Consider the following 57,671-nt stretch of genomic DNA (forward strand, 5'->3'; position numbering starts at 1 on the left):
CTGCTATCTTTCTTCTGTTCTTCACGCTTTCCTTATCTTGAACTTGATTGAGCAGTTGCAGAGCTAACTTCCGAGCGGTTGTCATATTCTCAGCAGCATTGCCTGTTTTAGTTCTACTCATATCTTCTCGGAATACAACATCAAGTTTCCAATGCAGATGATTTTCAATGCTCCAATGATTTCTAATGAGTTTATTAAACTCTTTAGCAGTAACCTCTAAACTGCTTAAATAGAAGCGGTTTTCATAGGTAATTTTTCCACCCTTTTCCCGGTTTGCTTCCACCATTATGATTGACTTTAAATGTTTCCATTCTGATAAATCATCTAGTAATGCAAGCTGGGTTTCCACATAACAGACTCTCTTCTCAATGCGGCCACTACCAAAATCTATCCACTCATCAAAGCACATATGCTTTTTTCTTTTACTCATCCAGTCTGTAATCTGCTCATACATATGCTTATGATCTTTCTTGATAGCTATCAAATAGTCTCCTCCTTTCTCTATAATTAAATCGCACGGCGAACCGTCTGCATTCTTGAGCTGGCAACCGGCTGCATCACTGCTCACTAAGGAGCCTTCCAAATCCAAAGACTTCAACAATTCAGGAATAGCGGTCTTTTCATTGCTTTTAGCATCTACTTTTTCCTGACCTAATATCAAGTGGTGTTCGGCTACCCAGGCACTTAATATACAAATGCCGCTCTTCTTAAAGCCTGACTTTGCTGTACCGCAAAGCACCTTACCATCCACGTTGATTTGGACAATACTACTTTTGATAAACCCTAATAACTCCTTAGACCAACGATACAGGCAACCTCCAAAAGCTGATTTGTCCATATATTTGAACACGCGATTAAAAGTGTCATGAGAGGGAATACCATTCGGTAGCTCTAAAAATCCTCTCAAGAATACCTCCTTTCGTTTACCATAGGCTTCTATCTCTTCAAAATCATCTGCTCCACTTACTATCGCACATAAGGCTATGACTAAAATATCTACCAGATTATGCTTCTTGCGCCGATTTATCCTAAAATCAGGAACGCTTCCAAAAACCTTTTGCCAATTCATCTGGCAAAGTTAGCTCTCTCCTCTTTTTTTACATACGTTTAAATGCGTTTAACCTGATAAAAAATAGGCGAAATAGTGCTGAAATAAAGCTTTTTGCTTACTATAAGTTTTATCAATTCCCAAAAGTTCAGTCCTTATTAGTCGCCTACTTTTCATATACCCAACCGTTTATTCGCAACACAAATAGCCTGATTACAGTATGAGATACCTAACCATCATTTTTTTATTCTGTTGTATTCAAAGTAATGCACAAATCACAGGAAATCCTTATGTAAAGGATAGCAGTGCTATCAAGCTAGATACTAAAGCGGTCAACACCATGATTGGGAAATGGAAGTTGGTCAGGACTGAAGATCACTTTCAAAATGAGGAGCGAGTCAGTGACCGTGGGATGATTGTTGATTTTGAAGAAGACGGTGCCATGATAAGTTCGTGGTGCGTTGATTGCCACCAGGAAATACTGGGTCAATGGCAGGTGCTTAACGAACAGACCATAAAATTTGACAACAATCGGGCAGAAGCCACTAAATTTTTAGCTGGAGAGTGGGCAGTCTATAAGCTCACTGAGCAGGAAATGATACTGGCCAAGGTGTTAACCAGCAGCGGGAACTGGAAGAAATTTCAATATTACAGCCGAGATATTGGAAATTTGCCTGTTACTGAAGTTGACCCTAATTGTATTAATTGTTTAGGCGACTCATGGTGTTTTGGTGACAGGCCAGAAGAGGCTAAGCGGCAGTATTTATTACTGAATGATTTGTTAAGGTCTGACGAAAATCAACATCAGCATTCAGCTGAAATTCAGGAGCGATATGACTGGCTCCTAAACCATGCGCCTTGTATCAATACTTCTTTGTATATCAATGCTGTGAAGTACTATGAAGGTCTTCTCCAACGTGAGAAGAATGAGCAAGTGGCAAAATCGTACAGGGAAAAGATAAAGCAGATAAAAGAGCAACAGCTGCTGTATTTTACAAATTAAAAGCTGCGAATAACAACAGAATGAAGCAAGTTCCCAGCTATCTTACAGCCATTGATAGTGCAGGCAGCAAATTTTGTGAACGTGTAGCTAAGGTTGGTGAAGGTCGCCTGCTTTATTTAACGGACGTTGGGCCCATACTTTGACATTATTCTTATGACGCCAGAAAAATCTTCTTAAATCAATGTAGTTAAATTTTACAAATCATTGAGAGAATTTATCAACGACAAGAGAACAAGCGGATTGGATACCATAAAAAGATCAATACGGTTTACCCATTTGCTTTTGGATTGCTCTTGATTGGGGCAAGTGTATATTTCTATCAGCTAGGAGATGGAACGAATTTGATTAAAAAATCTAAAGGAGTTGCTTGGAATGAATACCGATATTTGATTAGAATGGTAATTTTTGTAGCTACTGGAATTTCCCTGATCTTACACGGATGGATGGGATGGAAGAAATAAAAACAGATGCTCACAAAATTCACCCGCGATATCTTTTTAAAAAGTAGCCGTACTTCTGTTTCTCCAGGGGCCAAACTTGAAGCATAAAAAAAACGTAAATAAACTCGGCCGGGCTGCTGTATCGGTCGTTGAAAAATATACTATGCAAAATATAAAATACCCGAAATCCTTTTCACACATCGGAATTACCGTTCCTGATATCAATAAAGCAGTAAACTTTTACCAAGATGTAATGGGGTGGTACATTATTATGTCACCTTCTAAAGTAAAAAAAGAAAGGGAAACAGCCATCGGACAGATGTGCATTGATGTGTTTGGAGAAGATTGGGAAGAATTTGAAATTGCTCATATGTCAACTTCTGACGGAATTGGGATAGAATTATTTTCCTTTCCGCAAGGAGATAAGGAGGCGCCGGAGTTTAACCCCTTTAATACCGGACTCTTTCATTTCTGTGTCCAGGATCCTGATATAGAAAACCTGACCAAAAAAATTGTTGAATGTGGAGGAAAGCAAAGAATGCCAATACGAGAGTATTACCCGAATGACAAACCTTACAAAATGGTTTATGTAGAAGACCCATTTGGAATCGTATTTGAAATTTATACGCACAGTTATGAATTGACATACTCTTCGGGAGCTTATCAGGATTAAAAACTGTATAAAACAATGGTTGCAGTTATTCGCGTATTCTTGCCAGTTCTGAATATTTGGCAGGAGTTTCCAGCATTAATTGCTAACCCACAAAACTACTCATAGCTTTAGCGAAAATGCTCGTGCATGAAGTCAAACTTTTGCTCTTAGCGACTATTCACTTACCGGCCTCAGGTAGTTGGCAATAATATGTTGGGCGACTGCTTTTCCCTGCCGTTTACCTTCTTCGGTAGCAAAACGGAAATGATAGCCATTCATGATGCGGGAATCCGCACAGTCGTCGGCTGCCTGCCTGAGGTTGGTATAAGTACGGGTTTTTCCCTCTGGCAACGCTGAAACAGACTCCATCGTAAATGATACCTCCGGACTGCCCAGTACCTCGCTGACTATTTCCGCACCCCCCGCTGCCACCGAGGCGTGGGCTGAGGGATATTCCGGCCAGGGGGGCGTCAGCATTTCAGGCTCCCAGTCGGGATCAGCTTCTGTATTCGGATTACCGTCCGTTTCTGCCTCCTGTATGGCGGTGAGCGGTCGCCAGGTATCGTAATAATATTTGCTTTCCAGAGAAGCCAGGTAGATATCGTAAATGTCCATGTTGATAAGGGCAAACATGCGAGCGGTTTCGTGGATAGCAAGCCCCTCTGCTTTCGCCACTATTCTTCCGATGCGGTTCCAGCCATGCTCAGCGAATTCAGCCCACCAATGGGCATAGTGCGTCTGATCTTCTGACCGTAGGGTGCTATTTTTCATCCCGTAGGCCTTTACCTCATTGTACGATTGGGTATATGCTTCGCTTGTCAAAGCAGGAGGAGGAGGAGATCGGAACTGCGTCACCGTATCTAATGCAAAAGGGCGGGCATAATCAAAATCAGGCTTGAGTACCCATTCATTCCATCCGGGAGTGTATTGATAGTCGCCAGGCTTAGTCATTGGCGTATAGTCTCCCTGCTTCTCATGACCGTCTCCCTCACGAAGCCGGATGTAGGTGTCCGCGATTTTTTTACCCAGACTGATGCTTCGCGCTTTCTCTTCTGATGCCGCAACAGAACTAACCCACTCATCACAGACCAGCTTGATGGTATCTGAGCGTTGAGGATACAGTTCCAGCAGGATGTTCCGGACAGCTTCCGTAGCAGCAGTCAGTGGGTCAGCATCCGGGTGTTTTTCGTGAAAGGCGTAGGTCTCGTAGCGTGACTGTACCACATTGAGCGCATCATGAATAGCCAAATGTACCATCGTCAGGGCGCGTACTCCGATGAATGAGTAAAAGTTATCATGTTCATTAGCAATGGTATACGTAAGCGCATTGAGGTCAATGATAAAGCTATTGTTTTCCTCAACCTTTTTTTGGGAGGCAGATGGCTCTTCCGAGGGGTCGCATGCCAGGAAAAACACCAGTAGTATAGCAAAGTAATTAGCTTGCATTGAAGTATAAGGTTAGTTGATAAATAATTACGCCAAGATACTTTCAATCAAACAACTAGGGTTTGCTGACACAGTCAAAAAATGTACTGTCCGGCTCAGGCGACTTCAACCACGGATTTTCTGAATTGTAACGGAGGATAGTGGTACTTTTTCTTAAAATTCCTGATAAAATGAGAAGTGTTTTCAAAGCCGGCCTCCAGGGTAATCTCACTGACATTAAGCTCAGTGGTTTCCAGTAGAAACTTAGCATAGGCAAGGCGTTTTTTCTTCAGCCATTTGCCCGGACTGCTATGGTAAACCTTTTCAAAATCACGTTTGAAAGAAGCAAGGCTCCTACCGCATAGCCTGGCGTATTCTTCCAGGCTAAGGTTATAGACAAAATTTTCTTCCATAATATTTTGTAGTTGATGCTTCTTATCCATATTAATGCTTTGGAAGTAAGAGGATAAAGCCGGGTTGCTGCTACTGGTCAAAATGTTGATGATCAACTCTTTGAACTTTACCTTCAGCAGGCTCTTGGAGGGAGCTGTGGACTGCGCGAAGTAGTTGAGTACACCTGCAAAGTAGTCAGAAAGCGTGGGGTCAACTTTTAAACGGATCACCGTGTCTGTATCTTCCACAGGATGATTTTGGCAGCCGTTAAGGGCTTCTTCTCGTAAGGTAGTACAGATAAAATCGTCCGGAAGAAAAATCATGAGTGCGCAGAACTCTCCGCTAAGTATTTTGTAGACCCGGTGTGCCCCCTTTTTGATGAATACTGCATCTCCCTGGTGGACTACGTAATCCTGCCTGGGCGTCTTCCACCGTAGCCCTCCTTTGGTAATAAAGGCAAAGTAGTTTTTAGGCGTCCAGTAGTCAAAGGGAGACTCTTCAATCGGGCAGTCGTAAGTGACGAAAGTAAGTTTGTCAACGGTAAACTGCTTAAAGCCGGGGTGGTTGCGGATAAAGTCAAGCGCGTTGAGCATCGCAGTGGTATTTGGGTGGAACTCAATTTACAAAATTGGAGCAATCAAATCCAGCCCGGAGGAACACATATCTCTCCAGCCTGTTAGGGTTAGTTGACCCAAGCAGAGAATGGTAACCTCTTTTACCGGGTGCGGGAACCACGATTTTTATTGTTTTGGGTTTGTCCTCCCACAAATTCCTTTAGCTTTGAAAAGATATATTTAAAGTTGAAACAGATAAGCATATGCATAGTCCCTTTGCGCTGATAGAAGTTTTTGATGATCCTGCTCGTGGATTTAAAGGGAATACCTCCACTGTGGTATGGCTGGAAAAAGAAATAGATGAAGCCAGCATGCAGTCCATCGCGGCGGATTTCAACCAGCCTGCTACTACCTTTTTATGGAAGAGCGAGGAGGACGAGCCATCTGATTTTCGTGTCCGCTGGTTTGCCCCTGACGCTGAGATCGGTCTTTGCGGACATGGCTCACTGGCAGCTATCGTGTACCTGAGCACCCAGCGCTCAGTTGAAGGAACGACAGTGCTTCACTTTCCCGAAGGGCAGTTGGAAGGACAAATGCAGGAAGATGGCAGCGCCTCTATTACCCTGGATGGTATTCCGGTACTTTCGGAGGATGAGATTCCCGAAACCCTGGAGGCTGGATTGGGTATTGCCATCAATGCCTATTATTCTACCCCCAACAAAAACATCGTACTGGTAGAAAGCGAAGCAGCACTGCGAGATATGAAGCCTGATTTTGCCAGGCTGAGAGAACTGGCTGCTTTTGGTTATGCTGTAACCGCTCCGGGTGATGAGGTGGATTTTGTGAGCCGTACTTTGGTCCCTCATGTGCAACAGCTGGAAGATCCTGCTACCGGTTCCTCGCACGCGGTGCTGGCACCCTTCTGGGGTAAGAAGCTGGATAAAAAACGTATGAGAGCCCATCAATTGAGCAAACGGGGAGGTAAATTCACCTGTGAGCTGCTGGAAGATGATAATGTAAGGCTCAGTGGAAAATTTAGTATACTGGCAGAAGGGAAATTGAAGACTGAATGAGCCTTTTTATCTGACTGGTGTTTTGAGGGTAATTTGTCACTAATAAAAATTGTCGTAGAATTGCCATGCCCTCTTGTTTTAAGGGCAGTTCGTACTTTTTAACTTTAATACTATTTATCAAAAATGGAAAAATTATCAACGATGCAGCATCATGTTTTCTTCTGGCTGAAGAACCCTGATTCCAAAGAAGATCTGGACAGTCTGATTAGCGGGCTGAAGTCAATGCAACAGATTGACTCACACCAGATGCTTAAAGTCGGTGTACCGGCGGCCACTCCAAAAAGAGAGGTGGTAGATCATTCATACGCAGTATCTCTACTCGTGACATTCAGCAGTGTAGAAGATCACAATGCTTATCAGGAAGACCCCATCCATAAGAAATTTGTAGAAGATTGCGCGCATCTGTGGGATAAGGTGCAGATCTATGACTCACAGGATGTGTAATCGTAATTCTTAGGCTTCTGTTTTCCACCATTCAATGCGGAAGCCTGGAGAGGGCTGACCAAAGCATCAGGGTTTAATTACATACACTTGGCCAGTACATACTAAAGCATATGAAAAGACTTTTAAATCATGAGCTTACCCATATGTATCAGCAGAGAGAAGGAATACCTGCTGCTTTGGTAGACTCACTACAAAAAGATAGCTTCACATTCCGTCCTTCATTGGTGGTGATGACGGGCGGTTCAGTCTTCCAAAAGAAAGCCGCGGCAGGCATGCTTGCCAGGAGTCTGGGTAAACAGCTTTATAGTGTTGACTTATCTGCTGTTTCTTCAAAATACCTAGGAGAAACAGAGAAGAATCTTGATAAAATTTTTCACAGTACCTCCTCATCAGGCTGGCTTTTGTTTTTTGACGAAGCTGACGCCCTTTTTGGGAAAAGAACAGCGGTGAGAGATTCCCACGATCGCTTTGCCAATCAGGAGACCAGCTATTTGCTGAGTAGAATAGAGCGTCATACAGGAATTGTCATTCTGTCCACTAACGTACACTCTCTGCTCTTCGAGGGAGAGAGCAGGGTTAGGAAATTTATACTAAAGTTTCCTCCTTTTGCATAAGAGAAAAACTATACTGCGGTACATTTTCGGTTTGTGAAGACCCTCCAGGCCGGACACAAACCGAGACCCAGATGCCGTGGGCTTGTGTGGGGCACCCCGTGTCGCCGTGACCCGGTCCCACAGCCCACTTCAGAAATGTACCATAGTATGGAAAAAAAACATATTTACAGCATAAAAAAAGCCTGTCTTGTTGAGACAGGCTAAGCCAATGTTTTAAAAGATAATGGTTTATTCTTCAATTTCATTACCTTCAGCATCATACTTCAGGATAGAAGAGTTTGTGCCATCAGTAATGTTGAGTTCGTAATGAGTGCCGTCTTCGGTGGTAACCTCGTATACCATAGTGACATCCATATCTTTGTGATCAGACTCTTCAAAAGCAGTCTTTACCGCCTGAGGAAGATTATCGTACTCCATTTCGGTACGGGTATCCTGCATAAACGCGACAACAGCATCCTGTTGTACGGGAATAGCATTTGCACCGACTGTAGTGAAAGAAAAAATTGCCAATGCAGCTAAAGCGATGATTGAACGTCTCATAATTAAAAATGTTTGTGTAAAAAAATAGTTTAAGTTTGCGCGCGCACTATACTATAATAGAAGAATCATGCCAGAAGTAATAAACTGAGCTGCAGTGTATTGCGTAGGCATTCGGTAAAAAAAGAAGAGCAAACGCTGGCCGTTAAGGCACCTCAATACGGGGTGTTTTTCTACACAATGATGCGTAGGTATGAGCATAACTTAAGGCGCTTTTTGGGGTTCTTATATTTACCGAGACTGGCTGCTCATCAATTCCGGCCCTGAGCTCGGCAGGCAAGGAATTAAGAGGAGTAGAGGAGATAAAAAAATTGCTTCTAAGGACAAGGATTCATCATACTTATCGTTTTAGTCTCATAAATTGATCCTTAACTTAAACTGCCAGACATAATAATTTTTACAAGAGCCACTTAGAACGACTTTTCAGTCCACCTTTTAACAGGCTGGTCGTTCATAAAACTAAATTAAACTTGAGCCTATGTTTGGGAGCAATGGAACTATCGATCAGCACATCATTTATACCCGGGAGGAGATTTATGCCCGTCTGCACAAAGAAATTACCGCGGCCCAGTCATCCATACTAATTGCAGTAGATCGCTTTTCCCATGATGAACTATTTCGCCTGCTATTCAAAAAAATTGAGGAAGGGGTAAAGATTGAAATCATCATCGCCGATCGTATGCATGGGCAGGAGTATGAGTACGAAGAAATATTTGAATACGAAGACTCTTCTCTTCAGCAACTTGTGCTTAAAGGGGCTTCTGTGCTGACCGTAGATCCGGCTGCGCATGATATGACGCAACAAAAGTTCTGCATAGTAGACAAAAAGCTAGCTTTTTATGGTGCCTACGACTGGAGCCGCGCAGAGCAGAGCAGTCAGCAGGAAAGCATTGTGCTCACCTATCATCAAGCTACGGTAGAGCGTCTGATCGCCTATTTCAATGAAATTAAAAACAAAGCTTTTGAGCTTCAGCCAGCTCAGCCGGAGAAAAAATCTTTGCTCTCCCAGATAAAAGCTTTCTTTGGCATGAAGTCACAGGAAAGACCGCAGCTTAGTAGTCAGCCCAGAGTTGATCAACAGCCAACTTCTTCTACAGCAACAGATACGCGCAGCGAATATGAGCATGTGCTGGACTCAATGATTGCAGCAGAGGTGAGTAATTTTGATCGTGAGCTGCTGCGCAAGCAGGGCTATGAGCGAGCCAGGGCCAACAATGGAGATGCACATGTGCTTAGCAAAGGGCTGGACAGTGTGTATTCGGTCTTTATCAATGAGGTCAATGTGATAGAAGACAAGAAGACGCGCCTGATCAGTAAGATAGAGGAGCAGCGGGTAAAAAGTACTGATAAGCTAAAAGAGCAACTGGCCCTGCAACTCCATACTTTGGATACGCAGTTTGAGAGCCGGAGGGAAAGCCTGCAACACAAGATCAGCAGCCTGGAGTCGCATATCGCCATCAATATGAAAGAGATAGAAGGCATACGCACTTCTAAGATACCGGCGGTGCAGGAAAAGAACCAGCAGATAGTACAGCAGATCAAGGAACAGGAGCGCAATTACGCGAAGCCGGCTTTTAAGTGGTTTGAGTTTATCCCGGTCACTCTCATTAATCTGGGCCTGATACTTTACCTCTTCTTCTTCTATTCTTCCGCCGCCTACATATTACTCTTTAGTGAGTTGGATGCCAAAGAGGCCCGGCTGAGAGGCATTACGGTGAACCCTCCCGAAGTCTTTAATCCCGATGCCATCGGCATGGCGGCAGACAAGGGAGGTTCGGCACTCTTCTTCATTATGCTCTTTGTCTTTGTACCCGTTTCGCTGGCGCTGATCGGCAGGTTTGTGCAAAAGATGAACTGGTGGAAAAACACCCTTATGACCCTGGGCATACTGCTGGTAGATGCTTTTATCGCTTACAAAGTAGCCGAGGCTATCCATAATGTAGACTACCTGACCGGTGAAGTAGATGTACAGTGGAAGTTTATGATGGCCTTTGAAGACCTGAACTTCTACCTGGTGTTTATTCTGGGAGCCTTGGGCTTATTGCTGTTTAAAATTACTTTTGAGAAGCTGATGCAGTTCTTTGAAGAACGCAATCCTGATATGAACTACCGCAAGAATCAGCAGCATATCCGGCATATGCAGGAGGACATTGCCCATAACCAGAGCCTGAGGTTGTCGCATGAAGAGGAGATTGCAAGGCTTGAAAAAGAGATCATTCAGTACAATACCGATATTAATATTTGCCGGGAAGAGGTGGCAGCCATGCCTGCCAAGCAGACGCAGCAGACAGAGCAGAAAAAGAGTGAGATGCACAACAAGACTCAGAGCATTGAAAGGGTAACGGATATCTACAAAAATCATATTGAGAATGACATTCTGCCTATTTCCATAGACTCTGTCAAGGATCGTATCAATGTGTTTCTGGAAGGATGGAACGACTTCCTGCATGATGAGTACGCTGTAAACAAAGCCATGGAAAAGAGTAAGGCCGCTGCCGAGGTAGCGACTCAGTGGCAGGTAGATAAGCTGAGTGGTAACCGATTTGACCAAAGAATAAAAGCCTAGTGATGAATAAAACATTTGTATTAGATCTGGCATATCTGAAGGATACATGTTTACGCCTTGGTTTGTGTCTCCACAAACCAATTGGAATTTGCCTCATACTGGCCATTACCCTGGCCTCCTGCTCCAGCAACAGCAAGAGTTTTAAGGAAGCGGAAAGAGAAGAAGGCGAAAGTATCAATCTGACGCACTATAACATCATCTTTGCGCCGGACTTATCCAACCGGGTCAACACTAAATTGCATCCTCGTCCGCTCAACGATCAGCAGATTGTGCATAGCGTGCTGGAGAATATCTATCCTGCCATTCTCAATCACCAGCGCTCTGACAATCAACTGGACAGATTCACGGTTTCTCTGGTGAATAAAAAGCTGGTCAATGAGTATGACATCAATAAATCACTGTTAAACATAGATTTCAGCCAGTTCAAAAACCAGCGGGAGAGGATAGACTACATCAAGGGTAGGAGTGAAGCGACGCTGGAAGCGGACATACAAAACTTCGCACAGGAGTTTGCCCGCGTCAACGAAATCGCCACAAAAAATACTTTTGGTGCGGACGTATGGTCTTACCTCAATGCGGGAGTAGATAATCTGGTGGTGCAGGAAGAGAAAGACCCAATTATTTTTAATGGTACTACTTACCGCAACCAGTACCGCAATGTGCTTATCCTGCTCACCGATGGCTACATAGAAGCGGGTATTTACGACAATAAAGGCTGCCCTGAAAAGAATCAGTGTTATTATCTGAGCGGAGAGCGGGTAAAACAGTTTCGGCAGGCCTTCAAGCAGTCGGGAGCAAAGGATATGAAATCTTTCTTTGAGGAAAACAACTACGGCATAGTGCCGGTCAGCAACCCTTATCTGGAAGAAGTGGAAGTGCTGGTGCTGGAAATGTACGACCGTTCCCTTTCGCAGGGGGGCAATGCTACCGTACACCCTACCGACACCGAAATCCTCAAGCTCTTCTGGTCCGACTGGCTGGAGAAGTCCAATGTCAAACGTTACGAACTGCGCCCCCTCATGACCACCGAAGCTGAAGTAGAGCAGGTGGTGATGAACTTTATGGGGGTGCGGTAGGGCCGATGCGAGAGGGCATTGATGTTAGGGTTCTTTTGAAAGTCTAATGTTAGCTTATAGGTAAATTTTAAGGAGGTAAGCTTATAGTACTACATTTACCACGCCCAGGCCTTTTCAATCTCCCAGCCCATGGTGATCATCATCTCCCAGCGGTGGGTGGTCATGTCGGCATTGTCAAAGATGGTGATTTCGTTTAACGTTTCCAGATAGCGACCTTCCAGGCGTACATAGGCGTTTTCTAGAGGTCGGTATTCAGTGCTTAGGGTAAGGCCGTAGAGCTCCAGGCCTGCTATGCTATCATCAAAGGTGGTATAGATACCGGAGATAAAACCTTCCGGGTCCTGAAAAATCTCTCCCCGGGCGGTAATGGAATACAACGGACTAAATTGCCATCTTACGGTAGTGAGTGCATTATACATGAAGGCAGTCCCATTCGGGTTCTCCAGTTCGGAATTCGTTTGGGTCCCCAGGTCGCCGCCAATGATCACAAACCAGCTATCGGCGGGTTGCCAGTTGGCATAGAGGTTATGGTAAGTGCGGTATTGCTCAGGCTCTTGCCCGTCTAAAGACTCTCTGCCGAACAGATTGGTATAAGTTAGATTCAGATTGTCAGAAAGCGCATATGATGTAGCAATACCAACTGATTTGGCATCATTGGCATCCAGAAAATAATTATAGCCACTTACTACCCAGAAGGCAAAGTCCAGCCGCTCACTACCTTCATAAGACAGTCGGGCTCCGCTCTGAAAAAAAGGCTCGTTGTAGGTGGCTACCGCGGTAGCACTGGTATAGTTGTTTTTGGGCAGAAAGCTTTCCGTACCGATGTGAGTGGCGAAGAATCCGGCATCTACCCACCACTTGTCAAAAAGCCGTACGCCCATATTGGCTTCCTGCACCGCCCTGAACTCCTCCGACCAGGTGGCCTCGGCAATGTCGCCGTAATGAATGATGACATTACCCCTGACTCTGTCAGCATTGTAGTGTACACCTAGCTGGGCGATATTCAGGCCGAAGCGCTCATCACGGGGAGAAACGGTAGTGACCGGCTGTAAGGAATTAGCCTCACTTTCACCGCTGAAGTTGGCGAAGTAGACATCCGAATGTGCAGAAAGGGTAAGGCTTTGGGTACTGTCGGCGGCTTCCTGTGCGACAAGAAACTGGCTGTTTAGCAAGTATAAAAAAAAGAAAACCCCTACTTTTTTCATATAGGGTTTACTAATTATAAAAGCTAATTGTTCAACAATATTGTACAATAGTTCTGAGTGTTATGGTTCTTGGAGTCGTGGTACGCTGGGTTAAAGTTCGTAGGCTTATAGTGTGTACTTAGAATTAATACACTCTGACACCAAAAACTAAAACATCACTCCGTAGCGACCAAGAACCATAACACTATGTTAAAAATCCGAATATTCAGCCGCGCGGAGGAAGATGATGTCAGACTTGGAAACATTGTTCTGGTATTCGTCCTTCACCTTAAGCTCCAGCCAGTCAGGATCTGCTCTGAAGTCATCCCAGCGCTTATCTCTTTCTGCACGGTTATTATAAGCAGTCATGTACATTAGGTTGGGCATACGACCACCGAATAATGTTTCTGCGTAAAATACCGACTCAAAGCCCAGGTTGTTAAAGATTTCAATTTCATCACCCTCATTAAACATTTTCACTTTGCTGGCATACAGTTTTTCCGTAGCCCCCTCGTAGCTACGCAACTCATACACACGTTCGCTTTTGGGGCTATTTAAATCAGGTACGATAGGAGCGGGCATATCAGAAAAAGCGTGTAGCAAAATGGTTTCAATCCGCTCATAAGGCGCATCGTCGTGAGCGGCATCCAGATAATCACTACCTGCTCGCTGGTACTTTTTGTCCTTTTCCAATGCATCCTCAGTCTGCAGGATTTTCTCAAAAGAGGAGTAAGGCACCAGCACATAGGTCATGGGCGTTTCGCTTTCCGTAGCATGAAATACCCCTATATTTTCAATGCCGGCACGGTGTATGGCCGGAACATAGGCATCTTTCAGATATTCGTCTACCCTTTGCTGCTGGCTTTCATCCGCCAGGTGATAGACTTTAAGCTGGTAAAAATACTTGTTGTTTTGCTGTCCGTAAGTCAGGGAGGTGCTGAGCATCATGCCCAGTAGCAGGCAAATCAGGTGTAGGTTGTACTTTTTCACTGTTATCATTGGTTTTAGTTGATCAAGCAATGATAAGCAGCTTTCTGTAAAATAACATCTTTCACAGCATATTAATCACTCTCATGGTACCAATCTACTCAGCAGATAGCCCGGAAGTTTTACCTGGGCAGTTTGGTCAACGTTTATATTCAAAGAATCAATGGCAGCATACCCAGCAGTAAAAGTGCTGGAATCGCGTACTTCTATCTTTGCCAGCTCCACTTTATTGTTCTCATCCAAAAGGACTAATCCCCCTTGCCTGATGCTGGCCGAAAGCTGTGCGATGGTGTTTTCTTTCAGTAGTATTCCTCTCTGGTATCCTTTCATATGGATGCTCATCTGTGCTTCGTCCCATCCCGATAGCCGGCAGGTGATGCCCTCAGTGAATAAAGCAGATAGGTGAGGAGCGATAATGTTTACTCCTGCGTGATTGTCGTAGAAAGCATAGTTCTGATTGTAGCTTGAGTTTGATTCAGGATATTGTATACTGATGACTAAGGTGTCGTCTTTGACCTCCCACAAGAGATTGGGTCGGGCATCATGGGTAGTTAGAAGTTCGTACGTATCGCCTTGCTGCAATTGTACCAGGTGTGGATAGTTACCGCTCAGTTTCACAGCGGTAAAAGGCTCCAGATTTTCCTGAGCATAGCCATAGAAAGGATTGTCACGGTCTATTTTCTCAAACTCAGACTTGAGCACCATAGAGGAAGCTAATATGCCCATAAAGAGCACTGTGACCAGGATGAAAAGAAGTTTATTACTGGTTTTCATGCAGTAGTAGTTTAGGTAGCAGGATAAGTTTCTTTGACAAAAGCATCGTAGCGTTCCTGTATCTCCTCCATGCTGATGTCCAGAAGATAGAGCGTACGGAAAAACTCGGGTAATTCTGTTTCCAGAAAGCGTTCTTTACGATAAGCTTTGATTCTTTCCGGAGCATGTAGGCTGGCAAAGTACCCTATGCCCCGCTTGTTGTAGATAATTTCTTTCTGCTGTAAAAAATCATAAGAACGCATGGCTGTGTTAGGGTTGACTTCCATCAGCGCTGCCAGATCCCTTACCGAAGGGATACGTTTCTCCGTAGGCCACTTTTCCAGCAGTATCTGCTCGCAGATATAGTCAGCGATTTGCAGGTAAATGGCTTGTGTATCGTTAAATTCCATGGTTCAGTCTTTAAATCTCCTTCTCCTTCAGGCGAACGTAAGTAGTCCCCCAGATCGCTACTACCAAGAAACTCAGGAAAACATATATCTGCTTTTGAGTAGAAAGGGGGAAAGTAACCACATATCGACGATCCATTATGACTTCCCAGAAAATGAATGGAAAGGTAGTCACTCTGCTAGGGTTTCCGGTAAACTGATAGGCCAGGATTAAATTAAATACAAAGGCTATAATGACAGTTCCCGTTAGTATGCCCAGTGTCTTAAGAAGCGCCTGCTTACTAAAGTAGATGGAGCCCAAAAAGCAGCTACTCTGTAGAATGAAATAAAAGAAACCAAAAAAACGAATTACTTCTGTAGGGATAGAGTTGTATTGTCTTCTGTCTTCAGCAATGTCCTGGTTAGCCGCTTCTATGATCCAGTGATGCAGGAAATAGAAGGAGACTGCCATTGACCCAATAAAAAGTAGATTAATCAGCCAGACGACCAGAAACTTTTCCAGCCGGGAGGCAGGCAACATGATGGCCGGAATCCCCTGTGAAGCGTTATTATAAGTGTTAAAAGCGCTACTGCTAAACAAACTGCTGCCGAGCATAACAGCAAAAAGAGCAGTTCCATGTAGAATGAATAAAAGGTCATTATATCCATTGGTGAATAGTATTGGCGACATCAGTACCAACATTACGCCTACACTTAGGCTGATTGCCATAAGAAAACTTCGGCCGTTTTCAGTTAAATGAAGCTTAAGCAATAAGCCGATGCGAGATATATTTAGGGTTTGATTCATAGGGTGGGGGCTTTAGAGAGGCTTGGTGTACTGAATAGCGCACGAATTCGCTCGGGCTGCTGTATGGCAGCATGAAACAGGCGTTCCAGGTCTACTTTAGATTCCGTCAGATTCTCTAACTGCGCAGAATCCTCCATCACTACGGTATAGCCTTGCAAAGAAGGTTCAGCATACAATACCCGATGGTCGTTTTCGACACTGCTGAGCGTAGTAAACCTAAGCCTTTTACTAATATCCTCCAGGCTTTGGTGCAATAGAATTTCGCTATCATCCAGTACGATTACGGCGTCTATCAGATTATCCAGATCTCTTACCTGATGGGTGGAGATGAGCATCAACCTGTCTTCCTCAAAAACAGAGGATACCAGCTTACGAAACTGACTTTTGGAAGGGATATCCAGCCCATTGGTCGGTTCATCCATGATAAGTACTCTGGTATTGCAGGCCAGCGCAAAGGCGATCAGCACTTTTTTCCGCTGGCCAAAAGAAAGGCCGTCAAGTTTGCTTTCATAAGTGATGTCAAATTCTGTGAGGTAATAGCGAAACTGCTGCTCATTAAATTTTGGGTAAAAAGGAGACTGTGTTTTGAGGTACTTTGTGATACTGATCGGCGGGAGATAAATTTCCTCAGGGATGAAGAGGACTTCCTGTAAAAAAGAGGGCTGACGCTTAAGAGGAATATGGCCCAGGACTTCTGTTTTACCGCCATTTGGATAAAGTAAGCCTGTCATAATTCTCAATAAACTGGATTTCCCAGCACCATTCTTTCCTAAAAGTCCATAAATGCGACCTGCCTCCAGTTGTAAGTTTAACCCATCAAAGAGCCGCCGATGTCGCGTATATCCAAATGTGATTTCCTGCAGCTTAATCATATCATAGTGTATTAGTGAAGTAGTACACTATAAATGTATGTAAAAAACCATTGGAAGCAAATAGATCACAAAAATTATTTAACTAGTCTCCTTGAAAAAAATGAAGACAAAGATGGAAAAGTCAGGTTTTTTTCCTGCTTTTTGGTAATTAGAAACAAATAGAACTACACGCTTACGGCCTGAAGGCATTCGGAAGTATCAAAACTAAAAAGGTCTGTACATCCCATTTTTACAAAGGATTGCTTACTAGCTGGATGATTTGGGAAATCGGAAAGATGGAAAGGGCTTAGGCGGTCAACAGCCAGATAGGTGAATGTGCAATGACCACAAAAGGATTCCAAGAGATAATTTTACATACGAAGAAGCTAATATCCGTAAATAAAAAAGTTATAAGTGGAAGTCGGTAACTTCGCGAATTAAATTAAAGTCAGGAGTTTTTTGGTCAAAACTCCCGACATTGGATTTCAGCAATTTCAATTTATTTCCTCTTCATCTGCCAGTTGCTGTAGTAGCTGTTGCAGGCGGTTCAACTGATCGGCTGCCGCATCAAAGTCTTTGTCCCCGGTAGATTCAAGGTACTGTTCAAAAGCTTCATTGGCTTGTTGAATTAACGTTTGGTCAGTAGAAGCTTGCTCGCTTTGCGCCTGTTGAGCCTGAGCCTGCTCAATCTGACTTTCGGGCAGCATTCCACTTACAGTAGATTCTATATCGGCGCTGGCAACTGTTCCACCAAAAATTCCCTGCAATGCATCTTCAAAATTTTCTGCATAGCTCAGATCATCATTGTGCATGACCACTACAAGTCTGAGTTCGGGATAGGCCGCGGTTTCAGATTGCAGGTAAATGGGTTCTACGTATATAATGGTTTCATCTACAGGAATAGCCAGCACATTACCCCGGATCACATTAGAACCTCTCTGATCCCACAGGCTGAGTTGGGAAGAAAGAAAACTGTTCTGATCTATTTTGGTCTCTACCTGTTGTGGACCCAGGATTCTTTTCTCTTTAGGAAACTGGTAGGCGATAAAGCGTCCGTAGTTTTCAGGGTCGCAAAGCCCTGCTATCCACCCGATGAGCACTTGTCGGTTCTTAGGGGTAAAAGGTTGTATAAGCGTAAATTCAAGCTCATCCGAGTCAGGGAGCTGCCACATGATATAGTAAGGCTGTACCGGTTGCACCTGATCGTAATATTTTTCCGTGGCTCTGATCCAGAGGTCTTCCTGATTGTAAAACACTTCCGGGTCGGTCATATGGTATTTGGCGTACACCAGTCCCTGGGTGAGTAACATTTTTTCTGGATAACGTACATGCTCCTGTAGTTTTTCCGGCATAGCTTCTCTGGGCTGAAATACATCGGGAAAGATGCGCTGCCAGACCTGAATGATAGGGTCTTCTTCGTCAAATACATAAAAGTCAACCTCACCGGAGTAGGCATCTACTACAGCTTTTACAGAATTACGGATATAATTGACACCCCGTAGCTGGTTGTCCAATCGAGTGATCAGCATTCTACGGTTATCTCCTTCCTGATATTCAATATTTTCCTGTGCAGTGAAAGGTTCGCTATAGGGGTAGTCATTGGAAGTCGTGTAGGCATCAATGATCCACTTCAGCTGACCATCTACCAGGGTGATGTAGGGGTCGTTTTCAAACTGCAGGAAAGGCGCCAGTATTTTGACCCGCTCTGATACCTTTCGGTTAAACATGATACGACTTTCGCTGGTGGGATAGGTTGAAAACAGCAGGCGAGAGCCATCAAACATATAGCCGTAAATGAACTTTCTGAAAAAGTTACTGATCTGTACACCTCCTGTTCCTTCGTAGCGAACATATACATTCTGCTCTCCCTGAGGGTAGTCAAATTCACTTTCTTCCGAGTTTACGATCACGTGGGAGTCGGTAAGTTCGCCATAATAAATCTCAGGCCTTTCTATCTCCAGGCTCTCATAGGCACTTTCGGGGGGTATGTTTTTGATCAGTAAATTGGGCAGGCCCTGGGGCGTAAACTCATTGACATTGGTAAGGGTGATGCCGTAGCCGTGCGTATACTTGAAGCGTTCATTCACAAAAGTCTGGCTTTGGGCGGGCAGGTTGTTGGGTTCCATTTCACGGGCAGATACCATTACCTGACGGTATTTACCATCTATCATATAGCGGTCGATATCCACATCGGCAAATTCATAGTATAATCGTATCTCCTGAAACTGCCGGTATACATCATCCAGTGCCCGCCAGTCCCACAGCCTCACATTGTTAAAAATCTCACGATTGTTATCTACCATTTCCGGGGTGAAACGGTCGGCGGCAGGAAACTCACGTTCTTCTACATCATGTAGTTTAAAGCCCCGGCGGGTAAATTCAATATTGTTAACAATATAAGGTTTCTCAAACGTAATTTCATTAGGCTCTACCCTCAGCCACTGAAACAGGCCAGGAATAGCTGAGAGGCCAATGAACCAGATAAGAAATACAGCGGGAAACATTAGCAGACCTACGATGGGATAGGCTTTGAGCGGCATAAACTGCTTACGCATAATCCAATGTCGGAACCGGTCACGGGTGGCAGGAATGAGTAGTATTAAGCCTGCAACAAACGTAATGACAATGATCACAATATAAGCAGGCAGGCGAATATGGTCGTCTGTCCAGCCGGGGCCATGTACAGCACCCATATTAGAATACATGAGTTGAAAACGGTCCAGGTACTTCCCAAAAGCCATCAGTATCAGTACAATACCGCTGTTGGAGAATACTGAAAGTATCAATTTGTTATCAATATCGCTTGGGTGGTCCGGGCTCACAAACTCAAAGGTGGTTTGTCCACTGCGGTTCACAAAAATAGAAAGTATGGATACGATCAGTGCGATGACTACCAGGGCTGATAATAGAGAATATGAAGAGCTAAGGAAAGGAAGTTTGAAAAGGTAGAATCCGGTATCTTTCCCCAATATAGGATCACTTACACCTGTATCGACAGCATACCAGAATTTGAGAAATACCTCCCAGCTTGCGTAACCCCATACGCCACCGATAAAAGCGCCTATGGCTACGCCCAGCCATTTGATATAGCGGTTTTGGTAAGTGACCAGCCAGCACAGCAGCCATACGAGGCCGCCACAAATTAGCATGCTGATGAGTCCCATGCCCCACTGGGTGAGGGTAGCAATCCAGAAACGCTCCCCGAAACCTACTGCCTGAAACCACAGCAGCTCCCCCCAGAATGTCATCAGACTGGATAAGGAAGCAGTAAAAAGACCGAGGATTACGCCCATCCATACTTTGCCTTTTTGCTCTTTACGTACGCCCTGGTAGACAAAGAAAAATGATAATCCGGCAAGTATGATAAAGATTGCTGTATACATAGGTTATATTTATGTTTTGACTGTAATGTATAAAGTTCTGGGAAAAAAATTTGTTTACGCCTGTATGAAATGTGTAAGCAAACCAACCCACTGCTAATAGTTAATTTACTCATTTGATGAAAGTATGGAAAGGAAAGAAGTAGCTAGTCAGTAAAATGGCTTATTCTGATAGGGTAGGCAATTATATTACTTAGCTCAGATGGTAAATGAATAAAAATATCTTCCTGGTGTATTTATGCTTGCACGGCAAATCCCAGCCAGGCAAAAGGCGAACAAAAATAAGTTCTGGCTGCTTTGAGCTTATGGGCTGGAGTTTGGGTCTTGATTATGATGGGTTATCTAAATAATTCAAGTTGCTACCTATGAAAAGTAGGGTTATCATATGGCCGAGTATCATATTTTTGAGGTTACCACACTTCAAAACAGCGATACCTATGCTTAACAAAAATACTGTTGTAAAGCCTTTTAACGATCATGGCTCTCAGATCGATCAAATATGTTAAGTTATAAATAACAACTTAGATCAATTAATATTCATGGATTTAAGCCTCTCTAAGTCAGTTTTTTCTTCTGACAATCGATAGCATTCCTTTCTTGTGCGTTGGGGATTGATCACAAATATTTTGATAGCTTAGGTTCCATACATATACACCCGCAGCGCAACTTTCACCCCAACGGGCATTAGGATCTTGCGTTTGGAATACCAGCTTTCCCAGCCTGTTGAAAATAGAAAGCTCGTATTTGATGGTGTTATTCAACGGAATGCCAAAGGTATCATTGACTCCATCGCCATTAGGCGTAATTACATTGCCCATTTCTTCTATGACGGTGGGCTCGTGTATTTTAACGTACTTCTTTTCAGACTTCCAGTCACACAGCCCGTAGCGGATATTAAGTTCATAATATCCAGTCAATTCTATTAGTAGTTTGTTTTCATTTCCTATGGCAATAGGTATTTCACCTTCTTCACTGTAGTAGTTCCAGGTATATGTAAAGCCCTCCTGAAGCGGTGCTTCCAGCCAGAGTTCCTGTGCGCAGGCTTCTATCTCAGTGGCTTCCGGAGTCACAGCCAGCCCGTCTATTTCTTTTCTGATAAAGTATTGTTTGTCGGAAGCCCAGCTACACTGGACATAATAGATAGTGACTTCATAATAGCCAGTTTTGTCAGCCAGTACTTTATAGGCACTGCCTATAGTAGTTGCCTGGTCATCTTCTTCAGGATAGCATTTCCAGCTATAGCTATATTGTTCTCCCTGAGGTGCTTTGAACCACTGATCCTGATAACAGCTTTCTGTGTTGGCAGCTTCAGTTGTAATATTAAAGTCCTCAATTTCTTTCAGTATAGTAAAAGTTTCAGACGTCCACTCGCAGGAGTTAAAGTTGCTTAACAATTGATAGCTACCTGGTCTACTTATATGGTATTCTGCTCTGTCTATTTCCTGAAATTGTAGAAAGTCACCATAGCTGTTTTGCCAGTATAGGCGATAAGTATAGTTCTGATTAAAGTTGTCAATACTCAGTATGGGGGAGGGATCGCAGGCATATTGCTGAGCGGGAAGCTGTAAAACAGGAGCTTGAGGCCTACTTATTTCTATACTATCGGAATTTGGCCATGAGCATTGACTGTGTATACGTATCCAGTATTTTCCGGGCTGGTTAACCTGAATCTGAGAGGTGTCACTTTCTAATGCCTTAGGTTTGCTTGAGTCTTCCGCTAAATAAAACCATTGATAGTTAAGTGAGTCCATAGGGGCAATGGAAAGCGGGATATACTCTTCATTGCAAAGCCATAATTCTTTATCATGCTGAAACTCAATGTGGGGTTGAGGTAAAACTTTGACTGTTCTCAATTCCCTATAACTACAATCATGTGTTTGGTAAAGTAATTTGTATTCTCCTGCTCCTGCTTTTATCGGACTAAAAGTGCCTGATTGAGAATCAATAATACCTGCACCCTTCCATACCCCACCAGTTACATTTACTTCCAGGTATACCAGCGTATCCGTAGCACAATAAGTCTCAACGATAGAATTCTCGTTGATCGCCATCAATGCGGTAATGGGCGTATGATATACTGCGCCTCCCCAACTCCCATTTTCATGACTGTCAAGGGGAGCGCCTACAATTAAAGTATCATTTTCCATCAATAGGGATTGTCCATATAAATCCCCGAGAGTATTCATATCACCCTGTATCTTTGCCAACTCTATGAACTGGTTGAAACTGGAATCCAGTACCTGGAAGATATATACTGAGCCAGGCACTTCAGTGAAATTTGCTTTATCATAAACATAATTAACTACCGGAGCGCCAATGGCTAATTTATCTCCCATGAGAGCCATGGAAGTCCCAAAGCGTTCCTGTTCAAGTGGCTCCTTAGGCCGGATGACTTGGTGCTCGTAAGTTGTTTGCCAGCTTGAGTCAGTTTTCTGAAAAACATATACGATTCCCTTATTGTATTCATATCTTTCTCCAAAGCCACTGGCACCTATGAGTGCTAGATTGTGCTTCAAAATTACCGAATGTCCAAATCGGTGACCATTTGGAGGGGCATTAGGGATAAGTTTAGCGGTAGTTTCCCATAGGCCATTCTCGTTTTTCTCAATGATAAACCCTTCTCTATCAACGGCAAGTATAGTTTGCTTATGTATGTCTAATGATACTGCGAATTGTTTATCCAGAGGGTTCGAGTTGTGTAAAAGGTAAAACTGTTGATACTCCCACTTATGGTGGCTTTTCTCAAATATAAAAAGCGCGTTTTTAATAGCCATTTTAGGAAGATGTACCTGACCGGTGGTTACTAATAATGAGCCTTCAATTTTGATATTATCTCCAAAATTAGTTATTGTGAGTGAGTCAGGAAGACTAATTTTTTTTAATGATGACCAACTTTGCCAATCGCTTTCTTTTTTATAAAGCCTGATGGAGTTTTTATCTGTAGCATACAAGGTGTCATTTTGAAATTGAAAAGAATTTCCCAGACTTAAGGAACCTGAGTCCGCAAGAATTTCGTGTTCTTTTTGCCAGCCCATAGCATCTTTTCTATACACTTGCACCGATCCCGAGGAGAAGTAGCTTCGTTTATCCCGAGGCGCCCCTACGAATAAACGATCTTTCACTTTGAGTAAGGAGTGTCCAAAATAATCCTGGGAAGTAGAAAAATAAGTAGTAGTAACTTCACTTTTTTGGCTAAACATCCATTGATCTAATGGTTTAGGAATTACCCAAACAGCTCCTCCATTATGGATGCCCGTAGGATCATTTTCGTAGCCTATGGCTAAATTGCCGTTACTGTCCACATCCACCTTACTGGGTGAATAGCGAAAATACTTTTCGGTATACAGAAGCTGGGGAGCTTCTTGTGTAAGCACAGTGTTCTCAGGTGTCAAGCGAAAAGAATATGCTTTGATTTGGTCCTCAGTTTTGGCAATAAATAGTAATGTGGAATCATGAGCAATTAAATTATTGGCTAGAGGATAGGGAGATGTATTAGAGAGGTAAAAAGTAGTATCAGAAATAGTATCCTGCCAAATTGCTCGAGGTTTAAATTGAAAGATTTTAAGAGAATAGGGAACTTTGGACTGAACAAAAATATTCCCTTTCATGATTTTCACTCTGTAACCAAAATAAGGGTTCTGTTCTGTCAGTGAAGAAGAAGTCAGCGTTGCCTGGTGTTGCAAGTTAGTCCAGTTACTGCTGCTCATATCTTTATAAACAAAAACACGACCACGACCACTGTCAGAACCAGGAGCCCCAATTACTAGCAAGTCTTCGCTAACATCTAAACTTCGGCCAAAATCTCTAGCCCTGTAGGAAGGGTCATGTGGCGGATCCAGAGCTATATAGCTTATATTTCCAGTTTTCCAGTCAGAATCTGTAGAGTATAAGTACACTACGCCATTACGTGTATACAGATCAGTGATAAGCAATTCTTGTTGATTAGGGATTTCTTTGATAATGTGTCCAAATGAATTTTCTTGATTTGGAGAGCTTATTTTACGGTCTTCTGTACCACTGCTCCATTCACTTCCCTTCGCAAATATATATATATATGAGGTGTTTGAGGGGAACTTACGAATAAGTAATTCTCTGTAAGCTCTATACTTTGACCAAACCAGCCTTCATCAGTAGGGTCAGAAGGAAAAAAAGTAGCAATCTGCCTCCAGTTTTCTCCCTTACGTTGATAGAGCAATACCATTCCACCATTATAGCTAAGAGAGTCATGCAGATAGTCCCCAACTGCGAGATAGTCCCCATGAATAGAAACTGCGCCAGCAAATCTATTATTTAGAGAAATATGCTTATCAGGAATTATTTTGTCATGAACTGTTAGACATTGAGAGAAGGATGGAAAATTAAAAAACAAACAATTATTAGTAGGCAGGTCTTAACACGCATAAATTTACATTTATCAATAAATAAAATTAATAATATAAAATATCTAAAAAGTGATATTACATATATTTTTTACTGATAAATTTTAAAGCTTATTGCTTATCGTCTTCATGGAAGGATATTCAAGTAATTATTTGTTGGTAGGAAAGAGAATGACAAAGTGTCGGCAGCCTTACAAATATTATATGGATGGTATCGATTTAAGCTAATGAAATGTGTGAAATGTGAAGATCGGCTGAGAAATAAATGTTCAGCTACAATCTGAGACTGAAAGAAAAAGCCACTCACAATTTTGATCGTAAGTGGCTGATTTAAAGTGATCCCGCCAGGACTCGAACCTGGAACCTACTGCTTAGAAGGCAGTTTTTATTAATTTTACTATTCTAATACATATTTTCATGTATTATGTAAATAACTGATAATCAATGAATTTAATTTGCATAATTCGAATACTATTTTCCCTTGTTTTCCTGTATTAAGCTGAAATGTTGGTGAAAATGTTGGTGAAATTTTTATTACCTTTGTTTTAAAGAAAAATATATGGCGAAGGTAAAAGAAGTCACCGTAAAAATAGTAGCTCCAAAGTACCGGAAGAAGAGCGATGGAAAACTGCCCATTTATCTTAGGGTTGTTTATGACCGGGATAAAAAAGAATATTCCATCAAGTTGTCAACCACCGAGACTAATTTTGATAATGCTACTGGACGTTACAAAAAAGATAAAGAAGGTAACATCAAACTAAATGCTATCCAGACTAAGGCAGAGGCTATCATCAGTGAATTACAGAGTGAAGGTAAATTCTCTTTTTACCAATTTGAGGAAAAGCTATTTGGCAGAGAAACTAAGCACACCGTATATACCTATTTGCAAAGTATTGCTGATGCTTTTGAAGAAGAAGGAAGGTTAGGTACTGCCAGACCCTACAAAAACGTATTATCTGAACTTAAGAAATACACCAGAAACAGGAGTCTTAAGTTTGAAGATATAACAGTAGCCTTTCTGCAAAAATTTGAAAGATCATTAAAACTCAAAGGAGTAAAGCAAACCAGCATAAGTATCTACTTAAGATCGCTAAGAGCAGCTTACAATAGAGCCATCAGGGAAAAAATAGTAAAGCAGGATTTTTACCCTTTTAAAGAATTCAAAATCAGGAATGGTTCTTCACAAAAAATTGCGCTCTCAAAAAATGATATGTTACGAATCATCGACTATCCTGCTGAGCTAAATTCTGAACAGAAAGATTGTATTAATTTTTTCGCACTCTCTTATTATCTCAGAGGTATGAACTTTACAGATATGTGTAAGCTAAGGTGGGATACAAATTTCTTTGATGGAAGGTTAGTTTATGAACGACAGAAAACAGAAAGAAGCAATCAAAATCCTTCCAAGATTAGTATTGAAGTAAAAGATCATATTGCTAAAATCATTCAGGAGTATGCTGATAATGACCCTTACATTTTGCCTGTTTTAGCCCCAGGAATAACGCACAAAACAGAAAGGTATCGTATTCATGGGTGGTTAAAGAAAATTAATTGTCATATTCGTACTATCGCTGAGGAACTGCAAATCCCTGAGCATGAAAAGTTAACCTTCTATACCGCACGACATACCTATGCAACCGTACTAAAATTTAATGGAGTATCAGTTGAGCAAATTTCTGAAAGTCTTGGTCATTCAAGTATTAATACCACCAAGAATTATCTACGCTCATTCGGAGACGAGGTATTAGATAAAAACGATGATTATTTGACTTAGATACTGACAATAATATTTGCATTGATAAGCCAATTACATAAACTCCCATTTCTCAGGCTGCTTGCTTACTTGTTTCATCCAACGGTTATTTGAATCACAGGCAAGCAAGCGACCGTTTTTTGGATTTTCAAACAGGGCAACTATGACTGCTCCAGTATCGGTAAGACCTAGAAAATTTAAAGGAGAGGTAAAGATGGGAGTGTTAGCGATGATTTTTCCATCAATTGCGGTAATGATTTTATCCAGCTTATTCATGAGGGGAAGGTCATGGGCTAGATATTTTAAACCACTAACTGCTGCACTTCCTAAAGCAGATTCACCTACAGCCTTCAGATCAATAGTTTGCTGAGTAGGGCTTGCTAGAGAAGGAGTACTTTTGGGTAAAGTCTTCGACTTTTTCTTGGCATTGCATTTCTGGACTTTGCAGGAGGCACTGCAATACATATGGTTTTTACGCCTGGGCCAAAACTCTCCACCGCAGTATTTGCAATTTCTGGTAAATACGATTCTGCTACCATTGGTCTTATAGTGACGGTTGTCTTCCCCTTCCTGGATTTTTCTCAAGATTCCAGGAGTGATTTTTTCGCTGTAGTACATAAGTTTGAGCTTATTATTTTCTTCTCTTATTTCTTGAAAGAAGTTCTTCAGCTTCCTCTTCCAATTCAGTTTTTGACTTTTTTCTTCCTCTGAGAATAAATGCTTCTAAATCTGATTTTTTGCACAGTATCCTTTTAGGGGTGCCATACCGAGGAATCTCCTTATTAAAAATCCTCTTATAAAAAGTACTCATGGTATCACCTATAAAAGCAGCGGATTCGCTTGCGTTTAGATATTCCTTATCATCATCTTTCTTTTTAAGTGCGTGATTGGGCAAGGATTCTCTTATCGCCTTTTTGACAGATTGTTCAATGATAGGTGCAACTGCTTGTTGTAAATACCTTTGGATTAACATTTCAAAATCATTCATAATGATTATTATTTTTCCCAAAGGTGCAGCCGGGAGGTCGAAGAACAAGGGAGTTGAGGACTCCAATTCATGTGTAGTGACCTATTTTACACTCTTAATTAGATCGTCACCGATTTTCTTTAGCTTGTTTCCTACAATTAATTTATCAGTATCTTCAATATTATTCATATTATACCCTTCTTTGACCAAATCTTTACCATAGCCGGTAGTGACCTTGGTGATTCTGTAAATATCTTCTTTATCTAGATATCCATCTCCTAAAAAAATGCGGTTCTCCTGCAATTTCCGCTTTAGTAATCCTGATTGTTTAGCCGTTAAATCAGTAAGTCTATCATTATTTCTTCTTTGGATGGTCCTGAAGTTATATTGAGTTTTTTTCACAGTTGATCTTGGGGTTTTCTTTTCACCTATATTGAACTTTAACTTATTAAAAAATTCATGCATTTCAGCAAAATGAAATAAGTGAGCTAAGCGGTTGATTAATTCTTTCTTTAATGCTTGATTATGATATTTATTGAGAAGGGCTTCCTCTGAGTAATACTCCAATTGATATTGGAAATTGGTAGGAGTTAGTTTTATAACAGTAGGAGGTAATTGTGAGGATTTGAGATAAGAAGAAAAGTACTCAGCTTTCATCTCCTTCACGAGGCTTCTTCGTTCGTCTTCATTTAAATATTTAGACCTTGGCTTGAATTCCTCCTTAATTTTTTTCTTGGCCTTACTGACTCTATCATTTAGCGCAGCACGAACTTCCTTATATAGAGTTTGTTCTATTTTTTCTATCTCAGACATACCTTAAAGCATTAATATTAATTCATACTAATGCTTTAAGGGTACATTACAAAACATCAAGCTTAATAATTTTAAGAGATAAATACTGTTGCATTACCAATCCTTTGGTATTTTCACTACAAACATAGGGAAGTTCCTTTCCTCATCAGCAACAAAAAGAATTTTTTGCTTATCAGCCCATGTCATATCTAAATTGGTTTCTTAGATAATAAATTCATCAAAGTTCTATTTAGACCACTAAAATAGTTTATTAGAACTAAAGTTTACAATGATATTTACCTTTGATTATAGATTACTCTACAGAGTCATCTGTAGGAGAATATGGGTTTCTATTGAACCTGAATGCGACTGAAAAAAATGGATTTATTACATTCTGTGTGGTCGTAAGGTCACTGTCAGAAATTGGAGATGGAATTGTTGAATTATTATCCATGTAATCCTGAAATTTTGCTTTCAATTTTTCTTGCTGGTGCCCGGCAATACCAAATATGAAAGATAAATTCTGATTATAGGTAAGGTTAAATCCTAAAAAAAATGAAATTTCTTGAAAGTTACTCCCTATTCCTCCCGTTGGACCAAAACTAAAGTTTTTATTTTCTCTTTTGCTTGGTAGCCAGGTAAAGAATAATGATGGGATAAATAGTAAGTCGTTATTAGCGCTTTCTTTTATTTGGGTATTATTGGTTCCGATGTAATAATCGTACCTGGGGTAAAAAATATCCGAAATGGCACTTACTCCAAAACTCGTTCTCCAGTTTCCCTTGGGGCCGGTAGTAAATTTCCAGACCCAGGTTTCAGTAGTATTATTGTCAATAACAGTAACTTCAATGTATTGCCCGTTATCTACAGTATACACAAAATCACTTTCATTGACAGTTGTCGTAATAAGTTTATTTATTTTATCGCGGTCACAATTATTTTTAAGCTTCTCTAAATCTTTAACAATGTCTTCTACATTTTGGGGGTCCTGAGCTGTATTCAATTTTATTTCTAAACGTGCTAATTCATCACAAGGTGCAGTTTCTCCTGCCATACTAGGAATACTTTTTGCCTCTATGCTAATAGGGAGTACAGGTAAATTTTTCAGATTTATTGAAATAGCATAATTATTTCGGTAACTACCGTTGTTACGAGGAACCATATTGATTATTGAAACTTTATATTGACCCTCTGCTATGGACACAGTTTTATAATTTGACTCTGCAAGGTCAACTTTTTTAAGCTCTTGTGAGAAAGCTTTATCAGGGTAAAGACAACCTGCGAAAGTGAATAAAATTGAAGTCAGTATAATATTTTTCATGGAAAATATAATTTATGCGTTAGAAATATCATTTAACAATGAATGTGGAGCATCTACATTTGGTGATTATGTACCTATTTAAGAATCTTTTTTGGCTACTCATTACATCTATTTGTAATTGGTATGAGGTTCTTTAGAAGATAAAAAAAAACAGTCTGAAAGTGAAAGTGACAAACTCATGCATTATATAGCAGTATAGTTAATTTTTTAAAATAGTGCAGATTATTAAGTGATTTCAATACCCATAAATGAGTAAAAAACAGGTGCTGTTAGTAAAACAGCTACCTGTTTTCTATATACTATTTTTTTGGGCTCAGCAAGCGGGCATTGATATTTGATGTTTCAAACCTTCCCTCTGGAAGTGTTTCTCCTAATGTGAATTCCACTATACCAATGGATTGACCTGATGTAATAGTACCGCTGTATTGCCTTGTTTGACCAAGCGCTTGTACTAATACTGTGTAGTTGGTAGGGGATTCACCGCTGAAATGGACTACTTCTACCTGATAAAGCCCTTGCGGAGATTGCTGAGTGGGCCAGAAAATGTTCTCCGGGCCAAATCCATCCCTATCATCCACATCCAGCATGCCTCCGGTGCTACTGCTGGGATAGTTATAATAAATTCTTTCTCCATTAGGCTCTATCACATGTAAATCAATATCCGCTGTATTGTCCCAACTGAGGGTGATTTGAACGTCGCCTCCTCCATATTGCATGGTTTGCCGGGCCAGTTCAATATTATCTGCTTGTTCGTCCTGCAAGAGACGGGATACTAATTCAAGGTCTATACCTTCTGCTACCAGAATATTGGCACAGTCAATTACGGTTTCGCCAAAAGGAGGGCTTAGGGTATTGGTACAGCCTAGTTCGTCGGTAAATATGCCAAATGCAGGCGCACTAGTCTCAATACTGTTATCCGGAGCATTATACAAGGCTCCGTTAGCGGTCAGTACCAATGGCGACCGGCAATGAGCTATACCATTGACAGCAGCTGAGGGGATGCCCGCCGCAAGCATAGGTTCACCAAGCACACATCCGGCAATCTGTTGAACCGAGGCCGCTGCTGTGAGTAAAGATATAGATCTTGCTGATGCTCTTCTGGCATTTTGTCCGTTTTCAAAGGAAGCCTCCAACTCGCGGTGTATCATCAATTCACCTTCAGGATTGATGACCGCTACATCAAAAGTAGTCTCCGTATAATTGTCAAATAACATCACATAGCCGTTGGTAGTCATGATATCGGGTAGCATGTTCTCATCCGTAGAAATATAAGTCTGGATATTGTCATTGATATAAATTGATCCTGTAACTGTATTGCTCTCAGGATCAATCTCAGGCATCAACATCTCCCCTTCTTCATTTACGGCTACAATAGGGTAATCTTCACTACTACTAAGGGCCATTGCCAAACCATCTACTGTAAGCTCACGATGATCCAGTACACTGAGCTGAATTGGACTGGAAAAGTCCTCCCCACTATAAGAAATAGTAACAGCATGATCTCCATGTTCAAGTTCAATGGGCACTTTTACTGATAAAGTGTTACTGTTTGTTGAAAGTACTTCGGCGGGTTCACCTCCAATTGAGACTGAATAATTAGAAAGTGTGTCAAAAGAAACATCAGCTTGAATATCTAACATCGTTTTTACGTAAGTAGCTTCAGGGGAAATAGAAGTTATAGCAATTGAAGCGTCTTCTACAGGCGGTACGGGCGGATCAACTATTTCTTCACAGGATGAGAATATTGTTGTGGCTACGAATAGCAAGCTGCTAATAATTATGTTTTTCATGGTTTAAGGTATTTAAGATTGAAAATTAGCGAAGTGAATAAGTTAGTTTGGCACCCCAGGTAGGCTGTAGCTGATTACCGTGTAGTACAAACTGTGTTTGAGGCTCTACTTTCAAATGAGAGATCAGGCCGTAGCGCTCATTGATTTTGTTTGCCGATACCGCAGCGTCAATAACCGAGTACAGATTGGTGGCTACTGCCAGTCCCATCCAGACAAAAGTGCCGGTGGTATTGGGTTCTTCGTAGTAGCCGCTGTACAAAGCATCATAGTCGTAAGTATTGTATGCACTATTCGCAGCCAGTACCCAACTGACAACATTGGCCCCAAACATGGCAATTCCCTTACCGTACTGCTTATTGTATACCTGCCCGGCGCCAGGAATGATCAGTGAAAGCACTCCTGCCAGCAAAGGTTCACGAGGATTGCTGTTCTCATACTTAGCTGCCTGGGTGTTTATCGTGGGATGATAGTTCGGTTGGTTCTGAGAGTAGCTCGTAGCCTGCGTAGCGGAATTAGCCTGTGCCGGAGGGGTAGTGGGCGGAGCAGAAGTAACGGCTTTTATCTCTTCCCGGAAACCATTGCTGTACGTAATGGCGCTCACCTGATTTTTGGCAATCGTATATACCGGTCCTTCCAGATTATTAGCATGTTTGTACTCAATGTGCTCTTCAGTTATTTTAATTACATTGCCTTCAATGAACGAAAGGTCAGTTTTCTCAATTCGGTCCAGAGGTGTTTGGGCAAAGAGAGGGCTGGCCGCTAAAAGCAGCAAAATGAATAAAGCTTTCATAGTAAAGAGATATTAGTTTGTGGTAAAAAAGATTCTAATGAATATAGGTGTATATAGTTGACCCTCCTGATGACAATGAGCCAGTTTCTGTACTTACAATGTTTCCATTTTTTAGGACCCTTAGCGTATAATTAATTTAAGTTGTGGATAATGTTTTGTTAAAAGTAAAAGCAAATAGGAAGAGAACGACCTTGAGCAAGAACCCCTGTGGGGTAACTGCATGGATTTTTCCGGGAAAGCGAGCAGTAACTTGGCTGAATCAGGTTTCAATACGCTTTCTGTAATGCTTTTTTAAAAAACGCATAGCTGCGTTATCCTGCCTTTTTGAGTTAGATTTTCGCTCTACCAATAGGCGCACCTGATCGCATTCTTCATAAAGGTCTTCCAACTCATAATGCGTATAAGCACTGTCAGCATAAAGTTCACTACCTTGAGGTAAGGATAGGGACATAGCTTGTAAAGCTGTATTGTCGTGAATAGAACCAGCCGTGATCAAATAATCCACTGGTATACCATCGGCGGTGGTAACTACCTGTACCTTAAAACCATAGAAATACTGTCGTTTGGAGGCATTGTATCCCCGATAAGATTCATGTTTTAGTAGCTTGCACCTCCCAATACGAATGTTTTTACAAACAGCTACTGGGAACGAATCTATTAAGTAGCGACTTGCAGTGTTGAGTTGCTTGAGACTCTCCCCCAATGCTAAAAAGATCCTGATTAAAGTATTTGATAGGCGATGCAGATGGCGATTAAAGTTAGACTTGTCTATTTTGGCCATCCCATGATGTTGCTGCATGTATTGACAAGTAGTGTGCTGGTTGCCATAAAAGTACTGGGCTGAGAGCAGGGCAGTAGTTAATATCTCCGCATCACTTACTTTGCGACGAATGTCTATGTGGGGTTGGCTGATTTTTAAATAATCGTCCATAAAACAATATATTGCAATAGTATAGTCTGTCATGTAATTGTTAGGTAAAGTGTGGTAACTTCACTTTAACAATCTTTTGGCAGACTATGCTTCATTTAACCTTTTAATTCGCAACTTGAGTTAATTAGAGAAAGTAGTATTTGTGCCACATGAGCCATAATAATCTACCCAATAACGATAAGTTCCACTTGGTGCATTTCCATCCATAGGCCAGAATATATTTTCATTGGGTCCATTGGGGCAGTCTCCACATAAACAATCTACGTCTAATTGTCCACCTGAATTAGTAAAAACATTTCCATAGTAGATGATCTCACCATTGGGGTCTTCAACATACAGATCCAAATCAACACTTTCCGGATTGGTGAACTGAAGATTAAATTGCGGATTACCTATTTGACCGACTATTTCGTCTTCTGGTTCACACAAGCTTGGGTCTTCTTCACAGGGATCATCTGGTTTACAAGAAGCAATGACTAGCAACAATACCATGCATAATGGGTAGGTGAGATAATGAAGTGTTTTCATGGTTGAAAAGGTTTAGGAGTACTAAATATTTGCCCTTAATGGAAAGCACCGTAAAAGGTCACCCAGTCTCTGAAAAAAAAATTATTTAAAGTAAAATTCTTTTGTTCCAAAACAGAAATCTCTATTTTGGAAGGGTGACCTAGACCATAGGATTACATTAACAGCATCTATGGCAACTACCTCAACGGACAACAGAATTATTCAGCATATTCAAAAAGGTAATGAAGGTGAACTTGTAAAAGTTTACCAGAATTACCGGATGGAGTTTATCCATTGGGCTCAGAAGACTTTTCATTGTTCTGAGGAAGTAGCGAAAGATGCTTATCAGGTAGGCTTTTTGATTTTTTATGATAATGTGCTTTCAGGAAAGGTAAGCCATGTAACCAGCTCTATCAAAACATATTTATTCGCTATTGGTAAGAATAAGCTTTTTGAACAACATCGGCACGAAATGCGGTATTGTCATGAAGTCAAAGACGAGCTTTTAGGTTATGATAAAACCGATAATGATATATTGGAAAGTGAAGAAAATTTCAGACAACTTGAGACAGGTTTAGAAAAACTTGGCTCACCTTGTAAAGATATTTTAGAAATGATGTATTATGAAAAACGATCAGTAGATTATATCACAGAAAAATTAGGCTATAAGAACTCAGAAACTACTAAAAACCAGAAGTATAAATGTATGCAGAGGTTAAAGAAATTAGTAGTTAAAACCAAGCTATCATAAATGACTCAATGAATAACCCAATTGACGATAGTACCATACAACGCTACCTTGATGATGATATGTCGGGGGTAGAAAAAGCTGAGTTTGAAGCAGCCTTGTCATCGAATATTGAGTTGCAGAGAGTTGTTGCTGAATATCGTAATCTGTCTGAAGGAATATTATTTCAGAAACGCAGAGCGATGTGGAGTAAGATTCAGGATATGGAAGCTGAGGCTGAGCGAACATCACTTCAAAATAATAGAACCAATTTGACAAACTGGCTACCCTGGTCTATTGCCGCTGCTATAGCGCTTTTGATTGTGGGGGGAATATTGCTGTGGAACGAACAGCAACCTACCTCTCAGGAGTTGTTTGCTGATAATTTTAGTCCTTATCCTGCTTTAGCTTATGCTCCAGATAGGAGTGATACTTTAACTGAGAGCCTTAAAGAGCAGGCTTATAGGGCTTATAGCAATGAAAATTATAGCCAGGCTGTTAGTTTTTTTGAGCAAATGATTGCTGAAGAAAATGATACCCTGACCTGGTTCTATTTGGGCAATGCCTATCTTGAAAATGATGAACCACCTAAAGCGATTAATGCATTAAATAAATTTTTGGAATATGATACTGAGCTTAAGACGCAAGCCCAATGGTATCTGGGGCTTGCCTACCTCTCTGCAGGTGATACGGAAAAGGCAAAAGGAGTATTGGACCAATTGAGTAAGTCAAACACCTCCTACGCTGAAAATGCTAAAGAGATTATCCTACACTTATAAACCATATTAATAATGGAAGAAAGTCATAAAAATACCCAGACGAATAAACAAAATAAGAGGCCAGATTACGCAAGAGTAACTGATACGAGGAACAAAGAAACATTTCCAGAGCCCAATAAAATTTATGGGATAGAAAATGATCTTGGAGAGATTATGTTCGCAAAATATGAAGAAGGACTAACAGTTGAACATTTAGATTTTATTAAATTATCTGATCAAGAATTAAAGAGCTGTGATTGTGATGGTAGTCAAATCAATTACTATTTGGTCAAGAAAGTAGTTACTGATGAAAATGATTCAAATTATGCTGAAGGACTATTTGTTAACCTTGCAAGTCTTCCAAAAGGTACGGTAAGAATAGTTGGTAATAAAATTAAAATTATTCCATGTAGTGGCAGTAAACCACCTTTCTTTTCTCATGATCCTAATGCGCCTTATCTAGATGGCGACGTGGTATATTATAGTCCTATATCAAAAAAAGCTGTTAAAATAATAAGTAAAGTACCCTAATTATTTAGGTATAGCTTATCTTAATTTTTGAAAAAGAAAAATCATAGAAGAAAATAAAAATGTACTAATTAGTATGAATATTAAAACTCTATATGGATTGCTATTTTTATGTAAATCAATTGGAGATTTTTGGCCTGATAGATACATGCCAGCCCAGTATCTGGGGTGAGATAGGAGTTCATCGCTTTCTTGTAAATACGCTAGCTTCGCATTTCTCAAGACTGTGCTAATATCTTTCTGTTCTGTGATTTCTTCATAAAAGTACTTCATAATCTTTGAAGTTTGCATGTCATCAATTCTCCATAATGAGGCGACTACGGATCTACAACCTGCGTACTGAAAAGCTCTGGTAAGGTTGTAGACTCCTTCGCCATCAAAAAATTTACCCAGACCAGTTTCGCAGGCACTCAGAACCGCAAGCTCAGCATTTAGGTTCATTGTCATTAATTCATAATAATATAAGAAGGGAGAGGTATTATTATTTAGTGAGTTAAAATTCAGCCTACCCATTAATGGGTTATTATGATCTGATTCTCCATGTACAGCAAGATGAATGATTTGAAAGTCCGCTCCATATTTAATGAAATTTTGCTTGGTAGCGTTTTTCCCGGAAAAAATCTCTGTCTCAATATTATTTTTGATTTCTTCTGCTTCATTGAATGTTCCCATTATCTGAGTCCCTTTCGCATCTTCTTGCTGATGATCACTACTGTAGCTGAATACCAGAGCCTTGGGTTGCAGATTTAAATAGTCCTCTCTTTCAATTACCCCATTAGCTAATAAATTAGCTGAAAATGCGTAACTAATGATTTTCCTATTCAACAAGTAGGCAAGAGATTTATAATTTACGTCATTGTCTGTAGGCTTATCTCGAACTAGCACCTCAAAAGGAAGATATGCCAGTTTTCTGTCAGCAATTATGATCAGCTCATTATTTTCCCGAAGAAAATCAATTTCTTCACTGATCAATTTATTATAAAGATTTACTGAATTTTCAACAAAAGAATTGAATTCTTTATTCAAGTTCGTTAAGTCAATAGGGTTAGATACTATATTCAGTAAAATATCTAACGATTCATTTAGAGATAGTAACTCATTAGTTTTTCTAATTTTAGACTTTTTAGTTGACGGGTTATAACTGTAAATGTAAATAGCGGAGTCACCATAAAAATATTCAACTAAAGCTGTATTGTTTTTAACTAAATATTGTTTTACTTCAGTTAAATCTAAAGTTGGCTGCGATGAAATATTCATCAGCTTAGGATACTTAATACTTAGTAATTCATTTACTGTATTAAGTTTTCTCTCGGCATTAAAGATTTTACCTTGTAAAAGGTTTATTTCATGCTCTTCAGCTTTCTTTTGTACTTCATTGTTCAATCTAGCTTTAAGAAAGTGTAGTTCTTCATCTAATTTTTTTGACTTAGTGAATAATGTGTCCGCCTGTAAAATATTGGATGTTGAATAATGGAGATATTTGTCTAGTTCATTAGCAAGTATTTGCCCTTTATTTCTTTCCATAAAAACAAAGAATAAATCTGAAAGCGTATCATGCTTATTATGTTTATTGATTTCATAAATACAATTAAGCGCTCTTTCATAATGACTTCTATACCCTTTAGCCTGAGTAAGCTTATCAAACTCCCTATCGACTTCTTCCCTATTTAATACTAATAGCTGATCAATTTCTTTGTAGATGTTAAGTGCTTTGTATAAGTATTCTGTATCATTTTCTAGATGATATAACTTTTCATAACTATAAGCTTTTAAGCTCAAAGCATCTGTATGATCTTTGATTTTCGCAGGTAGATTTTCCCGATAAACCAGTTCTAAAGCCAGGTCTGAATATTTTTTGATCTCATTTATTTGATTGAAGTTGCGATAAAGCTTTGCTTTATCGATATAAATTTTCATTTCATGAAATTCTTGCTTAGCTGCATAACTCAAACTTAAGTCATAGTATGTTAAAGTAGAATCTATATCTGAAGTTATAAATGTGGTACCTAATTGTTGGTATGCCAAAGCTAAATTCAGGCTATCGTTTTCGCCCTTTGAATGAAGTAAGCTTAAACTTTTCCTAACGATTATTCTTGCACTATCGTATTGTTCTGTTTCCATATACGCCCCACCTAAATTGGTATAATATTTTTCTGTATTCTTGGCGTTTTTTGGAGCCAATTTTATGGCTTTATAATAATAGGTAATGGCTTGATCAAATTGGGCAGCATCAAAAAATGCATTTGCTATTGCATTATAGCAATTGGCAATTTTTTTATTATCATCAGGATTATTCTTAATAAGATAAAATAATGCCTGCCTGCCATAGGTAACTGCTTTTTCGTGCTCACCTTTTGAGCGGTATGTTGTGGCTAAATTATAGAAATTATTGGCTAATACTTCATACTTATGATATTCATGGATTTTCTCACGAATTGCTAATGCTTTCAGATAATGGCTTTCTGCATTAAAATAATCTTGTAATACCCATTTATACACATCTCCAATGGCTTCATGTACTTCTGCAACCTCATCCGATATTTCATCATATATCTTAAGTCTAAGTTCCAGGGCATTCATATGATAATAAAGGGCAGAGTCTGGTTGATAGGTCCTATCCAAAGTTTGTCCTTTTCTTAGATATAAATCAGAAAGTAGCTTATTATTACTGGTGTTCTTTTTATTGTACTCAGAAAAAGCAAGATCAAGATAGAAAAAAGCACTATCATAATTTGCCATATTTGTTTGCAAACTTCCTATAAGAATAAGGGTTGCAATATGATTTTGAGATTTTTCTGAATGGTTAAATTCTCTTAATGCTTTATGATAGATGGTTAGTGCTTGCTCATACTGCCTGCTTTCCTTTAAGGAATCAGCTTTTACCAGATAAGTATGGTTGTAGATATCCCCATAATCTGTTGAATCACTAGTAAGTGAAAAGGTGCAAAGTAGTAGAAATAGTGAGGCTATCATGGAAGTCAGGTTAATAGTAAACTCAGTAACAGTGACAAGTCTGTAGTTAGGTAATACTACTCTACAATGAAATTAAGAAATTTTTTTGATCATTCAAGGTTACTTTTCTAAGTGCTTCTCATAAAGGCTAAACTTAAAAATTATTATAGCCATGAGAACACACTACACTACCTTAGTCTTTTTATTTTGTCTTACTACTTTACTGTCCTTAAAAGGAAATGGACAATCTGTCAACCAAGAAAGTAGCAATAATAATATTGTTGACTTCCATACCAGGCTAGTTATAGCTTCTCCTAATCACACATTTTCCCAGGTAGAAACTATCAATTATGATTACTCAGATTACAAAGCGGCTAATATTGGGGGAAGCCTGAAAGTACAGTTTTTTGATGCTATTTATGGAGAGTATGCTCTCCTGTTCAATCTGTATAGTCAGAGAACCAGTCAGTTTTATGCTGGAATAGAAACACCTTCAAAAGGAATTCGTCTGGGCGTAAGGTATCTTTTCAGTAATGATCAGCTAATGCCTGTTCGGGAAGATGGAGAGGGGAGAGATCTGCAAATGTATATCACGCTTGGAGGTGCTAAGGGAGGTTTAGAAATCGCCTTAGGAAACATTAATAAGCTCTTATCCTCAAGTTCTACCATTGATCCTATTGCTTTAACTGATGTACAAGTAAGACTCAATATGGCACTTTGGAGTAGCAGGAAGTAAAAATTATTTACCAATAGATTTATGGAAAATTGTTTCACCCCTAGGATTTTAACTGATAGATCTCGTTTAGATGAGATCTATCAACTTAGAGTAAATGCGTATGAGCATTCTCCTAGCAGCAAATTTATTAATTGGTCAATATTTCCTATGGTTGGAAAGATAGTCTAGATAAAGAAGCAAATCATTGGGTTATTGAACATGAAGGGAAAATAATAGCAAGTTCGCGCCTTTGTATGATTAGTAATCTCAATATAATTGAAGAAAACTACCATCAATTTGGATTGCCTGTCACAGGAAATTACGCCTTCTTCTCAAGATTGGTTGTGGATAGTAAGTTTTGGAAAATAGGGTTAGCCCACAGAATGGATAAAGTAAGACTAGAATTTATAAGAGCGAATAATATTGAACTTACCTTGGCTTGGGCAAGGAAAGAAAGATTGCCATCACTACATAAACTGGGGTTCAAGAACCTTGGAAACATGAGCTTAACTTTTGGTACTAAAAAAGAAATTGTAAGTGCTGTTTTATTAGATTGTAGTTCTTTAGTTAAAGGGAAGGCTTTAAATTATGGAAATCGAAAAGAATTAAACTGTTTCTAAATAATGAATTGCTCCCAGTTGAAATGGACCAAAAAAGTAACCATCTCAAATCTGGACATGTGGTTCTTTCAAACTAAATAAAAGAGAATGGATACAAAACCCGGCATAAGAGAATTCTTTTTTGACCTCAAAGATATTTCAAAGCGTATCTGGTTTATTTACCTGATGATCATAGTAGGTGGACTTGCCTTTACACTACCTAGTCAGGCCCGAGACTTGTTTCAGTCTTTTATCGTTAAAAAGCTTGATATTTATATTCTTGGGTTTTCCGCTGCCTTACTGATTTGGTCCATTATTGTTTGGGTAGTTTGCAGGAGTACATTACTACTTTTACCTCCACCTGCTCATAATTTTGATCAAAGAAGTAAGTTTGATAAAAATATTCTAAGGGAGAGGCCTTATTTCAAATTAGCGAAAGTCTTACCTCCTTTATTAGGTACCATGCCCTACCTTATCGCTGCGCTAGGTTTTTATTCCGCACGTTTAGACGGACATGGTTTTACAGTATTCTGCTTTATATTAATTTACCTGATACTGGCAACCCTTACTTTTATTCTGATTTACCAAAAAGAAAAAAGTGACTTTCAATACAGGAGCCCTAAAGGAATACAACTATCCTATTATACTAATAGGCTTAGAAAGCTAAAATTCCTACCGGACCTATATCGTTTGCCTTACTTAATTGGTATAAGTTTGTCTATCTTATCATTGCTTCTCTTCTTACCATGGATTAGTATATTCACATCAGTATTCCTGGGCGCTCCTACCATTGTGGTTATGGGTTTAACGACAGTGACACTCATTCTAGGTACTTTGAACTATTTAGATTATCGTACCCGTTACCCCTTGATTGCTATGGCAATTATTTTCAGCATACTTTTTAGCATCATCAATAATAATCATGAGGTACGGACCGTTCCAAGCCCATTGGTTGACAAAAGACCAGACCTAACTGAGTATATTGAAAGTTGGATTAAGCAAAAATCCAAAGCCTCTAAAGACAGTGCTAGTATTCCTTTGATTATCGTAGCTGCCGAAGGTGGAGGCATACGTTCACTTAACTGGACAGCAGGCGTCTTAAAGCAGTTGAGTGATTCTATACCAGTATTCTATGAGCATGTATTTGCCCTCAGTACCGTATCCGGTGGGTCAGTAGGAAGTATCTTTTACCATACATTTCAATCAGATTTTTCCAGTGTGGAAAGAAAAAATCTGAGTGCTGAATTTGATACTTTAATTACAGCTGATTATTTGTCTAATGTCACGGCTGCCCTAATGTACCCTGAACTTCTTCAGGTTATTCTTCCTTTTCCTGTACCATTTTTTGATCGCGCAAGATATCTGGAAGATTCCTGGGCGCACAAATACGAACAGACAACTGGGAAAAATAGTATGAAAGATAATTTTCTTAGTTTTTGGAAGAATGATAGCACATATACTCCACGACTTTTTGTTAATTCTGCACTTACTGAAACTGGTCAAAAAGTTGTTCTAAGCAGCGTGAAACTGGATACAACATTTTTCCCTGATGTGATTGACTTTCATCTGGAGACAGGAAAAGATGTTGCTATGAAAGTAGCAGCTTCCATAAGCTCTCGCTTTCCCTACGTTACACCTGCTGGAACAATCAGAAATAGGTGTGAATATAAATCAGGAAATCTGGTAGATGGAGGTTATTATGAAAACACTGGTATGGGCACTGCAATTCAGCTTTTTAATGCTGTGACAAGTGTAGTTAGGGATAGCCTAAAAAGCGATACAGAGCTTAAGCCTGTCAAATTGATGCTCATATTTATCCAAAATAATGATTACTCTGAGAATGAGAAAAAAAATCCAGATTTTCTAATAGATCTTATCGCACCTCCCAAAGCACTATTGAATACCTGGGGGCGTCAGAGTGTTTCAGTTGACAAAACCACTGAAATACTGAGTAAAAAGTTAAGTTATCCCATTGCCTATACTAAGTTTGAGTTAGCTAATAAGTCAGAAAAGGGGGAGATTGTTTTACCCTTAGGTTGGTACATTTCTGATACAGCCAGAAATGTATCTAGAGAGCAAATATCAAACATTACTAACCCAAAGAAAGATTCTAGTAACTATTATTCTTTTCAGACAGTTAAAAGTTTTTTAAAAACAGCACCATAATCTTATTAACGGGTAAACATAACTGCTTCCTTCTCCCCCCACTCAAAACCATTGGATAATTCACTAGAGGCAAATTCCAGGTGGATGACTCTTCTGGATTGAGCATTGGTGGTTTTTTGGGAGGCGTGGAGGGTGAGGGGTTTCATGAGGTGGATTCCTCCTGCTTCTACTTCACAGTATGTTGGCGTTTTGGTTTGACGAAATTGTTCAATTTGCTGATGATCCCAAATGCCAAAATGAGACTTTGGATATACGTGAAGTGCGCCGTTCTCAGCGGTAGTTTTATCCAAATGAATGCGGATGGTATACATGTTCTTCAAAATATCTACGGGTGGCCTGACACTGATCACGCCCTTCTTGCTGGTCCATCCTGAGTATCCTTCGGTTTCTATTTTCTCTTGAACATTGATGGGGACATCCTGATGCCAAGACACGTACCAATTGGAAGTAGATGGTTTGTCAAAATAGATGGCTTTGCAGAGGAAATAGTCTTCTCCCATACCTTCTTTGATGAGGGTATGTAGCTTAAGGTTGAAAATATGTTCCTTCAATACAGGAAGTTCTTGCAGCAACTTTCTGATGGCGAAAACTTCAGTGCTGTTTTGTCCATCCACACTGGCTTTGTAACTATCTAATATCCGGCACATTTGCTCTACTTCTTTTGTAGTGTAGATACCATCCAGTACAGCAGTACCCCTGCGGTCAACTTTTTTAATGGTTTCTTTAGCTACTATGGGATGAAGGTCATAGGTGTACAATTGGTGAGCCATGGCTACTCTTTTTTTAAGACTACGAAACAGTCGGGGAGGGTTTAATATTTTGATGGTTTCACCATAGCCTAAAAGCTCCTTTTCTAACTCAAAATTCAGTTGCACATCCAGCGTAATGATACCTCCTCCGGGAAGTTTCTGTTTGAGTTGCTGAGAGTGATGAATAGGTTTGGTCAGAATATAGGGTAAGTGCTTCTGTTCTACGAAGATTTCAACATGTTCAGTACTACCGTTTATTTCCACACTCACACCTACCACATCTTTAAAATAGGTCTGTAAGTCATGTTGAGTATTGGGTATGTATGGAGCGTTGCAGGGAGCAATGTCAATTACCCTATCCAGGGCTAATAATAAAGGTAATTGCCTTTTCCCTTTAAAGCCCAGTACAAACCAGCGGTTACGAAATTCTTTCAAGAGCTGTGCATGAAAGTCGAAACTCTGAGGATTACGGGCTTTAAATGACTGATAGGTAAGATGTATTGCTTTTTTCTGAATGATTGCCTGATATAAATCGTCGATGAATTCCAGCCCTTTTACATTTTCGTTGGTCTCAAACTGGATGACAGACTCTTGCTTGGTTTTTTCAGTATAAACTCTGTCTTCCAGCTTTTGCACCATGCCCGATAAATCATGGAAATGGCTAAAGCCCTTGAACTGCTTAAGAATTTCAATGACTTCAGTTAGCTTGTTTAAATCCTTATCGGTAAGAGGAATATTGGTGATAGAGTAATATGGATCTTCATAAGTATAGTATTTCCTATCAGTTACCACGATAGGCGCATTATACCCAAGCTTTTCACTGCGCATCATTTGCAGGTCCAACTGCACAGTTCTGGTACTTACACCTTTCTCAATACCCTCATATTCGTAAAGAGCTTCGGAACAAGCTTCTACTAAATCTTCCAGTGTCCACTTACGAAAGCGGTTGCGCAGACATTGGTCAATGGTTTTGTAGCGTATGAGTGCATTTCTGTTAACAGGCATAAGCAAAAATTTTATCAAAAAAGTGAAATTTTTTCTACTACGCAAAAAGATTGCGTAGTGACTGCTTACACTTGTATCATTGATGAAGAAGATGATAAAAAGATGTTACTAACGATTTCAACTACATATTTGCTCGCTACCGATTTAGGTTATCTGTTGCACAAACATCCGGATCGCCTGCAAGAGGTAGCTCTTTCCAGTGGCAAAGCACATATTTTCTATCCTGAAGCAAATGAAGATAAATGCACCGTCGCTCTGCTGCTGGATATTGACCCTATATCATTGGTCAGGAATGCCAGAAATACGGCCAGTGAAGGCTTTACCTTAGGGCATTATGTCAATGACCGGCCTTATGTAGCCTCCTCTCTGATGAGCGTAGCAATTGCCAAAGCTTTTTCCACTGCGATGAACGGTACTTGTGCGAATAGGCCTGAAGCAGTAGATAAAGTAATGCCCTTTGAGGTGAGTTTATCAGCTTTGCCTGCACCAAAAGGAGGAGAGTTGCTGATCAGAAAACTGTTTGAGCCACTGGGATATGAAATAGTGGTAGAAAGACAAACACTGGATGAGATCTTCCCGGAATGGGGAGAAAGCAAATACTATCATCTCAAACTTACAGGTCAGACTCGTTTACAGGATCTACTTTCGCATCTGTACGTGCTGATCCCGGTATTGGATAATGATAAGCACTATTGGGTGAGTGAAGATGAAGTCAATAAGTTGCTCAAAAAAGGAGAAGGTTGGTTGAGCAACCACCCTGAAAAAGAGCAGATCATCAAACGCTATTTGCTCAACATTGGCAGGTTTACCAAAAGTGCTTTAGGGCAGTTGCTGGCTGAGGACACGGTAACAGATGAGGAAGACTCTGAAGAAGATGATGTGACAATCAAAAGAAAAGAGACCCTGCATCAGGAGAGGCTAAAGCAGGTCTTAAGTGAGCTAAAAGCATCTGGTGCTAAGTCAGTTTTAGATCTGGGTTGTGGAGAAGGAAAGTTGCTCAGGATGCTGCTTCGGGAGAAGCAGTTTGAAAATATTCTGGGCATGGATATCTCGTATCGCTCACTGGAAAAAGCAAAAGAGAGGCTTCATTTTCAGGAAATGGCTCCCAGACAAAAAGAAAGGATTAATCTGATTCATGGAGCACTGACTTATAGAGATAAAAGACTGGAAGGCTTTGATGGCGCAGCATTGGTTGAGGTCATTGAGCATTTAGATGAAAACCGATTGGCTGCACTGGAAAGAGTGTTGTTTGAGTTTGCAAGACCGACTACAGTTGTGCTTACTACACCCAACCGGGATTACAACCAGCTTTTTGAATCGTTGGAATCTGGTGCTTTTCGTCATAGTGATCATCGCTTTGAGTGGAGTAGGGCTGAGTTCAAAGCCTGGGCTGGCAGAGTAGCTGAAGCTCATGATTATGAAGTGAATTTTAAAGCTGTAGGAGAGGAGCATCCTAATTTCGGAGCACCTTCCCAGATGGCAATTTTCAACTTAAAGTAGCAACCAAAAATGAATATTATAAAAATACCAGAACTTTCTCTAGTAGCCCTAATTGGTGTATCAGGTTCAGGAAAATCTACTTTTGCCAGTAAGCATTTTAAGGCTACCGAGGTGATTTCTTCTGATCGGTGTCGGGCAATAGTATCAGATGATGAGAATGATCAGTCTGCTACACCTGATGCTTTTGATCTTTTGCATTTTATCGCTGCCAAACGACTCAAAAACGGATTTCTTACCGTAGTTGATGCGACCAACGTGCAGGAGGAAAGCAGAAGAAAGTTGGTGCATCTGGCTAAAGAATATCACTGTTTACCCGTAGCCATTGTACTGGATTTGCCGGAAGATGTATGTCAGGAAAGAAATGATCAGCGTAGCGACAGAAATTTTGGCAAGCATGTGATTCGTCAGCAACGCTCACAATTAAGAAGATCACTAAAAAAGCTGAAAAGAGAAGGCTTCCGTCATATCCATATTCTGAAATCTGCTGAAGAAGTAGAGAGCATAACGGAGGTTGTCCGTGAAAAACTCTACAATGATAAAAAAGAGGTTCACGGTCCATTTGATATCATCGGAGACATACATGGTTGCTATGAGGAGTTGGTTGCCTTACTTGGCAAACTAGGGTATGTACTGGAAAATACTCAAGATAATGGAAGTAACTTCGGTCTGGAAGTAAGCTCTCCCGAGGGTAGAAAAGTAATCTTCCTGGGCGACTTTGTGGATCGTGGCCCCGCATCTCCTGCGGTATTGAAGCTGGTCATGAATATGGTGCGTGCTAAGGTTGCCTATTGTGTGCCTGGTAACCATGATATGAAGTTGCAGAAGTATCTGAAAGGTAAAAATGTACAACTCAAACATGGGTTGGAAAAAACAGTAAAGCAGCTTTCTTCTGAGTCAGAAGAATTTCGCATGGAAGTGAAAGAATTTCTCTATAGCCTAGTAAGTCACTATGTTTTTGATGATGGTAAACTGGCGGTAGCGCATGCGGGAATCAAGGAGGAGATGCAGGGCAGAGGCAGTGGTGCGGTAAGAGCTTTCTGCATGTACGGTGAGACTACCGGAGAGATTGATGAATTTGGTTTGCCAGTACGCTATGACTGGGCATCTGAATATCGGGGTAAAGCTATGGTGGTGTACGGGCATACACCCGTACCCGAAGCGCAGTGGCTCAACAGAACGATTGACATAGATACCGGCTGTGTGTTTGGTGGAAAGCTAACGGCTTTGCGTTATCCTGAGGAAGAGTTGGTTTCAGTGGATGCTTTACAAGTATATGCTGAATCTGCCCGTCCTTTGCAAGCAGTCTCATCTTCTTTGAATCAGCAGCAGGAATATGATGATTTGCTGGATATGGAAGATGTGTTGGGGAAACGGATCATCAGCACCCGCTTGAGAAATAATGTGACCATCAGAGAGGAAAATGCAATGGCTGCCTTGGAGGTGATGAGTAGGTTCGCGGTGAATCCGAAGTGGCTTATTTATCTGCCGCCCACCATGTCACCTACCGAGACGAGTGAGCATCCTGATTATCTGGAAAGACCGGAAGAAGCATTAGAATTTTATCGCAGGCAAGGCATAGAGAAAGTGATTTGTGAAGAAAAGCATATGGGTTCCAGAGCGATACTCGTAGTGTGTAAAGATGAAGAAGTTGCTGTAAAGTGCTTTGGCATAGAAGGAGAAGGGATAGGCAAATGCTATACCCGTACCGGAAGAAGCTTTTTCAATGATCTGGCAGATGAAGAGGAGTTTTTGAGCAGAGTCAATGCTGCGCTAACAAAAACTGACTTTTGGGAAAAGTTTGATACGGATTGGGTTTGTCTGGATGCTGAGTTGATGCCCTGGTCGGCCAAAGCACAGGCACTCTTACAGGAACAGTACGCTTCAGTAGGAGCCGCTGCGAAAGCCTCTTTGTCCGCTACTGTAGAAGTACTTTCTTCAACGACTACTCGTCAGGTAGAAGGTATAGATGCTTTACTGGAAAAGTATATACAGAAGCAGGAGATGATCAAGGATTACCGTACAGCTTACCGTCAGTACTGCTGGCCGGTGAAAAGTATAGCAGATTACAAATTAGCCCCTTTTCATATTCTGGCAACTGAAGAGGCTGTACATATGGATAAATCGCATGAGTGGCATATGCAGCATATTCAGGAGATTTGTCAGGGAGATGAAGAATTGCTGATGGCAACCCCTTATCGGATTGTAGATTTCAGTGATGAAAAATCACAGCAAGCGCTAGTCCATTGGTGGGAAGACTTGACAGAAAAAGGAGGGGAGGGCATAGTCATCAAACCTCTGGATTTTGTCAGTCATGGCAAAAAAGGAGTGGTGCAGCCAGCGATCAAATGTAGAGGCAGAGAATATTTGAGGATTATCTACGGACCAGAATATACGGCTCCTGAGCATCTGGCAAGGCTCAAAAAGCGTGGGTTGTCTAGCAAGAGATCGCTGGCTATGCGAGAGTTTGCGTTGGGATTAGAAGGATTAGAAAGGTTTGTCAAAAAAGAGCCATTACGCCGAATCCATGAATGTGTGTTTGGAGTGCTGGCGCTGGAAAGCGAACCCATAGATCCAAGATTATAGACATGAATATGAAAAAGAATATCATCAACAAATTGAAAGCTATTGAGAAGGAATACCAGGTAAAGATCCTGCACGCCTGCGAGGCAGGTTCTCGTGCCTGGGGTTTTCCTTCTCCTGATAGTGATTACGATGTCCGCTTCATTTACAGGAAGCAGACAGATGCTTATCTCTCACTTTTCAAAAAGAGTGATGTGATCAATTCTGAGATAAGGGGAGATTTTGATGCTGGTGGGTGGGACATTGACAAAAGCCTGATGTTATTAGCTAAGTCTAATGTCCCGTTAATGGAGTGGATATATTCTCCACTGGTGTATTTTACAGATCAGCCTTTTCTTGAAAAACTTAGGAGCTTAGCGGAACGGCATTTTGCACCAGCAGCGGGTTTTTATCATTATCAAAGTATGGCTAAAAAGTACCATTCACTTTGTGATGTGGATAGGTATCGGTTGAAGGATCTTTTTTATGCACTGAGAACAGCTATGGCGGCATATTGGGTGGTGCTGTACCAGACTTTTCCACCAGTCAATTTCACAGAAATGCTCAAAGACTTATCCTTGCCTTCTGAGGTTTTAAAAGAAATTGATGCACTAAGAGTGTTAAAGTCAAACAAAGAAGAGTCTTATAAGCATCCATCCAGTGAAAAACTCTTGACTTTTCTTGAGGAGTTTATTGCAAGCAATGAGCAAGCGAGTAAAGCCTTAAACGCTCCTGCAAAGGATATGCATTTGCTGGATAGTTTTTTTAGAGAAACGGTGAAATCAGATTGAGATGACAATAGAGGAAATGAAGGAAAGAGGTTTACTGCTGCTGGAATGTATCAGCGGCAGTAAAGCCTATGGCCTGGCTACCGCTGAGTCGGATACCGATATCCGGGGTGTGTTTTATCTGTCTAAAGAACAGTTTTATGGCATGAACTATATCCCTCAGTTGAGTAATGAAAGTAATGATATCGTATACTATGAGTTGGGGAAATTTGTAGAACTTCTAGCCAAGAACAATCCTAATATTCTGGAATTGCTCAATACTCCGGAAGACTGCATACTCTATAAACACCCTTTTATGGAGCAGATTAGGGAAGAGGTATTTCTATCCCGTTTGTGTCAGCAGACCTTTGGTAATTATGCCATGACACAGGTAAAGAAAGCCAGAGGGTTGAATAAGAAGATTCTTAACCCGGTAGAAAAAGAAAGAAAGTCCGTACTTGACTTTTGCTATGTTGTGCAGGGGCAGGGATCAGTGCCAGTGAAGGATTTTCTTACTAAACACCAGATGAAGCAAGAAGACTGTGGTTTATCCAGCATTGCGCATATGAGAGAAGTGTATGGTATGTATCATGATCCGAAGCACCCTTATAAGGGTATTGTCCAGAGCGAGAAAGCCAATGATATTTCTTTGAGTTCTATTCCCAAAGAAGCTAAGCCGGTAGCCATCATGTCCTTCAATAAATCTGGCTATTCTTCTTATTGCAGAGATTACCGGGAATACTGGGAGTGGGTAGAAAAGCGAAATGATGCCCGCTATCAGAATACGCTTTCACACGGCAAAAACTACGATGCCAAAAACATGATGCATACTTTCCGGCTGCTAGCGATGGCAGAAGAAATAGGCAAAGAAGGTACGGTCAGAGTTAGGCGACCCGAACGTGACTTCTTACTAAACATCAAAAAAGGGTCTTTTGACTATGAAGCATTAGTAGAACAAGCCGAGCAGAGAATCAACGAAATGGAAGAAATCTATCAGCTGTCTCCTTTACCAGAAACTCCTGATTTAGAGAAGGTTGAAGCATTATTGGTGAGGATGAGAGATGAATTGTATTCCTGATCTCAAAAGAGCTCTTTGACTTTATAAGTAACTAAGTATGTTATTTGCCTAAATTTGTTGAGAAGTGATATTTTACTCTTCAGGCCAACTTGATAAGTTGGTAGTTTAGATTATAAAAGACATCGTTAAAAAGCTTACCTAACTCAGGGTTTAACTGAATCTTAGTATTTTAAGGCTTCAACTTTGTTTTCTTTTGCATAGGTCAAGTGTGTCCTTAAAAAGTAAATGAAACAAGTTAAATCCGAGAAGGCTATTCCGAATTTTCTTTTTGTAAGAATTACCCTTACAATCTTTGTGCATATGGTATACTTATCTATGTATGCACAAATACCTAAAGAAGTGAACATGGTAACCGCTCCTGATCCACAGCATAACCACCATTTTGGATTACCAGTAAGTATAGAAGGAAATTATGCTATTACTGGTGCAAATAATGATGCAACCAATGGTACTGGATCAGGCGCAGCGTATATTTTTAAGAAAGATGGAGAAAAATGGAGTTTTCATACTAAGCTTTTAGCTCCTGATGGAGTTCAAGGAGATAGTTTTGGAGAAGCTGTGAGCATTTACGGTAATTTTGCTATCGTAGGTGCTTCTTTTGATGACGACTTAGGTTCCAGATCTGGTTCAGCATACATATTTTATCGTGATATGGGTGAATGGAGATTTCACTCAAAAATTCATGCTTCTGAAGGTAAAGCAGATGAAATGTTTGGAAATTCTGTAAGCATACATGGTAACTACGCTCTAATTGGTTCAAAGGAAGGTGCTGCCTATGTTTTTGTGCTTCAAGGTGATAATTGGATTCAACAAGCTAAACTAACTAACCCGGATGATAATATATGGGCGGCACGTTTTGGTAGCTTTGTTAGTTTGGATCAAAATTATGCCATAGTTAGTGCGTATCGAGAAAATGAGGACTCAGGTGCTGCCTATATCTTTGCACGTAATGGAGAACAATGGACTTTTCAAGCTAAACTAACGGCATCAGATGCAAGTGAAGGAGCTTCTTTTGGAATTTCGGTAAGCATTGAAGACCCTTATGTTGTAATCGGAGCATTCCGAGATGATAACACAGCTGAAAATGCTGGAGCAGCCTATATATTTCTAAGAAATGGAGAAGACTGGATACAGCAAAAAAAAATAATTTCTCCCGATGGAGATAAGAATGACTGGTTTGGAGTAGGGATAAGTATTAGTGGCAACTATTTATTAGTAGGTGCTGATAGGGATAGTGAGTTGGCTTACAAAGCTGGTGCAGCTTATCTATATCACCGCGAAGGGAGCGATTGGAAGTTGCAAAGCAAGATAATGGCTTCAAATGGAAAGGCAAGTGATGTGTTTGGACAATGGCTTTCAATAGATCGTAAAAATATTATGATTGGTGCTAATTCGTCTGATATTTTTATCGACAACTTCACCTATTATAACGATGCAGGTTCAGCATACTTTTATAAACTGGATACTCTTGTAGTTGATGATGATTGTGAAAAATTTAACCTATATATGGACCTTGGCTCTGATACCTTATTGTGCCAGAATGCTGAGATCACGTTAGATGCAGGAATTGACAATGTTGCTTATTGGTGGAGTGATGGGCAAACGGATAGAAAAATATCTGTAAATGAACCGGGAAAGTATTGGGTATCAGTTTATAAAGATGGCTGCTTTGCCTCTGATACAATCCATATTGATTATTTAAATGTGGATCTTGGAAAAGATTCTCTTTTTTGTGGAGAAGTAGATCATATCTTAAGAGTTGATAATAGGGATGTAAGCATTCAATGGAGTACAGGAGAGATAGGTTCGGAAATACGTATTACTCAACCTGGCATATATTGGGTAGAAGTGAGTAATGGCACCTGTACTGTAAAAGATAGTATAAATGTTACCCTTTTACAGAAACCTGATCTTGGGCCGGATACTCTTTTATGCGATTCTCAGAAACAAGTTCTTAAAGTAGGGGGGAATAGTGGGGGTATTCTATGGAGTACTGGAGATACTACAGCACAGATTTCTGTTACATCTTCTGGATTGTATTGGGTGGAAGTACAAAACGGAAGTTGTGTAGTGATGGATAGTATAAATATAGATTTCAAATATACTCCTGAAGTATTGCCTGAATCAATAGATACATTAGTATGTGAGGGTGAAGTTTTTGAGTGGGATGTTTATTTAGAAGGCTTTCAGCAGGTATGGAATGATGGTAGTTCTTCTCCTTCTAGAGACTTTAGTAAATCAGGAAGATATACGGTTTTTTGGGAAAATGAATGTATGTCATTTACTCGAACACTTAATCTAGAAACAGAAAACTGTAATTGCGATATCTTTATGCCTAATGTTTTTACACCGAATGCTGACGGGAAAAATGATTTCTTTCAACCTGAACTTCATCATAATATTACAGATGCTACTCTCAAAATCTATAACCGTGTAGGCAAGCTTATATTTATCAGTAATCAGACTCCTTTCTGGAATGGAATCTTGAATGGTGTAGAAGCACCTGCTGGAAATTATTATTGGACACTGGAATATTATTGTTCTCAAAATGCTAAGACAATAAATTATCATCAAAAAGGGTGGGTAACCCTTCTTAGAAAAAAGAAGTAGCTTGTTATTACTTTTCTTTAAAGTTGTTTGGGTTGAGAACTTTAGTGAGTTTTTTAGAGCGTGTTTGAAAATATGACTTAAAGAAAACAGGTGTCAGTATCTTTGGGTAAAAAATCAAATTTCCTACAAGATGAACAATTACCCAAGCGATTTAACCGACACCCAATGGCAACTTATCGAAAAGATGTTTGATCCCCAAGAACGAAAGCGCAAAAGAAAGCATAAATTGAGGAAGATACTCAATGCGATATGGTATGTGGTAAAAGGGGGTGTTCAATGGCGTATGTTGCCCAGGGATTTTCCTAAGTGGCAGACGATCTATTGGTATTATCAAAAGTGGCGAAAAAACGGCTTTTGGGCTTTGTTGCACGATACGCTTAGTAAATTAGTACGTAGAAAAGTAAGGAAACATGATGCCCCTAGCGTAGGTATTTTTGATTCTCAAAGTGTCAAGACTACTGCTAATGTTGGACAGCGAGGCTATGATGTGGCTAAGTGTGTTAAGGGTAGGAAACGCCACGTGGTGGTAGATACACTGGGATTGATCCTAGCAGTTGTCGTCCACCGGGCTGATATTGATGAGCGCCAGGGTGCTAAATTTTTGCTACAACGGCTCGCCCAACACGTTTTCCAGTTTCATCGTTTGCAAGTATTCTTTGCTGACCAAGGGTATGGTGGGGATAAGATGAAAGAATGGGTACGCAAGACATTTCGTCATTTGGGCTGGACGTTACAGATAGTCAAAAAAATTCACCCCAAGAAATTTGAAGTATTGCCGAAACGATGGATCGTCGAGAGAACATTTGGCTGGTTCAATAACTACCGAAGGTTGGACAAAGACTACGAATACTATCCAAAAAACTCGGAGACAATAATTCAATTAGACATGATTCAACTGATGCTTAACAAACTTGACTAAATATTCTCAAACACGCTCTTAGAATCATGTCACTTATCTTTTTGTGTAACACAAATAGCCTTAAATATTTAATTTAATAGGCCCTTGGTGTCAGTTGTTGCAAATTTTGCAACAACTGAATTTCTTTTTAGCTCACCTTCTTTAAAAACATTAGCCAGGTGGCGGGAAATAACAGACTTATCCCGGTCAAAAAGCTTGGTCATTTGATCTAGAGATAGCCACATAGTATCCTGCTGTAGGCGGACCTGTATTTCAGTAGCAAATATTTCTATAGGATTGTTGTTACCCATAGCTGAAAGATAAGAAATGGGTAACTGTATCTGATTTTTAGATCATGTTAAATTTTGACAATAGCATTTCTTCTGAAGCTATGATGCTCGTGATGGTCAACATATCCAAGTTGATTGGTCAGCATCAAGGTTTTGCCAATTCTAAATTCAGGTATATTTCTATGACTATGGCCATAAATCCAGGCATCTATATTAAAATCCATGATCATAGGTGTTAGATCTACGCAAAACGCCTCATTCAGTTGGCTACCTTTAAACTCTTCAGCATTACATAATTCACTCGGCAGGTGGTGGCTAATGACCAATTGTTTTTTTGTGCTCTTTACCTGAAGCTCATGCTTCAAAAATTCTAGAGAAACATTATGGAGGTAGTTATAATGATCAATGGTAAGCCGTTGCTTCTGGAAATAAATCCTACGGAAATCAACCATCCCAAAGAGGATAGCTGGAATATTCTTTTCTATTCTGGACCAGAGGGTAGTAAAAATCAATCTGATATTTGGTTTTTCAATGACACAGTTATTAACCAACCATACATTGTCTCTCAAAGGCTTTTTTAATGCCCCTGAATGTAGCTCCACATCATAGCCCCCATAATACTCATGATTACCAGGAAGAATATAAGTTTCTGTAAAACTCTGAGAAAGGTAATCTAAAAATATCAGGTTCTCAAAATCTTCATCCAGATAAAAAAGATCTCCAGCAATAATCATAATTTCACCCTCAGCTTGGATTGGGTTCTCTTTCAACCACTTTTTGTTAGCATTGAATTCTAAATGTAAATCTGAACAGTACTGGATAGTCATTTGAGTACAAACTTACATATAATTCCTAGAGAGAAGAGGATCTTAGTCTTCAAATATTTGATTTTCAGTATTCTGAGCATAATGTTAAAGTCAGTTTTATGCAATTTCAATCTCCAATAAAGCTTGTGAAGCGCTTTTGGAAATCTTTAGGTTAGTTTACCATACATGTTAATAATACTCCTTAATATATCCGTAAGCCCTATCAAAAAGGACTTGGTCTTTATGGAGCTTATATTTTAGCAGGGCTTTGCGTAGGGATTTTTGTACCTCCCGTTCACCAGAGGCGGTACTCTGCCAGCCGGGGAAGCTTACTATCCGTACGATAGAATCTATATCTCCTACAATTCTTTCTACAACAGCGGGAGTTTGCTCAGTTTTTAACTCCATAAACAACTCAGTAAGTGCTGCTTGGGGAGATTTTTCCTGTACTTGCTGACTTACTTCTTTTTCTGCCTGAACGGTTTCCTTAGCCAGTTTGCAAAGTTCCTTAACAAACTCTATGGAAGTAATCAATCCTTGCTCCGCTTTATCTCTTAGTTCTTCCAAGCGTTCACTTAGCTTTTTAAATTGAGGGTTACCCGCATGCTTTTTAAAACGCTTGATCAGGATCTTCTCTAACTTCTTAGCATTCTTGGGATCAGGGTTATTGAAAATATCCTCTATCACATCAGCATCTAATACGAACTCTTCCAGGTGATGAACCTCTCCAACATGGATGTTATCATGAATCAGCTTAGTTGTTTGTGCCCCCAGGGAGAACCATAATAGTTTGCCAATATTATCAGAAGCCGGACGTACAGATTCAAATACCTGAGATAGCCATTGATAGTCTTTCAAATAAACATCTAAAATTCTATCCGGAGATAAGGATTCCCAGAGCTTAGATAAGTATTTATAATCTTTTGCAAAGGCATCCTTCTTATCATCTGTATTGATTGCATCCTGGGCTTTTTCCAATCCTTCAAACCCCTCTACAGAACGATCAACCCCATCAAAATGACTTAATGTATTTTTCATTGCTTCCGGGAGTTTAGCTCTTAATTCTGACAGGTTAGTGATCACTTCTTTGACACTTTTTTCATCAAACTCCAGGGCTTTGGCCATATCATCAAATACCCCAAAATAGTCTACGATCCTGCCAAAATGCTTGTTGGGAAACAGGCGGTTAGTGCGGCAGATGGCCTGCAAAAGCGTATGATCTTTGAGGGATTTGTCAAGGTACATGGTTTGCAGAATAGGAGCATCAAAACCAGTCAGCAGCTTGGCAGTAACTATGATAAACTTAAGTTCAGAATCTGGATCATTGAACTCTTCTACAATTTTTTCCTGCTGACTTTTATCTACTGCCCATTTTTGCTTGAACTCCAGATCATCATTGGCTGAAGTAGAAATAACTACCTTGCTCACAGTAGTTGGAAAATGCTTATCCAATTCTTCTTTATACTGTACGCAAGCGAAGCGGTCAGGAGTAACAATCATAGCTTTAAAGCCTTGTGGCCCTACCTTTTCCCTGAAGTGCTTTGCTATATCCTCTACAATCTTACCCACCCGCTCAGGAGATTTTAGGAAGGCAGCCATCTTAGCAGATTTCTTATTCAATGCATCTGCTTCTTCATCAGTGAGGGCACTGCTTTCTTTAAATTCCTGAAAGGCTTTATCAATGGTCTCTTTGTCAACGTGAATATCAACTAGCCGGGGTTCAAAGTGTAGGGGTTTGGTAGCTTCATCTCTGATGGAATTCTGAAAAGTATAGCGAGACATATATCCTCCCTGATCTTCTTCAGAACCAAAAGCCCAAAAGGTATTCTTATCCGCTTTATTAACTGGTGTTCCTGTTAGTCCAAATAAAAAGGCATTGGGTAAAGCAGCTCTCATTTGTCTTCCTAAATCTCCTTCTTGAGTTCTATGGGCTTCATCTACCAGTACAATGATATTATCCCTGGCATTCATATTGGGTTTAGCATCACGAAATTTATGGATCATGGAAATAATGATCTTGCGGGTATCTCGTTCCAATAAGGTTTGGAGTTCACTGATACTATCGGTTGTCTCTACATTGGGAACATCTGAAGCACTAAAGGTACCACTTATTTGAGTGTCAAGATCAGTACGGTCAACCAATACAAGTACGGTGGGGCTTTTTAATTCTTGGCTTTTGCGAAGCTTTTGGGCGGCAAAAACCATAAGGAGTGACTTACCTGAACCCTGAAAGTGCCATATGAGCCCTTTTTTTATTCTTCCTTCTTTTACTCTTTCTACAATTTTATTGGCTCCTTCATACTGCTGGAAGCGGCAAAGGATCTTGACCCTTTGCTTTTTCTTATTCGTACTGAATAGGGAGAAGTACTGCATAATATCCAATAGGCGTACTGGACTCAAAAGGTCAGAGAGCTCCTTACCAATTTCTCCCAAGCCTAACCGCTTGGAAAGGGCACCATCATCACCTTCAATCCTCCAGGGAGCCCAGAATTCTAAAGGAGTACGAACAGCGCCATAAAAAAGCTCCTTACCCTCGGAAGCAAAAGATAAAATGTTGGGCACAAAAAGTTGAGGTATAGCATTTTCATAAATGCTATGTATCTCATTGGCTCCATCTAACCAACTTACTGAGGGTCGGATTGGTGTTTTAGCTTCACCCACTACTATGGGTATGCCATTGATCAAAAGTACTACGTCCGGTATCTTGGTTTCACGATGGTGAACTCTGTACTGATTAGTGATAACGTAGCTATTCTTTTTTTTATCATCAAAGTCAATCAAGTGCACCGGTACGTGCCGGTTGTTTTTACCAAAAGGCATGGTCTTTTCTCCGCACAGCCATTTAAAGAATTCCTCGTTAGCTTTGACTAGGCCTATCTGATTTACAGAAATTAGAATAGCTCTTAGCTTATAGATTACCTCATCGGCTAATTCATGATGCTCAGCAATTTCAGGATTAAGCCGAATGAGGGCCGCCTTGAGTTCAGACTCTACTAGTACCTCATTGACTCCTCTGGAGAGTTCTTGTGCAGATTTATAGATCCAATGGGCTCCGTAGGGCACGGACTGTTCTTCTGCTTTCCCATTATTGAGATTAACCCCACTTAATTGGTGAATGATATAATGTTCTACGCTGTTGAGTTCGCTGAATGACATTATTTAATTGCTTCGTGAATTTTTGTTTTCAGTTCTTCAAAGTCTTTACCCAAAGGATCAATATATTCCTGTCGGATATGCACTTTCATGCTAGGATCTTTGATTTTTAGTTTAATAGAGTCCATTGATTTTACAATTTCATCCACAACTCTAGATTTATCTACTTCACTAATCACATCTTTTCCAATTTGGTAATTACAAATGATATTGTTTCGCAGGTACTCTTCAGTAATGCTATTTTCTGGTGGCCTTCTGATTAATAGAAGTGCATAGTTGTTTGGGTTATCCTTAGCCTTTCGTGCCTGATGAATCCCCATTTTTATAGGTTCTGTATTGTTTTCTTTTATTGATTTTAGTTCAATAAAATATTGATTTAAAGGGTGAAGCTTATTTCTAATAAGGAT

At 40.4% G+C, this 57,671-nt stretch carries 46 protein-coding genes and 1 pseudogene (2 of these 47 only partly in view); 20 read left to right on the plus strand and 27 right to left on the minus strand.

Annotated elements, in window-relative coordinates:
• Positions 1-1,069: the 5' portion of an ISAs1 family transposase gene (locus OKW21_RS00980; RefSeq protein WP_277476480.1), read on the minus strand. 53 nt of this gene lie to the left of the window's left edge; the window shows 1,069 of its 1,122 coding nt (coding positions 1-1,069); its start codon is at positions 1,067-1,069; its stop codon lies beyond the left edge, outside the window.
• A gap of 199 nt (positions 1,070-1,268) precedes the next feature.
• Between OKW21_RS00980 and OKW21_RS00985 the strand changes: the two genes are divergently transcribed.
• Complete coding sequence (locus tag OKW21_RS00985) at positions 1,269-2,051, plus strand: hypothetical protein (protein WP_277476481.1); 783 nt, start codon at positions 1,269-1,271, stop codon at positions 2,049-2,051.
• A 603-nt stretch (positions 2,052-2,654) separates the two neighbouring features.
• Positions 2,655-3,164 (plus strand): lactoylglutathione lyase family protein, encoded by a 510-nt coding sequence (locus tag OKW21_RS00990; protein ID WP_338130111.1) that lies wholly within the window; start codon positions 2,655-2,657, stop codon positions 3,162-3,164.
• Between the two features lie 153 nt (positions 3,165-3,317).
• Here OKW21_RS00990 and OKW21_RS00995 read toward each other — a convergent pair whose 3' ends face one another.
• Both OKW21_RS00995 and OKW21_RS01000 read right to left on the minus strand, forming a co-directional pair.
• Positions 3,318-4,589 (minus strand): vanadium-dependent haloperoxidase, encoded by a 1,272-nt coding sequence (locus OKW21_RS00995; RefSeq protein WP_277476483.1) that lies wholly within the window; start codon positions 4,587-4,589, stop codon positions 3,318-3,320.
• A gap of 95 nt (positions 4,590-4,684) precedes the next feature.
• Positions 4,685-5,554: a helix-turn-helix domain-containing protein gene (locus OKW21_RS01000; RefSeq protein ID WP_277476484.1), complete on the minus strand. Its 870-nt coding sequence runs from the start codon at positions 5,552-5,554 to the stop codon at positions 4,685-4,687.
• Between the two features lie 224 nt (positions 5,555-5,778).
• Between OKW21_RS01000 and OKW21_RS01005 the strand changes: the two genes are divergently transcribed.
• The 3 genes from OKW21_RS01005 to OKW21_RS01015 all read left to right on the plus strand — a co-directional run bounded on the left by OKW21_RS01005 (position 5,779) and on the right by OKW21_RS01015 (position 7,646).
• Positions 5,779-6,588, plus strand: coding sequence for a PhzF family phenazine biosynthesis protein (locus tag OKW21_RS01005; protein WP_277476485.1), 810 nt, complete (start codon positions 5,779-5,781; stop codon positions 6,586-6,588).
• Positions 6,589-6,711: 123 nt separating this feature from the next.
• Positions 6,712-7,032 (plus strand): Dabb family protein, encoded by a 321-nt coding sequence (locus tag OKW21_RS01010; protein WP_277476487.1) that lies wholly within the window; start codon positions 6,712-6,714, stop codon positions 7,030-7,032.
• Positions 7,033-7,142: 110 nt separating this feature from the next.
• Entirely contained in the window at positions 7,143-7,646 is a 504-nt protein-coding gene (locus OKW21_RS01015) for an AAA family ATPase (protein WP_277476488.1), read from the plus strand.
• Between the two features lie 228 nt (positions 7,647-7,874).
• Here the strand turns inward: OKW21_RS01015 and OKW21_RS01020 are convergent, their stop codons facing one another.
• Entirely contained in the window at positions 7,875-8,186 is a 312-nt protein-coding gene (locus tag OKW21_RS01020; protein ID WP_277476489.1) for a PepSY-like domain-containing protein, read from the minus strand.
• A gap of 475 nt (positions 8,187-8,661) precedes the next feature.
• Between OKW21_RS01020 and OKW21_RS01025 the strand changes: the two genes are divergently transcribed.
• Positions 8,662-10,749: a phospholipase D-like domain-containing protein gene (locus tag OKW21_RS01025; RefSeq protein ID WP_277476490.1), complete on the plus strand. Its 2,088-nt coding sequence runs from the start codon at positions 8,662-8,664 to the stop codon at positions 10,747-10,749.
• Between the two features lie 2 nt (positions 10,750-10,751).
• Entirely contained in the window at positions 10,752-11,825 is a 1,074-nt protein-coding gene (locus OKW21_RS01030; protein ID WP_277476491.1) for a hypothetical protein, read from the plus strand.
• A 95-nt stretch (positions 11,826-11,920) separates the two neighbouring features.
• On the opposite strand, the gene OKW21_RS01035 is transcribed toward OKW21_RS01030, so the two are convergent.
• From OKW21_RS01035 to OKW21_RS01075, 9 genes are all read right to left on the minus strand, one after another.
• The gene (locus OKW21_RS01035) at positions 11,921-13,030 is read right to left on the minus strand and encodes an outer membrane beta-barrel protein (RefSeq protein ID WP_277476492.1); all 1,110 of its coding nucleotides are present in this window, start codon (positions 13,028-13,030) and stop codon (positions 11,921-11,923) included.
• Between the two features lie 189 nt (positions 13,031-13,219).
• A complete protein-coding gene (locus tag OKW21_RS01040) occupies positions 13,220-13,999 on the minus strand; it encodes an NIPSNAP family protein (RefSeq protein ID WP_277476494.1) in 780 nt (259 codons plus the stop codon).
• Between the two features lie 81 nt (positions 14,000-14,080).
• Positions 14,081-14,770 carry a hypothetical protein gene (locus tag OKW21_RS01045; RefSeq protein WP_277476495.1) on the minus strand — a complete coding sequence of 230 codons (690 nt, stop codon included), beginning with the start codon at positions 14,768-14,770 and terminating at the stop codon, positions 14,081-14,083.
• 11 nt (positions 14,771-14,781) lie between these two features.
• Positions 14,782-15,159, minus strand: coding sequence for a GntR family transcriptional regulator (locus OKW21_RS01050; RefSeq protein ID WP_277476496.1), 378 nt, complete (start codon positions 15,157-15,159; stop codon positions 14,782-14,784).
• A 10-nt stretch (positions 15,160-15,169) separates the two neighbouring features.
• Entirely contained in the window at positions 15,170-15,943 is a 774-nt protein-coding gene (locus OKW21_RS01055; protein WP_277476497.1) for a hypothetical protein, read from the minus strand.
• Positions 15,940-16,815, minus strand: a complete 876-nt coding sequence (locus tag OKW21_RS01060; protein ID WP_277476498.1) for an ABC transporter ATP-binding protein — start codon at positions 16,813-16,815, stop codon at positions 15,940-15,942. Before OKW21_RS01060 ends, OKW21_RS01055 begins: the two co-directional genes overlap by 4 nt.
• Before the next feature lie 473 nt (positions 16,816-17,288).
• Positions 17,289-20,177, minus strand: a complete 2,889-nt coding sequence (locus OKW21_RS01065) for a UPF0182 family membrane protein (RefSeq protein ID WP_277476500.1) — start codon at positions 20,175-20,177, stop codon at positions 17,289-17,291.
• A gap of 557 nt (positions 20,178-20,734) precedes the next feature.
• Entirely contained in the window at positions 20,735-24,106 is a 3,372-nt protein-coding gene (locus OKW21_RS01070; protein ID WP_277476503.1) for a T9SS type B sorting domain-containing protein, read from the minus strand.
• A 62-nt stretch (positions 24,107-24,168) separates the two neighbouring features.
• On the minus strand, positions 24,169-24,543 hold the full coding sequence (locus tag OKW21_RS01075) for a hypothetical protein (RefSeq protein WP_277476504.1): 375 nt from the start codon (positions 24,541-24,543) through the stop codon (positions 24,169-24,171).
• Between the two features lie 569 nt (positions 24,544-25,112).
• Here OKW21_RS01075 and OKW21_RS01080 point away from each other — a divergent pair.
• Complete coding sequence (locus OKW21_RS01080; RefSeq protein ID WP_277476506.1) at positions 25,113-26,327, plus strand: site-specific integrase; 1,215 nt, start codon at positions 25,113-25,115, stop codon at positions 26,325-26,327.
• A gap of 33 nt (positions 26,328-26,360) precedes the next feature.
• On the opposite strand, the gene OKW21_RS01085 is transcribed toward OKW21_RS01080, so the two are convergent.
• The 8 genes and pseudogenes from OKW21_RS01085 to OKW21_RS01120 form a co-directional block, all read right to left on the minus strand.
• Positions 26,361-26,924, minus strand: a complete 564-nt coding sequence (locus tag OKW21_RS01085; RefSeq protein WP_277476507.1) for a hypothetical protein — start codon at positions 26,922-26,924, stop codon at positions 26,361-26,363.
• Between the two features lie 13 nt (positions 26,925-26,937).
• On the minus strand, positions 26,938-27,294 hold the full coding sequence (locus tag OKW21_RS01090; RefSeq protein WP_277476508.1) for a MerR family transcriptional regulator: 357 nt from the start codon (positions 27,292-27,294) through the stop codon (positions 26,938-26,940).
• Positions 27,295-27,375: 81 nt separating this feature from the next.
• The gene (locus tag OKW21_RS01095; RefSeq protein ID WP_277476509.1) at positions 27,376-28,086 is read right to left on the minus strand and encodes a hypothetical protein; all 711 of its coding nucleotides are present in this window, start codon (positions 28,084-28,086) and stop codon (positions 27,376-27,378) included.
• A gap of 292 nt (positions 28,087-28,378) precedes the next feature.
• A complete protein-coding gene (locus tag OKW21_RS01100) occupies positions 28,379-29,386 on the minus strand; it encodes a hypothetical protein (protein WP_277476510.1) in 1,008 nt (335 codons plus the stop codon).
• 299 nt (positions 29,387-29,685) lie between these two features.
• Entirely contained in the window at positions 29,686-31,176 is a 1,491-nt protein-coding gene (locus OKW21_RS01105; protein ID WP_277476511.1) for an IPT/TIG domain-containing protein, read from the minus strand.
• A 25-nt stretch (positions 31,177-31,201) separates the two neighbouring features.
• On the minus strand, positions 31,202-31,966 hold the full coding sequence (locus OKW21_RS01110; protein ID WP_277476512.1) for a DUF5683 domain-containing protein: 765 nt from the start codon (positions 31,964-31,966) through the stop codon (positions 31,202-31,204).
• A 136-nt stretch (positions 31,967-32,102) separates the two neighbouring features.
• Positions 32,103-32,930, minus strand: a pseudogene (locus OKW21_RS01115) (IS982 family transposase).
• Positions 32,931-33,017: 87 nt separating this feature from the next.
• Complete coding sequence (locus OKW21_RS01120) at positions 33,018-33,425, minus strand: YfaP family protein (protein WP_277476514.1); 408 nt, start codon at positions 33,423-33,425, stop codon at positions 33,018-33,020.
• Positions 33,426-33,594: 169 nt separating this feature from the next.
• Here OKW21_RS01120 and OKW21_RS01125 point away from each other — a divergent pair, with 169 nt between their 5' ends.
• Genes OKW21_RS01125 through OKW21_RS01135 form a run of 3 tightly spaced genes read left to right on the plus strand, consistent with a single transcriptional unit; the run spans position 33,595 to position 35,420 of the window.
• Positions 33,595-34,155, plus strand: a complete 561-nt coding sequence (locus OKW21_RS01125; RefSeq protein ID WP_277476515.1) for a sigma-70 family RNA polymerase sigma factor — start codon at positions 33,595-33,597, stop codon at positions 34,153-34,155.
• A gap of 8 nt (positions 34,156-34,163) precedes the next feature.
• Positions 34,164-34,910: a tetratricopeptide repeat protein gene (locus tag OKW21_RS01130; protein ID WP_277476516.1), complete on the plus strand. Its 747-nt coding sequence runs from the start codon at positions 34,164-34,166 to the stop codon at positions 34,908-34,910.
• A 12-nt stretch (positions 34,911-34,922) separates the two neighbouring features.
• Positions 34,923-35,420: a hypothetical protein gene (locus tag OKW21_RS01135; protein ID WP_277476518.1), complete on the plus strand. Its 498-nt coding sequence runs from the start codon at positions 34,923-34,925 to the stop codon at positions 35,418-35,420.
• A 15-nt stretch (positions 35,421-35,435) separates the two neighbouring features.
• On the opposite strand, the gene OKW21_RS01140 is transcribed toward OKW21_RS01135, so the two are convergent.
• Positions 35,436-38,390: a CHAT domain-containing protein gene (locus OKW21_RS01140; protein ID WP_277476519.1), complete on the minus strand. Its 2,955-nt coding sequence runs from the start codon at positions 38,388-38,390 to the stop codon at positions 35,436-35,438.
• A gap of 151 nt (positions 38,391-38,541) precedes the next feature.
• On the opposite strand from OKW21_RS01140, the gene OKW21_RS01145 reads away from it, so the two are divergent.
• From OKW21_RS01145 to OKW21_RS01155, 3 genes are all read left to right on the plus strand, one after another.
• Positions 38,542-39,105: a hypothetical protein gene (locus OKW21_RS01145; RefSeq protein WP_277476520.1), complete on the plus strand. Its 564-nt coding sequence runs from the start codon at positions 38,542-38,544 to the stop codon at positions 39,103-39,105.
• 131 nt (positions 39,106-39,236) lie between these two features.
• Positions 39,237-39,704, plus strand: a complete 468-nt coding sequence (locus tag OKW21_RS01150; protein ID WP_277476522.1) for a hypothetical protein — start codon at positions 39,237-39,239, stop codon at positions 39,702-39,704.
• A gap of 87 nt (positions 39,705-39,791) precedes the next feature.
• Positions 39,792-41,849 carry a patatin-like phospholipase domain-containing protein gene (locus OKW21_RS01155; RefSeq protein WP_277476523.1) on the plus strand — a complete coding sequence of 686 codons (2,058 nt, stop codon included), beginning with the start codon at positions 39,792-39,794 and terminating at the stop codon, positions 41,847-41,849.
• A 5-nt stretch (positions 41,850-41,854) separates the two neighbouring features.
• Here OKW21_RS01155 and OKW21_RS01160 read toward each other — a convergent pair whose 3' ends face one another.
• A complete protein-coding gene (locus OKW21_RS01160) occupies positions 41,855-43,603 on the minus strand; it encodes a phytanoyl-CoA dioxygenase family protein (RefSeq protein ID WP_277476524.1) in 1,749 nt (582 codons plus the stop codon).
• Between the two features lie 57 nt (positions 43,604-43,660).
• Between OKW21_RS01160 and OKW21_RS01165 the strand changes: the two genes are divergently transcribed.
• The 6 genes from OKW21_RS01165 to OKW21_RS01190 all read left to right on the plus strand — a co-directional run bounded on the left by OKW21_RS01165 (position 43,661) and on the right by OKW21_RS01190 (position 53,036).
• Positions 43,661-45,103 carry a 3' terminal RNA ribose 2'-O-methyltransferase Hen1 gene (locus OKW21_RS01165; protein WP_277476525.1) on the plus strand — a complete coding sequence of 481 codons (1,443 nt, stop codon included), beginning with the start codon at positions 43,661-43,663 and terminating at the stop codon, positions 45,101-45,103.
• 9 nt (positions 45,104-45,112) lie between these two features.
• Positions 45,113-47,686, plus strand: coding sequence for a polynucleotide kinase-phosphatase (locus OKW21_RS01170; RefSeq protein ID WP_277476527.1), 2,574 nt, complete (start codon positions 45,113-45,115; stop codon positions 47,684-47,686).
• Positions 47,687-47,694: 8 nt separating this feature from the next.
• Positions 47,695-48,453 (plus strand): nucleotidyltransferase domain-containing protein, encoded by a 759-nt coding sequence (locus tag OKW21_RS01175; protein ID WP_277476528.1) that lies wholly within the window; start codon positions 47,695-47,697, stop codon positions 48,451-48,453.
• Between the two features lies 1 nt (position 48,454).
• A complete protein-coding gene (locus OKW21_RS01180; RefSeq protein WP_277476530.1) occupies positions 48,455-49,507 on the plus strand; it encodes a nucleotidyltransferase domain-containing protein in 1,053 nt (350 codons plus the stop codon).
• 225 nt (positions 49,508-49,732) lie between these two features.
• A complete protein-coding gene (locus tag OKW21_RS01185; protein ID WP_277476531.1) occupies positions 49,733-52,117 on the plus strand; it encodes a T9SS type B sorting domain-containing protein in 2,385 nt (794 codons plus the stop codon).
• Positions 52,118-52,247: 130 nt separating this feature from the next.
• Positions 52,248-53,036, plus strand: coding sequence for an IS5 family transposase (locus OKW21_RS01190; RefSeq protein WP_277476532.1), 789 nt, complete (start codon positions 52,248-52,250; stop codon positions 53,034-53,036).
• A gap of 68 nt (positions 53,037-53,104) precedes the next feature.
• Here the strand turns inward: OKW21_RS01190 and OKW21_RS01195 are convergent, their stop codons facing one another.
• The 4 genes from OKW21_RS01195 to OKW21_RS01210 form a co-directional block, all read right to left on the minus strand.
• Positions 53,105-53,326, minus strand: a complete 222-nt coding sequence (locus OKW21_RS01195; protein ID WP_277476533.1) for a virulence RhuM family protein — start codon at positions 53,324-53,326, stop codon at positions 53,105-53,107.
• Positions 53,327-53,373: 47 nt separating this feature from the next.
• The gene (locus OKW21_RS01200) at positions 53,374-54,132 is read right to left on the minus strand and encodes a metallophosphoesterase (RefSeq protein WP_277476534.1); all 759 of its coding nucleotides are present in this window, start codon (positions 54,130-54,132) and stop codon (positions 53,374-53,376) included.
• Positions 54,133-54,300: 168 nt separating this feature from the next.
• A complete protein-coding gene (locus tag OKW21_RS01205; RefSeq protein WP_277476535.1) occupies positions 54,301-57,267 on the minus strand; it encodes a type I restriction endonuclease subunit R in 2,967 nt (988 codons plus the stop codon).
• On the minus strand, positions 57,267-57,671 hold the 3' end of the coding sequence (locus OKW21_RS01210) for a sacsin N-terminal ATP-binding-like domain-containing protein (RefSeq protein ID WP_277476536.1). Its footprint extends 2,253 nt past the window's final position; the window shows 405 of its 2,658 coding nt (coding positions 2,254-2,658); its start codon lies off the right edge, out of view — the gene reads right to left on this strand; the stop codon is at positions 57,267-57,269. Before OKW21_RS01210 ends, OKW21_RS01205 begins: the two co-directional genes overlap by 1 nt.

This window comes from Catalinimonas alkaloidigena (assembly GCF_029504655.1).
GTDB lineage: Bacteria > Bacteroidota > Bacteroidia > Cytophagales > Cyclobacteriaceae > Catalinimonas > Catalinimonas alkaloidigena.

Bases quoted from the DNA above. Each gene is read 5' to 3' on its own strand.
- OKW21_RS00985 (WP_277476481.1), top strand. From the start codon at position 1,269: ATGAGATACCTAACCATCATTTTTTTATTCTGTTGTATTCAAAGTAAT.
- OKW21_RS00990 (WP_338130111.1), top strand. From the start codon at position 2,655: ATGCAAAATATAAAATACCCGAAATCCTTTTCACACATCGGAATTACC.
- OKW21_RS00995 (WP_277476483.1), bottom strand. From the start codon at position 4,589: ATGCAAGCTAATTACTTTGCTATACTACTGGTGTTTTTCCTGGCATGC.
- OKW21_RS01000 (WP_277476484.1), bottom strand. From the start codon at position 5,554: ATGCTCAACGCGCTTGACTTTATCCGCAACCACCCCGGCTTTAAGCAG.
- OKW21_RS01005 (WP_277476485.1), top strand. From the start codon at position 5,779: ATGCATAGTCCCTTTGCGCTGATAGAAGTTTTTGATGATCCTGCTCGT.
- OKW21_RS01010 (WP_277476487.1), top strand. From the start codon at position 6,712: ATGGAAAAATTATCAACGATGCAGCATCATGTTTTCTTCTGGCTGAAG.
- OKW21_RS01015 (WP_277476488.1), top strand. From the start codon at position 7,143: ATGAAAAGACTTTTAAATCATGAGCTTACCCATATGTATCAGCAGAGA.
- OKW21_RS01020 (WP_277476489.1), bottom strand. From the start codon at position 8,186: ATGAGACGTTCAATCATCGCTTTAGCTGCATTGGCAATTTTTTCTTTC.
- OKW21_RS01025 (WP_277476490.1), top strand. From the start codon at position 8,662: ATGTTTGGGAGCAATGGAACTATCGATCAGCACATCATTTATACCCGG.
- OKW21_RS01030 (WP_277476491.1), top strand. From the start codon at position 10,752: ATGAATAAAACATTTGTATTAGATCTGGCATATCTGAAGGATACATGT.
- OKW21_RS01035 (WP_277476492.1), bottom strand. From the start codon at position 13,030: ATGAAAAAAGTAGGGGTTTTCTTTTTTTTATACTTGCTAAACAGCCAG.
- OKW21_RS01045 (WP_277476495.1), bottom strand. From the start codon at position 14,770: ATGAAAACCAGTAATAAACTTCTTTTCATCCTGGTCACAGTGCTCTTT.
- OKW21_RS01050 (WP_277476496.1), bottom strand. From the start codon at position 15,159: ATGGAATTTAACGATACACAAGCCATTTACCTGCAAATCGCTGACTAT.
- OKW21_RS01055 (WP_277476497.1), bottom strand. From the start codon at position 15,943: ATGAATCAAACCCTAAATATATCTCGCATCGGCTTATTGCTTAAGCTT.
- OKW21_RS01060 (WP_277476498.1), bottom strand. From the start codon at position 16,815: ATGATTAAGCTGCAGGAAATCACATTTGGATATACGCGACATCGGCGG.
- OKW21_RS01065 (WP_277476500.1), bottom strand. From the start codon at position 20,177: ATGTATACAGCAATCTTTATCATACTTGCCGGATTATCATTTTTCTTT.
- OKW21_RS01080 (WP_277476506.1), top strand. From the start codon at position 25,113: ATGGCGAAGGTAAAAGAAGTCACCGTAAAAATAGTAGCTCCAAAGTAC.
- OKW21_RS01085 (WP_277476507.1), bottom strand. From the start codon at position 26,924: ATGTACTACAGCGAAAAAATCACTCCTGGAATCTTGAGAAAAATCCAG.
- OKW21_RS01090 (WP_277476508.1), bottom strand. From the start codon at position 27,294: ATGAATGATTTTGAAATGTTAATCCAAAGGTATTTACAACAAGCAGTT.
- OKW21_RS01095 (WP_277476509.1), bottom strand. From the start codon at position 28,086: ATGTCTGAGATAGAAAAAATAGAACAAACTCTATATAAGGAAGTTCGT.
- OKW21_RS01100 (WP_277476510.1), bottom strand. From the start codon at position 29,386: ATGAAAAATATTATACTGACTTCAATTTTATTCACTTTCGCAGGTTGT.
- OKW21_RS01105 (WP_277476511.1), bottom strand. From the start codon at position 31,176: ATGAAAAACATAATTATTAGCAGCTTGCTATTCGTAGCCACAACAATA.
- OKW21_RS01110 (WP_277476512.1), bottom strand. From the start codon at position 31,966: ATGAAAGCTTTATTCATTTTGCTGCTTTTAGCGGCCAGCCCTCTCTTT.
- OKW21_RS01120 (WP_277476514.1), bottom strand. From the start codon at position 33,425: ATGAAAACACTTCATTATCTCACCTACCCATTATGCATGGTATTGTTG.
- OKW21_RS01125 (WP_277476515.1), top strand. From the start codon at position 33,595: ATGGCAACTACCTCAACGGACAACAGAATTATTCAGCATATTCAAAAA.
- OKW21_RS01130 (WP_277476516.1), top strand. From the start codon at position 34,164: ATGAATAACCCAATTGACGATAGTACCATACAACGCTACCTTGATGAT.
- OKW21_RS01135 (WP_277476518.1), top strand. From the start codon at position 34,923: ATGGAAGAAAGTCATAAAAATACCCAGACGAATAAACAAAATAAGAGG.
- OKW21_RS01140 (WP_277476519.1), bottom strand. From the start codon at position 38,390: ATGATAGCCTCACTATTTCTACTACTTTGCACCTTTTCACTTACTAGT.
- OKW21_RS01145 (WP_277476520.1), top strand. From the start codon at position 38,542: ATGAGAACACACTACACTACCTTAGTCTTTTTATTTTGTCTTACTACT.
- OKW21_RS01155 (WP_277476523.1), top strand. From the start codon at position 39,792: ATGGATACAAAACCCGGCATAAGAGAATTCTTTTTTGACCTCAAAGAT.
- OKW21_RS01160 (WP_277476524.1), bottom strand. From the start codon at position 43,603: ATGCCTGTTAACAGAAATGCACTCATACGCTACAAAACCATTGACCAA.
- OKW21_RS01170 (WP_277476527.1), top strand. From the start codon at position 45,113: ATGAATATTATAAAAATACCAGAACTTTCTCTAGTAGCCCTAATTGGT.
- OKW21_RS01175 (WP_277476528.1), top strand. From the start codon at position 47,695: ATGAAAAAGAATATCATCAACAAATTGAAAGCTATTGAGAAGGAATAC.
- OKW21_RS01180 (WP_277476530.1), top strand. From the start codon at position 48,455: ATGACAATAGAGGAAATGAAGGAAAGAGGTTTACTGCTGCTGGAATGT.
- OKW21_RS01185 (WP_277476531.1), top strand. From the start codon at position 49,733: ATGAAACAAGTTAAATCCGAGAAGGCTATTCCGAATTTTCTTTTTGTA.
- OKW21_RS01190 (WP_277476532.1), top strand. From the start codon at position 52,248: ATGAACAATTACCCAAGCGATTTAACCGACACCCAATGGCAACTTATC.
- OKW21_RS01195 (WP_277476533.1), bottom strand. From the start codon at position 53,326: ATGGGTAACAACAATCCTATAGAAATATTTGCTACTGAAATACAGGTC.
- OKW21_RS01200 (WP_277476534.1), bottom strand. From the start codon at position 54,132: ATGACTATCCAGTACTGTTCAGATTTACATTTAGAATTCAATGCTAAC.
- OKW21_RS01205 (WP_277476535.1), bottom strand. From the start codon at position 57,267: ATGTCATTCAGCGAACTCAACAGCGTAGAACATTATATCATTCACCAA.